Source organism: Tatumella sp. JGM118, from assembly GCF_018257515.1.
Lineage (GTDB): Bacteria > Pseudomonadota > Gammaproteobacteria > Enterobacterales > Enterobacteriaceae > Tatumella > Tatumella terrea.
Genome location: NZ_JAERJR010000001.1, coordinates 1 through 57671, shown reverse-complemented (window position 1 = coordinate 57671; position 57671 = coordinate 1). Strand labels below are relative to the sequence as shown.

General features: G+C 51.5%; 52 protein-coding genes, 4 tRNA genes and 2 pseudogenes (1 of these 58 running past the window's edge). 21 read left to right on the top strand and 37 right to left on the bottom strand.

All coding sequences use genetic code 11. The features are described from left to right. From JK223_RS00290 to JK223_RS00280, 3 genes are all read left to right on the top strand, one after another. A protein-coding gene (locus JK223_RS00290; protein WP_212712229.1) for a PTS sugar transporter subunit IIA crosses the window boundary here: on the top strand, positions 1-142 show its 3' end. 299 nt of this gene lie to the left of the window's left edge; the window shows 142 of its 441 coding nt (coding positions 300-441); its start codon lies beyond the left edge, outside the window; its stop codon occupies positions 140-142. Between the two features lie 71 nt (positions 143-213). Beyond that, positions 214-495: a PTS sugar transporter subunit IIB gene (locus tag JK223_RS00285; RefSeq protein ID WP_212712228.1), complete on the top strand. Its 282-nt coding sequence runs from the start codon at positions 214-216 to the stop codon at positions 493-495. A gap of 36 nt (positions 496-531) precedes the next feature. After that, positions 532-1881 carry a PTS ascorbate transporter subunit IIC gene (locus JK223_RS00280; protein ID WP_212712227.1) on the top strand — a complete coding sequence of 450 codons (1350 nt, stop codon included), beginning with the start codon at positions 532-534 and terminating at the stop codon, positions 1879-1881. A 27-nt stretch (positions 1882-1908) separates the two neighbouring features. Here JK223_RS00280 and JK223_RS00275 read toward each other — a convergent pair whose 3' ends face one another. After that, positions 1909-2736, bottom strand: coding sequence for an aldo/keto reductase (locus JK223_RS00275; protein WP_212712226.1), 828 nt, complete (start codon positions 2734-2736; stop codon positions 1909-1911). 147 nt (positions 2737-2883) lie between these two features. Between JK223_RS00275 and JK223_RS00270 the strand changes: the two genes are divergently transcribed. Further along, positions 2884-4029, top strand: a complete 1146-nt coding sequence (locus JK223_RS00270) for an iron-containing alcohol dehydrogenase (RefSeq protein WP_212712624.1) — start codon at positions 2884-2886, stop codon at positions 4027-4029. 11 nt (positions 4030-4040) lie between these two features. Here the strand turns inward: JK223_RS00270 and JK223_RS00265 are convergent, their stop codons facing one another. From JK223_RS00265 to JK223_RS00255, 3 genes are read right to left on the bottom strand one after another with little or no spacing between them, the layout of a single operon-like run. Then, on the bottom strand, positions 4041-5195 hold the full coding sequence (locus JK223_RS00265) for an ABC transporter permease (protein WP_212712225.1): 1155 nt from the start codon (positions 5193-5195) through the stop codon (positions 4041-4043). Continuing rightward, positions 5192-6343: an ABC transporter permease gene (locus JK223_RS00260; protein ID WP_212712224.1), complete on the bottom strand. Its 1152-nt coding sequence runs from the start codon at positions 6341-6343 to the stop codon at positions 5192-5194. Before JK223_RS00260 ends, JK223_RS00265 begins: the two co-directional genes overlap by 4 nt. After that, a complete protein-coding gene (locus JK223_RS00255; protein WP_212712223.1) occupies positions 6328-7296 on the bottom strand; it encodes an HlyD family secretion protein in 969 nt (322 codons plus the stop codon). The genes JK223_RS00260 and JK223_RS00255 overlap by 16 nt, the downstream gene beginning before the upstream one ends. 747 nt (positions 7297-8043) lie before the next feature. Between JK223_RS00255 and JK223_RS00250 the strand changes: the two genes are divergently transcribed. Next, positions 8044-8232, top strand: a complete 189-nt coding sequence (locus JK223_RS00250; protein ID WP_212712222.1) for a hypothetical protein — start codon at positions 8044-8046, stop codon at positions 8230-8232. 190 nt (positions 8233-8422) lie between these two features. Here JK223_RS00250 and JK223_RS00245 read toward each other — a convergent pair whose 3' ends face one another. Next, positions 8423-9130 (bottom strand): dienelactone hydrolase family protein, encoded by a 708-nt coding sequence (locus JK223_RS00245; protein ID WP_212712221.1) that lies wholly within the window; start codon positions 9128-9130, stop codon positions 8423-8425. Positions 9131-9166: 36 nt separating this feature from the next. After that, positions 9167-11248, bottom strand: coding sequence for an FUSC family protein (locus JK223_RS00240; protein WP_212712220.1), 2082 nt, complete (start codon positions 11246-11248; stop codon positions 9167-9169). Positions 11249-12190: 942 nt separating this feature from the next. Between JK223_RS00240 and JK223_RS00235 the strand changes: the two genes are divergently transcribed. Beyond that, entirely contained in the window at positions 12191-12526 is a 336-nt protein-coding gene (locus JK223_RS00235) for a multidrug efflux SMR transporter (RefSeq protein WP_212712219.1), read from the top strand. A gap of 224 nt (positions 12527-12750) precedes the next feature. Here JK223_RS00235 and JK223_RS00230 read toward each other — a convergent pair whose 3' ends face one another. The 13 genes from JK223_RS00230 to JK223_RS16825 form a co-directional block, all read right to left on the bottom strand. Then, positions 12751-13356, bottom strand: coding sequence for a hypothetical protein (locus JK223_RS00230; RefSeq protein WP_212712218.1), 606 nt, complete (start codon positions 13354-13356; stop codon positions 12751-12753). Between the two features lie 15 nt (positions 13357-13371). Further along, positions 13372-13890: a hypothetical protein gene (locus JK223_RS00225; RefSeq protein WP_212712217.1), complete on the bottom strand. Its 519-nt coding sequence runs from the start codon at positions 13888-13890 to the stop codon at positions 13372-13374. A gap of 80 nt (positions 13891-13970) precedes the next feature. Beyond that, on the bottom strand, positions 13971-15386 hold the full coding sequence (pilV, locus tag JK223_RS00220; protein ID WP_212712216.1) for a shufflon system plasmid conjugative transfer pilus tip adhesin PilV: 1416 nt from the start codon (positions 15384-15386) through the stop codon (positions 13971-13973). Positions 15387-15399: 13 nt separating this feature from the next. After that, positions 15400-16008, bottom strand: coding sequence for a prepilin peptidase (locus JK223_RS00215; RefSeq protein ID WP_212712215.1), 609 nt, complete (start codon positions 16006-16008; stop codon positions 15400-15402). Then, positions 16005-16475 carry a lytic transglycosylase domain-containing protein gene (locus tag JK223_RS00210; protein WP_212712214.1) on the bottom strand — a complete coding sequence of 157 codons (471 nt, stop codon included), beginning with the start codon at positions 16473-16475 and terminating at the stop codon, positions 16005-16007. Before JK223_RS00210 ends, JK223_RS00215 begins: the two co-directional genes overlap by 4 nt. Positions 16476-16479: 4 nt before the next feature. After that, complete coding sequence (locus tag JK223_RS00205) at positions 16480-17061, bottom strand: type 4 pilus major pilin (protein WP_212712213.1); 582 nt, start codon at positions 17059-17061, stop codon at positions 16480-16482. Between the two features lie 13 nt (positions 17062-17074). Further along, positions 17075-18157: a type II secretion system F family protein gene (locus JK223_RS00200; protein ID WP_212712212.1), complete on the bottom strand. Its 1083-nt coding sequence runs from the start codon at positions 18155-18157 to the stop codon at positions 17075-17077. Then, positions 18154-19647, bottom strand: a complete 1494-nt coding sequence (locus tag JK223_RS00195) for a GspE/PulE family protein (RefSeq protein WP_212712211.1) — start codon at positions 19645-19647, stop codon at positions 18154-18156. The genes JK223_RS00200 and JK223_RS00195 overlap by 4 nt, the downstream gene beginning before the upstream one ends. Beyond that, entirely contained in the window at positions 19640-20173 is a 534-nt protein-coding gene (gene pilP / locus JK223_RS00190) for a type IV pilus biogenesis protein PilP (protein WP_212712210.1), read from the bottom strand. The genes JK223_RS00195 and pilP overlap by 8 nt, the downstream gene beginning before the upstream one ends. Continuing rightward, positions 20160-21446 (bottom strand): type 4b pilus protein PilO2, encoded by a 1287-nt coding sequence (gene pilO2 / locus JK223_RS00185; RefSeq protein ID WP_212712209.1) that lies wholly within the window; start codon positions 21444-21446, stop codon positions 20160-20162. The genes pilP and pilO2 overlap by 14 nt, the downstream gene beginning before the upstream one ends. Further along, positions 21446-23068 (bottom strand): PilN family type IVB pilus formation outer membrane protein, encoded by a 1623-nt coding sequence (locus tag JK223_RS00180; RefSeq protein ID WP_212712208.1) that lies wholly within the window; start codon positions 23066-23068, stop codon positions 21446-21448. Before JK223_RS00180 ends, pilO2 begins: the two co-directional genes overlap by 1 nt. An 8-nt stretch (positions 23069-23076) precedes the next feature. Continuing rightward, positions 23077-23478, bottom strand: coding sequence for a type IV pilus biogenesis protein PilM (locus tag JK223_RS00175; protein WP_212712207.1), 402 nt, complete (start codon positions 23476-23478; stop codon positions 23077-23079). Positions 23479-23488: 10 nt separating this feature from the next. Then, entirely contained in the window at positions 23489-23872 is a 384-nt protein-coding gene (locus tag JK223_RS16825) for a toxin co-regulated pilus biosynthesis Q family protein (protein WP_212712206.1), read from the bottom strand. 756 nt (positions 23873-24628) lie between these two features. Here JK223_RS16825 and JK223_RS00165 point away from each other — a divergent pair. Together JK223_RS00165 and JK223_RS00160 are read left to right on the top strand one after the other, a co-directional pair. Then, complete coding sequence (locus JK223_RS00165) at positions 24629-25000, top strand: DUF4406 domain-containing protein (protein ID WP_212712205.1); 372 nt, start codon at positions 24629-24631, stop codon at positions 24998-25000. 129 nt (positions 25001-25129) lie between these two features. Then, positions 25130-26281 (top strand): IS30 family transposase, encoded by a 1152-nt coding sequence (locus JK223_RS00160; protein ID WP_212712204.1) that lies wholly within the window; start codon positions 25130-25132, stop codon positions 26279-26281. 9 nt (positions 26282-26290) lie between these two features. Here JK223_RS00160 and JK223_RS00155 read toward each other — a convergent pair. The 6 genes and pseudogenes from JK223_RS00155 to JK223_RS00130 all read right to left on the bottom strand — a co-directional run. Continuing rightward, positions 26291-26539, bottom strand: a pseudogene (locus tag JK223_RS00155) (transposase); the annotation flags it as partial. A 126-nt stretch (positions 26540-26665) separates the two neighbouring features. Beyond that, the gene (locus JK223_RS00150; RefSeq protein ID WP_212712203.1) at positions 26666-29773 is read right to left on the bottom strand and encodes a DEAD/DEAH box helicase; all 3108 of its coding nucleotides are present in this window, start codon (positions 29771-29773) and stop codon (positions 26666-26668) included. Next, complete coding sequence (locus tag JK223_RS00145) at positions 29770-31110, bottom strand: EH signature domain-containing protein (RefSeq protein ID WP_212712202.1); 1341 nt, start codon at positions 31108-31110, stop codon at positions 29770-29772. The genes JK223_RS00150 and JK223_RS00145 overlap by 4 nt, the downstream gene beginning before the upstream one ends. Next, a complete protein-coding gene (locus JK223_RS00140; protein WP_212712201.1) occupies positions 31107-31970 on the bottom strand; it encodes an OmpA family protein in 864 nt (287 codons plus the stop codon). The genes JK223_RS00145 and JK223_RS00140 overlap by 4 nt, the downstream gene beginning before the upstream one ends. Further along, the gene (locus tag JK223_RS00135; RefSeq protein WP_212712200.1) at positions 31970-34000 is read right to left on the bottom strand and encodes a hypothetical protein; all 2031 of its coding nucleotides are present in this window, start codon (positions 33998-34000) and stop codon (positions 31970-31972) included. Before JK223_RS00135 ends, JK223_RS00140 begins: the two co-directional genes overlap by 1 nt. Before the next feature lie 179 nt (positions 34001-34179). Continuing rightward, the gene (locus JK223_RS00130) at positions 34180-34320 is read right to left on the bottom strand and encodes a hypothetical protein (protein ID WP_212712199.1); all 141 of its coding nucleotides are present in this window, start codon (positions 34318-34320) and stop codon (positions 34180-34182) included. A gap of 237 nt (positions 34321-34557) precedes the next feature. Here JK223_RS00130 and JK223_RS00125 point away from each other — a divergent pair. After that, positions 34558-34797: pseudogene (locus JK223_RS00125) on the top strand (tyrosine-type recombinase/integrase); the annotation flags it as partial. Positions 34798-34926: 129 nt separating this feature from the next. On the opposite strand, the gene JK223_RS00120 reads toward JK223_RS00125, so the two are convergent. The 5 genes from JK223_RS00120 to uvrC form a co-directional block, all read right to left on the bottom strand. Further along, positions 34927-35013: transfer RNA gene (locus JK223_RS00120), tRNA-Leu, on the bottom strand. Positions 35014-35018: 5 nt separating this feature from the next. After that, positions 35019-35092, bottom strand: a tRNA-Cys gene (locus JK223_RS00115). 1694 nt (positions 35093-36786) lie between these two features. Further along, positions 36787-36862: transfer RNA gene (locus tag JK223_RS00110), tRNA-Gly, on the bottom strand. Between the two features lie 135 nt (positions 36863-36997). Next, a complete protein-coding gene (gene pgsA / locus JK223_RS00105) occupies positions 36998-37546 on the bottom strand; it encodes a CDP-diacylglycerol--glycerol-3-phosphate 3-phosphatidyltransferase (protein WP_212712198.1) in 549 nt (182 codons plus the stop codon). Between the two features lie 69 nt (positions 37547-37615). After that, entirely contained in the window at positions 37616-39448 is a 1833-nt protein-coding gene (gene uvrC, locus JK223_RS00100) for an excinuclease ABC subunit UvrC (protein WP_212712623.1), read from the bottom strand. 567 nt (positions 39449-40015) lie between these two features. Between uvrC and JK223_RS00095 the strand changes: the two genes are divergently transcribed. Both JK223_RS00095 and cycA read left to right on the top strand, forming a co-directional pair. Further along, positions 40016-40240 (top strand): DUF2594 family protein, encoded by a 225-nt coding sequence (locus JK223_RS00095; protein ID WP_212712197.1) that lies wholly within the window; start codon positions 40016-40018, stop codon positions 40238-40240. Between the two features lie 305 nt (positions 40241-40545). After that, positions 40546-41937 (top strand): D-serine/D-alanine/glycine transporter, encoded by a 1392-nt coding sequence (gene cycA, locus JK223_RS00090; protein ID WP_212712196.1) that lies wholly within the window; start codon positions 40546-40548, stop codon positions 41935-41937. A gap of 52 nt (positions 41938-41989) precedes the next feature. Here cycA and JK223_RS00085 read toward each other — a convergent pair whose 3' ends face one another. The 3 genes from JK223_RS00085 to JK223_RS00075 all read right to left on the bottom strand — a co-directional run bounded on the left by JK223_RS00085 (position 41990) and on the right by JK223_RS00075 (position 44938). Next, positions 41990-42898: a DMT family transporter gene (locus JK223_RS00085; protein WP_212712195.1), complete on the bottom strand. Its 909-nt coding sequence runs from the start codon at positions 42896-42898 to the stop codon at positions 41990-41992. A gap of 197 nt (positions 42899-43095) precedes the next feature. After that, on the bottom strand, positions 43096-44601 hold the full coding sequence (agp, locus tag JK223_RS00080; protein WP_212712194.1) for a bifunctional glucose-1-phosphatase/inositol phosphatase: 1506 nt from the start codon (positions 44599-44601) through the stop codon (positions 43096-43098). Between the two features lie 249 nt (positions 44602-44850). Continuing rightward, positions 44851-44938, bottom strand: a tRNA-Ser gene (locus JK223_RS00075). 227 nt (positions 44939-45165) lie between these two features. On the opposite strand from JK223_RS00075, the gene yccA reads away from it, so the two are divergent. Together yccA and JK223_RS00065 are read left to right on the top strand one after the other, a co-directional pair. Next, positions 45166-45822, top strand: coding sequence for an FtsH protease modulator YccA (gene yccA, locus JK223_RS00070; RefSeq protein ID WP_212712193.1), 657 nt, complete (start codon positions 45166-45168; stop codon positions 45820-45822). Between the two features lie 219 nt (positions 45823-46041). Further along, positions 46042-46368: a TusE/DsrC/DsvC family sulfur relay protein gene (locus JK223_RS00065; protein ID WP_212712192.1), complete on the top strand. Its 327-nt coding sequence runs from the start codon at positions 46042-46044 to the stop codon at positions 46366-46368. A 6-nt stretch (positions 46369-46374) separates the two neighbouring features. Here JK223_RS00065 and yccX read toward each other — a convergent pair whose 3' ends face one another. Then, the gene (gene yccX / locus JK223_RS00060) at positions 46375-46650 is read right to left on the bottom strand and encodes an acylphosphatase (protein WP_212712191.1); all 276 of its coding nucleotides are present in this window, start codon (positions 46648-46650) and stop codon (positions 46375-46377) included. Positions 46651-46736: 86 nt separating this feature from the next. On the opposite strand from yccX, the gene rlmI reads away from it, so the two are divergent. Next, positions 46737-47927: a 23S rRNA (cytosine(1962)-C(5))-methyltransferase RlmI gene (rlmI, locus tag JK223_RS00055; protein WP_212712190.1), complete on the top strand. Its 1191-nt coding sequence runs from the start codon at positions 46737-46739 to the stop codon at positions 47925-47927. A 62-nt stretch (positions 47928-47989) separates the two neighbouring features. Further along, positions 47990-48304: a heat shock protein HspQ gene (gene hspQ / locus JK223_RS00050; RefSeq protein WP_212712189.1), complete on the top strand. Its 315-nt coding sequence runs from the start codon at positions 47990-47992 to the stop codon at positions 48302-48304. Here the strand turns inward: hspQ and JK223_RS00045 are convergent. Then, positions 48298-48711, bottom strand: coding sequence for a CoA-binding protein (locus tag JK223_RS00045; RefSeq protein ID WP_249213391.1), 414 nt, complete (start codon positions 48709-48711; stop codon positions 48298-48300). The genes hspQ and JK223_RS00045 overlap by 7 nt on opposite strands. Positions 48712-48921: 210 nt before the next feature. On the opposite strand from JK223_RS00045, the gene JK223_RS00040 reads away from it, so the two are divergent. Next, positions 48922-49503 (top strand): DUF2057 family protein, encoded by a 582-nt coding sequence (locus JK223_RS00040; protein ID WP_212712187.1) that lies wholly within the window; start codon positions 48922-48924, stop codon positions 49501-49503. Between the two features lie 67 nt (positions 49504-49570). Beyond that, complete coding sequence (locus JK223_RS00035) at positions 49571-50050, top strand: methylglyoxal synthase (RefSeq protein ID WP_212712186.1); 480 nt, start codon at positions 49571-49573, stop codon at positions 50048-50050. 4 nt (positions 50051-50054) lie between these two features. Here the strand turns inward: JK223_RS00035 and helD are convergent, their stop codons facing one another. Continuing rightward, positions 50055-52109, bottom strand: a complete 2055-nt coding sequence (gene helD, locus JK223_RS00030; RefSeq protein ID WP_212712185.1) for a DNA helicase IV — start codon at positions 52107-52109, stop codon at positions 50055-50057. A gap of 123 nt (positions 52110-52232) precedes the next feature. Here helD and JK223_RS00025 point away from each other — a divergent pair, with 123 nt between their 5' ends. Next, entirely contained in the window at positions 52233-52676 is a 444-nt protein-coding gene (locus tag JK223_RS00025; RefSeq protein ID WP_212712184.1) for a YccF domain-containing protein, read from the top strand. 14 nt (positions 52677-52690) lie between these two features. Beyond that, positions 52691-54835, top strand: coding sequence for a YccS family putative transporter (gene yccS / locus JK223_RS00020; RefSeq protein WP_212712183.1), 2145 nt, complete (start codon positions 52691-52693; stop codon positions 54833-54835). Here yccS and JK223_RS00015 read toward each other — a convergent pair. Next, the gene (locus JK223_RS00015; RefSeq protein ID WP_212712182.1) at positions 54832-55470 is read right to left on the bottom strand and encodes a TfoX/Sxy family DNA transformation protein; all 639 of its coding nucleotides are present in this window, start codon (positions 55468-55470) and stop codon (positions 54832-54834) included. The genes yccS and JK223_RS00015 overlap by 4 nt on opposite strands. Positions 55471-55688: 218 nt before the next feature. Here JK223_RS00015 and sulA point away from each other — a divergent pair, with 218 nt between their 5' ends. Both sulA and ompA read left to right on the top strand, forming a co-directional pair. Next, a complete protein-coding gene (gene sulA / locus JK223_RS00010) occupies positions 55689-56180 on the top strand; it encodes an SOS-induced cell division inhibitor SulA (protein ID WP_212712181.1) in 492 nt (163 codons plus the stop codon). Between the two features lie 347 nt (positions 56181-56527). Beyond that, the gene (ompA, locus tag JK223_RS00005; protein ID WP_212712180.1) at positions 56528-57583 is read left to right on the top strand and encodes a porin OmpA; all 1056 of its coding nucleotides are present in this window, start codon (positions 56528-56530) and stop codon (positions 57581-57583) included. The last annotated feature ends 88 nt before the right edge of the window (positions 57584-57671 follow it).

Sequence of the window (57671 nt, the reverse complement as noted above, 5' to 3'; positions counted from 1 at the left end):
CTTCCTGCTGGCGGCCAAAGATGCCGACAGCCATATTTCCCTGATTTCCTCGCTGGCAGAACTGCTGGACGACGAGGACAATATTGCGCTACTGGCCAGTGGTGACCCGGCCGTTCTGCATTCATTAATCCGTCGTTATTAACCTGACCTTGCAATGGCGCTGCCGTTATCCGGCCCGAACAGGCGTCCGTCCACTGAACAGAGGGTATAAGAATGAAAATTTATGCAGTCTGTGGTCATGGCTTAGGCAGCAGTTTCATGCTGGAAAAAAACATCCGCACCGTCATGGAAAAACTGGGTAAAGCGGCGGAGGTCAGCCATACGGATTTAGCCTCGGTCAGTACTGACCTGGCGGATATCTTCGTGCTCGGTCAGGATCTCGCCCCGGGTATGCACGGCAAAGTGGATCCGCACAAAATCATCGTTCTGAAGAGTATTATCTCCAAAGCCGAACTTGAAGAAAAACTGGGGCAGTGGCTGACGGATCACGCCTGATCCCTGCAGACATCTTCTGTAATGACCTTCGGGAGTATGACTATGGCATCGGTGCTCGCTTTTTTCCTCGATATTCTTAAAGTCCCGGCCATTCTGGTGGGGCTGATTGCTTTTATCGGTTTATGTGCGCGGAAGAAAAGTCCCGACCTTATTATTCAGGGGACCATCAAAACGATCCTGGGCTTTCTGGTATTAAGCGGCGGTGCCATGCTGCTGGTATCAACCCTGGGGCCACTGGGAGAAATGTTTGAACACGCCTTCAATATGCAGGGGGTGATCCCTAATAATGAAGCCATTGTATCACTTTCTATGGCGCACTACGGGGAAAGTACCGCGTATATCATGGCGTTTGGCATGGTGGCTAATATTTTTCTGGCACGGTTCAGTCGTCTGAAATATATCTACCTCTCCGGGCATGTCTCTTTCTATATGGCCTGCATGTTGGCGGTGATCCTGAGTATTGCCGGGTTTAGCGGGGTCTCTCTGGTGATTTGCGGGTCGCTGGTGATGGGGATTTTTATGGTGACCTTCCCTGCGATGGCACAACCTGTGATGAGGAAAATTACCGGAGAGGATGAGGTCGCACTGGCCCATACCGGGACCATCGGTTATATCCTCGCGGCAGGGATAGGCCGGCTGGTCGGTAAAAATTCCCCGTCAACCGAAGATCTGACGCTGCCCAAAAATCTCGGCTTTTTGCGTGACAGTACCATTTCTATCTCACTGACCATGATGATCATCTATATTATCCTCTGCCTCTGTTCCGGGGGAGAGTATGTCCGTGAGAACATCAGCCAGGGGCAGAACATCATTATCTTCTCTGTCCTGATGGGGATCACCTTTGCCGCCGGGGTTTATATTATCCTGTCCGGGGTGCGTCTGATCCTGTCTGAAATCATTCCGGCCTTTCAGGGGTTTTCTGAAAAGCTGGTCCCGGATGCGCGGCCTGCCCTGGATTGCCCGATTGTCTATCCCTATGCCCCGAATGCCGTACTGATAGGCTTCGTCTCCAGTTTTGCCGGCGGACTGGCCGGACTGCTACTGCTGGGCCAGCTTAACTGGGTACTGATCTTACCGGGCGTGGTGCCACACTTCTTTACCGGTGCTACCGCCGGTGTCTTTGGCAATGCGACCGGTGGACGGCGCGGAGCCGTTGCCGGTGCCTTTGCCAACGGATTACTGATCACCTTCCTGCCCGCCATTCTGATCCCGCTTCTCGGTCAGGTAGGGCTGGAAAATACCACATTCTCCGATTCGGATTATGGCGTGGTCGGTATCGTGCTCGGTCAGGCCATTCGCTGGATTTCCCATGAGATGATCATCGCCGTGCTGGTCGCTATCTACGTGGTGATGATCGGGTATCACCAGTTAAATCGTCAACGATAGCCCGTCTGGCGGCCTTTTATCTGGCGGCTATTGCTGACGTGAAAGTGGCTGACGGATAACCGGTGGCGGAAACACGCCGTTAATCGCCGCGAGATCGGCCGCCGTCAGCCCCAGGGTTTTCGCCCTGGCGAGCCGCCCGGGGTGTACCGGACTGTCTGCTTCGATAATTGCGGTCATCCCGGGCTGCCGGAGGATCCAGGCCAGTGCGATCTCTGCCGGCTGACAGCGATGGTCACGGGCAATAATCTCCAGCACCGGCGCGCTAAGCAGCGGATCCCCTGCTCCCCCGAAAGGGGAATATGCCATCAAATGAATACCGGCCTGACGGCATTGGTCCAGTAAACGGTATTCAGGACCGCGCGCAGCACAGTGATACATCACCTTGTTGATACGGCAGTTTTCACCGCCCGGCAGCGCAAGCAGTTGTTTAATATCCCGGACATCAAAGTCCGCAACGTCCCAGCCCCCGATCAACCCTTCCTGGCGGAGTCTTTCGAGGCTGCGGACCGCGGATGCCAGCAGGCCGGGATAGCGGCGGTGCAGAATATAAAAATCAATATGATCCGTTTGTAGTCGCTTCAGAGAAGCCTGACAAAAACGCCGGGATAACCAGCGATTAGCTGCGCCTGACACCACTTCCGACACCAGACAGACCTCCTGCCGGCGCGTTGCCATCACTTTACCGGTCATCCGCTCCGCCCGGCCTTGACCGTACAAGGCAGAGGTATCAATGGTGGTGATCCCGCAATCTATCGCGCTATGCAGTGCCGCCATAGCCTGCTTTTCCGGGTAACGCCCGTCGCCTGCCGCTTTCGTGCCAGCGGCCAGCGCGGAAAAAGTCAGTGATTTCTTCATTCGACTCCGCATCCGTTATCACCCGGCCTGTGACCGGGATCGATTAAATAAAATATTCCGGTCTCAGCTGCGTCTTCCGTCAGGCTGACACTGGCAATTCCGTGAGTGCTGCACGACACTTCTGATTTAACCCGGGAGTCATCCGTGATGCGGCAAACCCATCTCTTCTGTAATCAGCATACAATTTTCGGGCCAGGTTGCCTCAGTCAGCTGAAAACGCTGTTATTGGCAGCGCCCCTGCCGACACTGGTTTTTATTAACCGGTCGTTTGCTGCCGGTGAATACTGGCCATTACTGCAGTCAGAAACCGGTGATCTGATTGCCGGGGTGATCACCGTCAGCCATGAAGCCTCCCCGCAGGAGCTTGATGAGTGGGTACAAAAATGGCGCAACCGAGCCAAAAGAGTGCTGGCGATTGGCGGGGGCAGTGTGCTGGATGCCGCGAAAGCGTTCAGTACTCTCTGCCGCCATCCTCTGCCGGCGATCCGTTATCTGGAAAAAGTGGGTGATACACCGTTAAGCGGAGAGCGTCTGCCACTGATTGCCGTCCCCACCACGGCAGGCACAGGCAGCGAAGTTACGATGAACGCGGTGGTGACCGATCAACACCACTATCGCGTAAAGGCCTCATTACGCCATCCGGCGCTGGTCCCGGATATTGCACTGCTGGACCCGCAATTGCTGAACAATACCCCTGCCACGATCCTGGCCAGCTGCGCGATCGATGCCTTCACCCATTTATTCGAAGCCTGGCTTTCCTCAGAAAGCAGCGTCTTTAGTCGCAGTTTTTCACTGCAGGGGATGCAACTCTTCGTGGCCGCCTGGCCCGCACTGACACAGCCGGATGAACAGGGAGAATGCGCCAGAGAAAAAATGATGATGGCTTCCTGGCTGGGGGGCCTCAGCCTCAGTATGGCAGGGCTTGGGGTGATCCATGGTCTGGCCGGTGAGACGGGCGCATTGATGCCCTGGCATCACGGAGAAGTGTGTGGCCGGTTATTACTGCCGTTTCTTGGTCTGTGTGAACAGATAAAAGACCCCCGTCAGCAGCGCCTGCTGGGCGAGTTGTGGCAGGGGCTTTTCCCTGACCGTCCGCCGGAGAATACGGCACGGCAACTGGCGGACTGGTTGCGGGAGATGGCCCCTTACGATCTGTGGCAGTCGCCGCCTGCCCTGCCGGTGGCTCAGTGCCGCGAGATCCTCAGCAAGGCGGGCAGCAAGAATTCCCTGATAAAATACAGCCCGCAACAGATGTTGTTTATGTTGTCGGAGAGCTGGCCGGTGGAAGGCTAGCCTCCGGCCCATTACCCGGCGTTATCCCCCGGTTTCAGGCGGAAAAAGCTGAGGAACGCCTGCCGACGCTGACGGTTCCGGAAGGTGTTAATCAGAAATTCCAGCAGATTAAATAACAGGCAAAGTAACAACAACACCACCACATCGGGCAGTGCATTTTTCCAGGAAAGCCCCATCTGGTTGACCCCTGCGATGGCTTTCACTGCCCAGGTTGAGGGGAGCAGATCAGAGAGTAATCTGACGCCCCAGGGCATCGCCTGGACAGGCCAGATGGTCCCTGAAATGTAAAAGACAGGCATGGTCATAAAGGATAAGGTCAGATAAACGATTTCCACACGCCGGATACATTCCGTCAGCAAATTTCCGAGACTGATCACCGCCAGCAGGAAAGGAAAAGTCAGCAACACTATTTCGGCCATGCTGGCCGTTTGCCGGTAACCCAATACCCATGGCCAGAGAACAAACAGGACTATCGACAGAAATAGCCAGATAGGCAGTAACGCGGAATATGCCCCCAGAATAACCGGCATCGACGGTTTACCGCTGGCACTGATGGTCAGATTAACCCGTACGCTGGCGATTAACAGGGAGTGTTGTAATAACATCACCAGCAACCCGGGAAAGATAATGGCCGCAAAGCTGATACCGGGGTTAAACAGTGGCTGTATTTCGGCTTTGATGGGCGTTAACAGCACACTGGCTTCCGGGGAGGTAAAACCGTGGCTCAGGAGAATTTCATTATTATAATGGGCGAGCATCTGCTGGTAAGCGGCGATCACATCCTGCTCTATCTGCCCGTTCGGCAAACGGTTGGTCGCATCCCCGAATACCGGGATAGACACGGATTCCCCGGCCAGCATTTTCTGTTCCAGATCGACCGGCATAATGATGATAGCAAATAACTTACGCCAGCCCAGGTCACGTCTGGCGGTTTGCAGATCCGCGTAATTGATCATCTCAATCTTGGAAGTGGCATCCAGATTACGGATCAGTAACCGGCTGGCGGTGCTATGATCCTGGTCCACCACCGCCACCGGCAGATTCCAGACGGTACGGTTCGCATACACCAGACTCATAACACACAATGAGATCAGCAAGATTCCCCACATCGGCCGTTGCAGCATGCCGGTCAGGACTTTGCGGAACGTCTGAAAAAATACGGTCATGTCATCGCCTCTTGTGCGCGAAGGCGGGCCGGTAATCGTTTCCGGACCAGCAAACCTACCACCAGCGGGTAAGCCAGTAATAAGGCACAGACACTGGCCACCGGTTGCGCCGGGACCTGACGCAGGAACAGATCGAACATGGCATACAAAGCATGGGTCAGCGGTTCCAGGTTAGAAATAATCTGAGCCGGTAAGGGCATGGATAATTCCGGCACCGCCAGCCCCGAAAATGTCATGGCAATACTCACCAGCAATGCCATCAGCGTATAGGCGGTAATGGCTGAGCGGGTGAAGGTGAACAGAAACACCGCAAGACTCTGCGCTGCCATAATGTAGAAAAAAGCGACACAGTACATATAGAACGCATTCCCCACCACCCTGGCATCTGAAGCCCAGACCAGTAAGGCAATCTGCGCCATCAGTACCGTGGTATAGATAAGCGTATAGGGAGCCATCTTTCCCAGTAACGAAAAGGTGAAAGAATTAGAGTAAACCAGCGGCTTACTGCGGGATAACACATAGATCATGCAGGCGACGACAAATAACTGCATCAGATGGATAGTGGCAGCGAACTGCTGATAATAAATATAGCTGCCACTGGCATTAAACAGGCTTTGGTAGGTTAACGATACCTGAGCCAGCGTCGGGACCTGCTTACCAATTTTAGCCGCCATAATATTGCGATACTGGCTGTTCAGGGTCGTCATCAGACCGGAGAAGTCCTGGGTGGAATACAGCCCTGAGGCATAAAACAGCGCGTTGTAATAAAAAACCACCTGTGGCTGGCGTCCGGCCAGGACATCGGCCTCGAAATCTGCCGGGATATAGACGATACCGTAATCTTGCGCGGTCCGTAATTTCTGTTCCGCCTGTTCAAGGCCGCCCGGCCACTCAGTGAGTGAGGCATGAGGACTGGCGTCCAGGTCGCGGATGATTTGCCGTGACAACTCACTGTGGTCATTATCCACCACCGCGACCGGTAAATTCAGCAGGGTTCCGGCCGAGAAGTTACTGCTCAGTAACCAGAACAGTAACAACGGGAAGATCCAGGTCAGCCAGTGGATCATTGGCCGTCTGAAGGCATTTCTCAGCTCGCGGTTAAATGCCTGGCGGAAACAACGACGTCCGTATTTTACTTCCATTGCCATAATGCACTCATTCCCTGTCGCAACCCATTCACAGGCTGTAAAGGCCGCAGGCGCACTTCAAATGTTTTTAAATCAAAATCGCCTGTCGCCCGCGTTGCACTTTTGGTCGAAAAGTCTCCCAGCGGCGCAATATAATGCACTTCAGCTTTTATTCTTGCGTTATTTAATGCCGGAACCCGCAGCTCAATGATGTCGCCTTTTCTGACATGCGCGAGAATATCCTCACGCAGATTAAACACAAAATAGGCATCCGGCAGACGCACCAGGGTCAGCAACGGACTGTAAGCCGTCAGCAGGTCACCGACCTCCGCCGGGATAGGGCCGACCTCACCATCCACCGGCGCTCTGACCACCAGGTCATCCGTCTGCGCTTTAATTTCCAGTAGTTGCTGTTCTGCCTCATCCAGCTGGGCGGCATAAATTTCCCGCTGCTGAACACGATCGCCATGCAATCCTTCATCCAGATTGGCCTGTGCACTTTGCATGGACTGCAACGCGGTATTGCGGGCATTACGCGCATCGTCCAGTGCCTGAGCAGAAATATAGCCTTTCGCGGCAATCTTCAATTGCCGGTTATATTCGTCACGGGCATTCTGGTAGTCCGATGTGGCTGACGCCAGCACGGCACGAAGATTACGGATACTTTCTTCACGGGTGCCGCTGAGAGAGAGATCCAGCTGGGCTTTTGCCTGATCGCGGGCCGCTTCGGCTGCTTTCAGCTGGGCGATAAGTTCGGGAGCTTCCAGTTTCATCAGTACTTCGCCGGCCCGGACATCATCGCCGCGCTGGGCTTCACGTTCAATAACGCGGCCCTTCGCTTTAGATGTCACAATCACTTCCGGCGCATCCACTTCGCCCTGTAATAACAGCCCCTGATTCTGGGCCCGAAAGAAAACGGCCAGCGAAACGACCGCAATCATCAGCAATACGGTCAGTATTATTTTTTTATTCATGCAAACTGCTCCAGTGCACAGTAAGAGTGTTCCATCATCGCTAACCACAATTTTGACATAAAAAAAGCATAGAGCATTGATTCAGGTTATGCCCGGACTCATACCCGCAATCTATCTGCCGGTAAGCTCTCTGCATTAATCAGGTTAACGCCATAGTTTAGCGAACGTCTCATCGGGCGCTGCCAATCATTGATTAGGGTTGCGTTAATAAACATCGTCCGCATCGCTGATGAGCTGATGCTGACAACACCACCGGCTTTCTGACTCCCTATTGTCCCGTGATGTGCCAGGGAAATACCGGTGAAACCATGGCCGCGTACTCTGCCCGTCCTGGCATCCCCGCGGCGACAGGGAATAGAGGCGCCCTCACCCGCCGCTGCCAGGAAAAGAACGAACCCTGCACCGGCCGGCAACCCCGGCCACCGCCGCCGCAGAAAGGCTGTGCCCGGAAATCCCCGTATACGCTCTCATCTGTGCCTGCGACTGTTCCTGCGCGGCCGGAGTTTTCAGGCCGAAGCTCCCTGCGCTGAATCGCCTGTCTTAGCAGGGTACGTGGCGGCCGGAAAGCCTCCCCCGAACAGGCGGGATACCGCCACTGGCCCGGGATGCGAAATAAAAAGTGACAATTCCATATCTCTGCGAACGAGATCACCTATCGAATTGATACAGATTTCCGGATTCACCCACGCAGGCGTAAAGCTTATTATTTGACCTGAATCTAATCTGCCTGCGGAGTTTAACCACACTATGTTTTCTTTGAATCGTTTTAACAGTAAAGAACTGGCACTGGCTTACGTTAACGGTCAGCAACAATCCCTGTCACCGGCGGAATTTCTTCAGGCCGTCACCCGGGCTGAAGCTGAATTCAGCCAGTTGCTTAATGCCAGCTGCCGCCCTGCCGGTATTACCCGCCCGGCGTACTCCTTCGAGGGCTAAGTGTGCGCGCCGGAGACTGCCCCCCTCAGATTTTGCCGGCAGTACAAATGACCCGAGGCCATACTGCGGAACCGTCTTTGCCCCGGCAGAGATGTCCCGCAGGGCTACCGTAACCGGCCCTCGTCACCGCGAATACCGGGTCTCCTGCCGGTCGCTGCACGGCTTTCCCCCTCTTCACGTCCTGCTCTTCTTACTGAAACTCCTGTGTGAAAAGCCATTGCCTGAAGTCCTTAATTTCATCCAGGCTCATGGTATGCCCCATACCCGGATACGTTTTAAAGGTAATGTCCGGCGTTATACCGCTCAGCTGACTCACCGCCTGTCTGGCCTGTCGCAACGGGATCCTTTGATCCGATTCCCCGTGGCCGATAAAAAAATGTAACTGACCGGCCTGCTGGCGCGGAATATTGCTTAACGAAAAATTCGCCGGCAAATGTCCGCTGAAAACCGCCACGCCGTGGAATAACTGCGGATACATCAGTGCGACCTTATAGGTCATCACCGCTCCCTGGCTGAATCCCCCCAGATAGGTATGGCTGGCGGAGACGTGATATTGCTGTTGTAAGGTCTTCACCGTCGAAACCACCGCATCACTGCTGCTTTGCTGATCGGCGGCAACCTGCATCTGTTTGTCTGAATTGCGATACCACTGATAACTGTCTCCGGCGACAGGGAGCGGTGCCCGCAGTGAAACCACAATCATGTTACCCGGCACAATCACCGGGAAGTCGTTGAAATCCTGTTCATTCGCGCCATAACCATGCATCATCAGCAGCATCGATTGCGGTTTATCCTGCCGGACAGCCGGCATAAATAAATAGGTCAGTTCACTTGCCCGGACCGCAGGGTGTATCAGGAAGATACAAAATACGCCGATCACTGCCAGTACTTTTCTCACTCTTATTCCTCTTATGCTGCTTTTTCCGGTAAAAATTTAACGGTCATCCCCCGGAAACCAGGATTTTCCTGCCCCGGTATTCCAGCGGATCCGTGGAAACAGGGATAACCGGATGTTGAACAAAAAATACAAGGGCATAAATAACTGCGGATTATTTTTCGCCATCGGCTCCATGACGGATAACAACGTTTCCAGTTCATGCAGCAGCCTGCTGCCGGGTTGTTCATGAATATTTTTTAATCGTCTCTTCAGGTATAAGCTGATCTCATAAAGCAACGCGTCTGTCTCAAGTCCGTTTAAACGGAGGACTTCCGGATCACGGGCATAGAAGTCAAAGACATTTGCTCCCAGCCATACTTCAGTGATCAGGTTATTTTCAACGGTCAGCGTGTTTCCCGGGTCGGCTTTATTCCTCGGCAGGATAACGTTGATTCTGTCCAGCATTCGCTGAACGAACTGCTGGCGCTGCAATAATGACGCTTTATGCAGACGGATATCATTGAGAAGCTGTAACAATTCTTTAATTCCCGCCCGCAGGGCTCTTTTCGCGGTCCATGAAGGACGTTTATTGCGGATCATCAGTGTCACCACCAGCGAAATGACAATCCCGACAAAGGTGGAAATCGCGGCGTTGACGGTCGCAAATGGATTGGGGGCAAAATCATGGGTCAGGCCGATATAGGCGGGGAGCTGTGTGGCGATAATCAGCCCGATAAAGTTGGTGGCCGGGTTGGCAATAATCAGCCCCATCAGAAACAGTGCCGGTAACAGACAAATGATCATCGCTTCAAAGGTGATTGCGCCTGGCAGGATCACCATGGAATAAAAAATGCTGATGGCGATAGCAATGGCGATACCTTTCAGAAACACCCGCATTCCGCCGATCGGGCTGTCGTGGGTTGCAAAGAACGAACAGGTTACGGCGGCGATCATTGCCGCATTGTAGCCACTTTTCCAGCCCGAGCCGATCCAGAACAGGCAGGCAATAAAGGTCGCGGCAAAGGCCGTAAAGGCAGACAACGAGATCATGCCGTGGTCGAAATAACGTTGCCGGTGCCCTGCAGGAGAAGATTTACCGCGTCTGCGAAGCCGCGAGATCCTGACTTCTACCCCATGGTACGCACTCAGAATACGCACAAAGTTCTGTAACCGACGGGTCAGCCCCAGAAACAATAAACACTCTTCGGTGCCCCGGCTACCGGAATGAAAATTTTCTGTGATCTTCTGCTGTGTCTCTTCCAGTAACGCATTAATTGAAACCACATCCTCCGTGCTGGCCGGTTGTTCCAGCCAGTCAAGAAACCGGCCCATGCAATGCGTCATCAGTTCAGGCAGCCGGATATTTTCTGCAGACAGCAGACTCAGACGTTTTTCTATCGCCGTCAGGGTCGGTACAAGATAAGAGAGGTGCTGATACTGCGCCGACACCAGACGTACCAGCCGCTTCACCTGATCGGGTTCGTAGGCACAGTGAGTCATCAGCACTTCCACACTCACGGGGTAATTCGCCATCTGGACCAGGATCTGTTCCCGTTCGGGCATTTCTGCCGATCGGGCTTGCTGGCTGAGCAATGAGGCACAGACTTTTTTTGCCTGCTGATACCAGTTATCGACACTGTTCTGTAGCAGCGATTTCATACTCACCGGAAAAATCAGCACATGCACCAGACTACTGCAGAGGATGCCCAGTGCCACCTCTTCAATACGGGAGATCACGGTATAGGTAATGGCTGACGGTGTCGTCACGTCCGGGAACCCCATAATCGCCGCACTGTATCCGGCCAGCATAAAAATATAACTTTTCGGTGTCCGATCATGTAAGGACAGATAAAGACATAGCGCAACCCAGGCGGAGACCGTAAAACTGAACAAAACCGGTGTCATCACCGTAGCCGGATAAATGACGAAAATAAAAATTCCGCCCAGTACGGTGCCCAGCAGCCTGAAAAATGATTTTGATACCGTGGAGGCGGAGTAAATCTGTGACACGACATACACCGTGGTGAGTGACCAGGTCGGTTTTTCCAGATTAAGTTCTAATGCCAGATAAAATGCCAGGAATGCCGCCAGCGCCGTTTTCAACGAAAAGACAATCGCACTTTTTGTTAAATAATTCATAGGTTACAGTCAGTTATAAGACTTTTGCTGATACTGATGGCGAGTATAGTACACCCGGTGATCTGCTCACTACTAAAATTGTAACAGGCCCGGACGCCCCCGGCTCAGGGGTCACTGGCAGAATGAACAGGAAGGATCGTTAAGCTCACAGAGTCCGGAGAGCGGGCTGAGTGGGTAAGCTGAACTCCCTGACCGTTTCCCTTAACACTGCCCCCCGGGTTTATCGCCCGGCAGTCGGGGGAAAAGGCCGGAGGTGATACCGCAGACCCGGCAGGTTGAACGGTCTTCCGGGGGGTCCGCAGGCTTTGCCCATCAGACCCGGGGGTGACAAAGGCTGAAAACAGACCGGCCGTATCCCACTGTATTCCTGCCTGTCATCCGTACCGCCCGAAGAATCTCACTGTTTATCGTGTACATTTTTCCCGGTGACGCCCTTTACGGGTGCTGTCCTTGCCCTGCTCAGCCCGAACTACCGCAGCAGGTTTCTGTATTTATCGGGCATGGCTTATTTAATCCGGCTCTTAGGGTGGCCGTGGTCACCGGGCAGATAAATGTTTCTGTGCAGGAAATTCTGCCTTCGATCCTGCGGTTATTCAGCAACGATGGAGTGACGGGAATACGTCATTCATATTTTTATGCCCGAAGCACTGACAGGAGGCAGGGGCCGGGTTCTTATTACGGCCAGACCCGCGCTTAAGATCCTGTGAACTCCCGGGCTTACTCAAACGAGGTGACGGGCCATAAGTGCGCCGGATGCGCCTCATGCCGGGCAATCTGTAATTTTCAGCCCGAAAAAGGTACAATTTGCCGGACTTATCGACAGACCCTTGCAGATTAAACAACGTATTATCGATCTGCCCCCGGTTATTGCGTCACTCCGGGGCACCTCCTCTACTACAGCCCGTACGGCTGACCCCGGACCTGCATTTTAAGGACGACATTATGTTAAAAACATGGCTGATTCTTTTTGTCTCTATCGTCGCCGAAACATTTGCGACTTCTATGATCAAATCCTCAGAAGGCTTTACCCGTCTGCTCCCCTCTCTGGCGGTGATTGCCGGTTATATCATCTCTTTTGCGGGGCTATCTCAGGTTGTCCGGGTCATGAATATCGGGGTGGCGTATGCTATCTGGGCCGGGGTCGGTATCTGCCTGGTCTCACTGATTTCCTGGGTGTTTTTCCGGCAGACGCTGGACCTGGCAGCGATTATCGGCATCCTGCTGATAGTGATGGGGGTAGTGGTTATCCAGCTATTTTCCAAATCCGTCACCCATTGACCGGGCGTCAGTGACGGGCCCCTTTGCGGCGGGGAAATAATGGCCGAAGCATTCGGACTTCGGTCATACCGCCGTTTTCTTTGCTCCTCCGGGAAGTCAGTCTTACCGGTGACATTGAAGATATTCTCTGGCCGGGTCAGCTGACCGTGCGACGATGACGTGATGCGATAACCCGAAAGTAAAAAACCACCCCGACAGGGGGTGGTTAATTTCAGCGATGCCGATTATTTATGGACGTAATAGCTCGCATAACGTGATTGCTCGATATTAGCCGTCCAGCGTCCTGCCACCACACTGTCATTCCAGCTATACCAGTTAGGTGCCGGCGTTGAGGCAATACCAACAGAGCAACTGGTGCCCGCATTATGCACGTAGCCTCCGCGATAACTGCCCTGAGTCCAGCGACGGACAACCACCTGAATAGGTTGCGCGTAATAACCAGGCTCAACACTGATATTCCAGTTATAGTTGGTGCTGAAACTCTGCTGATGACTATAGTTAGCGCTCACCGAGACCAGACTCAACGCTCCCCCGATCACCGGAATTTTATTCAGGTTCAGGCCGACTGTGCCGCCCCACTGATAGCCGGTGGTTTTTGTTTGCCCCCAGATATACGTACAGCTGGTCACCCCGCCGGACCCTTGCGGACACAGGTAGATAGGCCCACGCCAGATCCAGTCTTCCCACGTGGTACGTGACTGAGTCTGAGCAAACGCAGCCGATTTGCCGGTTAAAATAACATCTTCGGTATGGCCCACCAGACAGGTGCTCGCAAAACCGTTCGACAGCGGAATCAGTGCCGCTAATAACGTCAGTGAAATCTTTTTCATTGTCTGTCCCCTGAATTATTGGAAAATCTGATCCGGCGTATTGTCTGAATTCACAGTGGATGAGGTTTTTTCATCCGAGAATAACTCTGTGGAATATTGCCCGGAGCTCAGATCTACCGGGGTCATCAGATAGCCATCACCTTCAGGTGCCGTTTTAAACATCACCGCATCAGACTGAACCGAAGAGCCCAGCACCGCTCCTGCCAGGGCTGCCGCTTTTTTACCGCCGGCACTGCCATCAAAAATGACTTCTTTTCCCTGAGTTAATGCCTGAGTCACGGTCGTTTTTAAAGACGCGTCAGCACTGAGTGAATCACCTAATAATAAAATATCGTAGTCACTGGCACTGCCGGCGGTATATTTCGTTTTGAAATAATTCAAAACACCGCCATCACTATCGCCTAATGCATAATAGGTCGGTGTAGTGACTGTGGTTACCGGTTCCTGATCGGCCGGAGTATCTGCTGCCATAACATTGGCCGCAAAGAATCCTGCCAGCGGGAAAGCCAGAATGCTTTTCATCATTTTATTCATTACAGACTCCATAGTTATAATTTAATTAAGGAATACACACGTTTTTTATGATTAATCTACCTCCTGAGTGTTGTGAGTGATTACTGATAAGCAGAAACAGAAAACTGTCCATATCCGCAGCCATATATCTGCCCCGGCCGGGAAACCACGGAATAATTAGCTCCCGGCGGAATAGCAAATAAAACAGACGTTGAGGGCGTAATATTTTTACCCTGACTACTATTATGCGCGACCATAATTCCGTTAACGGTGGCGCTTAAATCTGCAAAATTATAACAATAGCCGTCCCCCGCACTCCGGCTCAGTGAAGAATTGCCGCCGGTCACTGACATCCACACCAGTTCTCCGGTGCCGTTGAGCCCCTGATAACTTCCGGTTTTGCCGCCGAGACTGGAAAGCTGAACCGACTTTTTCATATATCCGGTCCACTGGCCGTTGTAGCAAAATAATATGCCCGAATTCCCGCCACCGGCTATCAGGCCGTCTTCACTACAGGCGGAGTTCAGTGAGGCGGTGCCCTGAACATCCAGATATTCACGGGTGGTCATACGGCCATCGGAAGATATCTTCCCGCCTTTGATCTCCCCGCCGGTTTCAATCCCTTTGTCCTTCCAGACTTTTACCCACTGGTCATCATCCATATAAAAGCCGCCATTATGGGTACTGTTAATCCATCCCTTATCACCGCGGGTCACCAGTGATCCGGTGACAGTACGGATATCGGTTTCACCGGTGATCGTGCCATCACTCCACAGCCCGGCTTTGGCTGATACGCTATCTGCGGCCAGACCACCGCTGAGCGACACATTTTTCCCTGTGATCTCGCCCGCATTACGAATGCTGTGCTGAGTCAGATCCATATCGGCATGCATCTGATTCAGTTCCGGATGGCCCGGCACCGTATAGCGATAAAGGCGGTCACTTTCACTGAACACACTCTGCAGAGTGTCGGCAGAAAACAGTGTGACCAGGTGCCCGCGGGCCGCCGGGATCCCTGACTCCGTGGTATTCAGTTTCCAGCTACCATCCACCCCGCTCGCCTCATTATCTTCACTGATATACCCTGACTCCCCATGCATCAGTCGGGCGATATAACGCATGCCTTTTTCACTGAGCACCGTGCCCTGCCGGGAAAGTAATAACCCTGTTATGTTTTTATCGGTCAGATTATCGAGCGTAAAATAAGCGGTATACGTCTGTCCCTCGTTATTAGTCAGTGAGATATTTTTATCCAGATAACCCTTTTCCCGGAGTTGTTCTGCATCGATAGCAATAAATTTTTCTGCCAGCAAATGCTTCTGTATTTCACCATAATTATCTTTCAGATAACGCTCAGCGGCACCGGAAATGACATTGGTTTCTCTGGCAGTGACGGTCCAGTCCTGAAGTTGTAAATAGTCGCTGTATCTTTGATACCCGATCGGTGCAGCAATTAATATTAACGCCAGTACCAGGCTCAGAGAAAATAACGTATCTCCGCGATGTATATTTCCCATAGGCACACTATTATTAAATTAACACGGCAACACCCGTGACCTGACAGAGTAAAAACGCCACATAAAAATAAGGCGCATACGGTAACACTTTTTTATTTATCATCAGCGCATGGCAAAACAGTAATAAAAACCCCATCCCCGACACCAGACAAATTGCCTGCCAATGCATCCAGAAACTTAATGCACTGATAAAATAAACATCTCCTTTACCGACAGAGGTTCCGCAGATTTTCACCGAAATAATTTCTGCCACCCGGAACAATAAAAAGATGACGCACCAGGTGATTATTCCGTTAATAACCACCGTATTATCCCTGCTCAGGAGGAGTATCAGCGCCCCCGATACGGTAAAACTGAGGGTGAACCGCCAGGGCAGCCAGAAATTGCTGATATCGGTCAGAGTGAATAAAATTCCCCAGCACAGAAAAACTGCCAGCACGCCAGGCCGCCCGGTGATGCCCGGCACAACCAGTGCCAGAGTAAAGGCAGCCGTGGCCAGCAGAATAATCGCCACAGACAGTGACTTTCCCGCCCTGTTCCCCTGATGATCACCGATAAACTGGCTGGCCTGCCGGGCCATCAGGACTCCGGCGACCATAAACAGGGCTATACTGCCTGTCATCCTCCGGCCCCTTGCTGCGAATACGCCCTGTAAGCCAGGTAGACCTTATGGATATAACGACGACGCGCCTGATCCCGGCCCTGCAGAAAACCCGTGTTATAGGTGGCCAGGCAGGCCCAGTTATTTCCGCAATAGCTCAGATGCCGCGCCAGGATCTCTGCGCCTGTCCCGATATTCAGACACGGGTCCCGCAATAAATCCGTGGCCTGTTGTATACGGTGCTCACGGATCAATGCCGCGATATGGGTCGAATTAATCTGCATCAGTCCGTAGTCCCTGCTGGTGACCCGCCCCTGAGCGTCACGGTTCAGGCCGATTGTCCCCGCCTTTCCCTGACTTTCCACCTGACTGATGGCCCGGAGCAGGTCTGCATTCAGATGGTAATGACGGGCTGCCTGCTCAAAACAGTCTGCCGCCCGGCCCTGCCACGCGATCAGCAGCAGCAAACAAAGAAATCCGCGGTTCATCGTGTCAGTCCGCACTGAAAAATTCGAGCCGGTTGTTATCCTTACCGTCCCCGGCGGACTGACAATCAGCGGCTGCCTCACCCGCCCCCTGACTGCTGCTATAGCGATGGCCGTTGATACTGATGTGATCAATCAGGCTGGTGCTGGCCAGTTTGGTGGCAAGCGTGGTACAGGCCTCCGACGGGACCCCCTCATAACGCAGTATGAATCCGCTGTTGCTGCCTTCTCCCTCAACGTTATCCGGGACCAGGGTGACATTTTTACCCCAGACATTACTGAGGATGGCCTGTCCGGAGTTTTTATCTCCGCGGATGCTCATATTCCCCGGCGCGCCGCCGAAGCGGATCAGCGCCCCGGTCATTTCACGGTCGGAAGCAAACTGGTAGCTCCCTCCGACTTTCAGCATATTACGGGTATTGGTGATCAGTTCACTGATATTGCCCATTTCTGTGCTGGTATCATTACGGCTGAATAAACCTCCCCCGACACTGATCCCAATCACCAGCACGATGAGCGAAATGGTGATCCAGATACCGGCTTCAAACAGGGAGATAGCTCCGCGGTGTATGGGTGTTGCTGTCGTCATGAGTTTCCTCGGGTCATTGATGAACAGAAATCAGGTTATTCAGATCCTGCGTGGAGAGCAGGATCAGTACCATGTAGCCGGCATTCAGGCTCAGGCAGACATAGCCGGCCATCGTCGCGGTTTGCTTAATCCGTTGTACGGTTTTTTGCAGCCAGTCATTCGCGAAATTCTCAATAATATTTTCTGCATTGTCCGCCGCGGTCAGTACCCGCAGCTTTTTTACGGTTTCCGCCGAAGGAAAGGCATATCCGGTAGCAAACAGAGCCGCCCCCAGATGCTTCCCCTGCCAGACATGCTGCAGCGTGGCCTCCAGCCGTTCATACAGCCAGGGCGAGGCGCGTTGCATTAACTGGTTGATGCTCTGTTCCGTTTTCACCTGAGCACGGAGCAGTGCCGAGATATTCAGCAGGAAACTCACCCCCTGGATGTCGCGGTAAAGCTTCCACGGCAGCAGGTGATCCAGCAGGTGGCAGCGCACACGCCCGGTCAGATTAGGCAGTGACCAGAGTGTCCAGCCCGTCAGCACGAGGGCACCGACAGAGATCAGGATCAGGTGTCCACTGAGTCCGCGGGAAATCACGGCCAGCGCCTGCAGCGAGCCCTGCCACTGGTCTTCACTGACCAGAACCGCCAGTCTCGGAAGAAAGCGATGACTGACCAGCTGTACCATAAACAGACAAGAAACCAGTAACAGACAAGGATATGCCAGTGCGGCACTGCAGGCTGAACGCATCTCTTTTGTGGCCCGGGCAATGGTCATGGCGCGCCGGATAGCGGCAGCAAGATCCCCGTCACTGACCCCTGCACTGAGCAGTAAGAGCTCCTGTTCCGGCACCCAGCCACATAGCCCTTTATCCAGTGACATCCCGCAGGTCAGGGCCGCAGCAATATCCTGCAGACAATAGACCCGCGGACTGTTGGCCGAACGATCGCTGATGATCAGCGTGCTGATGGCATCGGCCAGTTTGAACTGGTTTTCCAGCAGGAAGGCCAGGTCATCATACAAACTGATCCGGTCATTCCCTGAGAAGGTCCTCAATGCCAGCTGGCGGCTGAGAGATTCACTGTATTCACGCCAGGTCCGTTTTTCTGTCATGCCTGCCCCCTTACCGGCGGCTGCATCAGGTCATCTTCATCCAGCGGACTGATCAAATCGGCCTCCAGCGGGTCGGCCACCCCCTGATGAAGGTAATCTTTCAGGTGAGCCGTCCGGGTAATGCCGTTCAGGGTCTCCAGCCAGTATCTGCGGGCAGCGATTTTCCCCTCATGCCGGTACAGCTCCATAAACCGGGCGTCAGGGCGGATCACTTCGGCAATCATCTTCCGGCCTACCGTGCCATGGAAACATTCTGAACATCCGGACGGATGCCGGAAGCAGAGTTTTTCCGCCTCACAGTGCCGCGTCAGAAAGTCCCGCTGTTCCGCTGACATGGAAGGTAACTTTTGCTGCCAGCTCAGCTTGCAGGAGGGGCACAGTACAGGGACCAGTCGCTGGGCAATCAGGCCAATCACTAACTGCGCGTCGGCAATTTCCGGCAACGGGATTTGCAGGGTATCGGTCAGACGATCCAGAATACCGATGGCATCGTTTGCATGCAGTGTGGTCTGCACCAGATGCCCGGACTTCGCCGCACTGAGTGCGGCACGGACCGAGTTAGTGTCGCGGATCTCACCGATGATCATGGCATCCGGATCCAGACGCAGCGCCGATGAAATGCCCCTCGACCAGGCCTGGCTCAGCGCTTCAGGGTCGGTACGGTCAGCGATCACCGGCGTCTGAACCGCTCCCGGGATCATCCCTTCCGGAGGATCTTCTATCGTGAACAGCCGTTTACTGTGTAACGTCTGTTCAAGGTAACAGCGGCTGAAACAGCGCAGAGAGGTGCTCTTTCCTGAGCCTGTCGGGCCGGAAATAATGATGATCCCCTCAGGGCGGGTCAGCATACGGTTGATCTGCTGCTGCTGTACCGGCAGAAAACCCAGCTGGTCCGGGGTGGGGAGTGATCCGCTGTCATCCGGCAATACGCGCATAACCACATATAGCCCGAATTCTGCGGGGGTATGTGCGTAGCGTGCACCGAAAATCCCCAGTTGCCGGACAAATTCACTGCGCAGCCTGCCATCCTGTGCACGATTCGCATTAAAGCTTTTTTCCGTCACATCACACATAGATAAGACGATGGTCGCCGCCAGTTGCATACCCTCTTCGCGCTCCAGTTGCGCGATGGTGCGCAGCTGGCCGTGGATACGTAACTGCACCAGAGTGACTTCCTGATAGCCGATCAGCAGATGGATATCGGAAGCTCCGAGCGTCACCGCCTGCCGGAAATAACGGATCACTCTGGACTGTTGCTCAGAGCGGCTGATATCCGTAGTGACCTGATCACTCTGTCGCTCATTCTGTAACTGACGTAACTCATCGAGCTGGACAGGCGCAAACCTGGCCCGGGGGCTTTGCCGAAGTATGCCGGCCAGCACCGAGGCCGTCAGCGGGTCATGCCGGTGAGCTTCTGAGAAGTAAACCGTGAGCTCCTCCGCAGAACGGTCAATATGGATATACGCCGAACTGTCCTGACGATTAATCATCACTGCCCCCGATAAAGGCGAGGTTCTTCGGCGAGCCATAGCCGTTACTGACCCTGACCTCGCGGGGCGTGATCGCGATAATGCGATACCGGTTGCCGGGCAGGACCGTGTTTTCAGCCACTGTCACTCTTTTTCCGTCCGGCATCTGCAACTGTGCATTGAGATGCCGGCGATTACCCCAGATCTGGATGACCGCTGGCAGAGTGGCCTCTCCCGGGTCAGTAATTTCTGCCGGCGTACTGACGGGGGCCGGAGCATCGGCCGCCTCACCGGACATCCCCGTTAATGGATGACCTGCAGGGACGGCTGGATCTGCTGCCGGCTGAGGCTCGGCGGTTTGCCGGTATTTATCCAGCTCATTCCGCGCGCGGACACTTTCCAGCCGGGCCTGGTCGAACAGGGTTTCTTCCTGGATCTTTTCCAGTGAGCCGAGGGTAAATCCATCCTCCTGACTTCCGGCCACGGCCCTCAGGCTGCAGATCAACAAAAGCAACAGGTGACTTTTCCTGAAATTACTGCTTTTCATATAAGCGTCCCTCCAGCGTAAAAAGTAATCGGCCCGCGGTTCTGCTGATGTCAAGGCGGATAAAGCCAAGGTTTTGCGCCTGCATAACCGGTCCGGTGAGTAATAAACGCGGACTCAGTGGGGTTACCAGAGTAAATGTCCGGACAGTAAATCGACCCGATTCGATGCCTGCGGCTTCCGAAAGTTGTAATTCACTGTGCGTCTGTTGTGCCAGACTCACCAGAGAGGTTAAGGGCACAGACGCTGAGGTCTTACGGTCAGTGCCCTGGCGCAGGGTAAAGGGTAAAAATATCTCTGCTTCATCACCTGCCCCGGGCAGATTGAACCGGTAAGGCAGCCCGGACAGACCATGCTCCTGCAACTGACGGGAGAAATCATCGACCGTTCCGGCACCCTGCAGGCTATATTTCGCCGTTATTCCGGCGGGATCCGCCGTACAGCTCACATGGCTTAATCCCCAGCCGGCAATCACCATCGGTAAACCACCGGTACGCTGCTGGCAGACAGACAGCACGTCACTGAGTGCAGGATGACGGGACCAGGGTGGAGCCGTCTCTGCCGCCGACCCTTGCTGCTGTTTTAGTAACAGATAGCGCTGGGCGGCTTCGATGCGTTGTTGCTGCTGATAGTTATTCCACCACATCACGGCTGAGAGGATCGCCGCTCCGATCACCACCAGCGCCCCGGCCAGTCTGAGCCGGGAACGGTTATCCGTTGCCTTCAGCCGGTATTTCCGGGCCAGCGGGGGGGAATGTTGTAATAACTCATCCAGCGTCAGACCGGCGAAAGACTGTTTTTTTTCTACCGCACCGTTTACTGACGGGCTGTCACTGCGAAATTCCTTCCACTGGGTCTCTGAACGGTTCAGTAATAAAAACTGCCGCACATAATGCCGGGTTTCCTCACGGGTACCGGGAAAGTCGCTGAACGGCGATAACCCGTGACCTTCTTTGGCGACAAACCAGTAAAGTCCCTCCTCCAGCCGGCAGATGGCATAGCTGTCCGGTGGCATTTTCTGCAGCGCCATCAGGGCCAGCGGATAACGTTTTACCCGTCCCTGCTCTGCCGGCGGCAGTCCGACGCACCCCAGCAGGCATCCGGGATCACTCCGGCGTTCATTGGTCAGGACAACATGGAAAGTCTGCTGACCCGACGGTAAGCGCTGGCGGATCTTCCTGCGGCCTCTGACCGGCAGATAGCGCCATTCCAGTCCGGCCACCAGCTGGCGACCGCCTTGCCGGATGCAGTAAGGGGGATTCTGTTGCATTGCCATTATCCCATCAGCACCGGAGTGATCAGGATCACCAGTGCAGACTTGCCCCGGCTGCCGCCATCCCCCCCGCCGAACAGGAAGAAATGAGAATGATCCACGCCCTGATGATCATCACTGTTACTCACCGACTGATAACCACTTAACACCAGCGTCTGTCCGGATTTCATCAATACCCGCTGAGTGAAAATTTTCATCCGGGTTTTCATCAGTTCAATCGACGCATTCTGACTGGTAAATGTTCTGAAGGTCGGGTCATCGGACATATTGATGGCAAACTGCAACTGCATACGGGTTGAGTCAGGCATCAGATACGGCAGGATCGTCATATTCAGACCGGTGGTAATGGTGGACTTACTGATACTGCTGGAGGAGCCGACATTGGCGGTATTTTCGGTGCTGGTATCAGAGGCATAGTCCTGCTGCAACGCCACCTGTACAGGAACCGCAGAAAGGTTGGTCGTCATGCTGGAAAGCTGAGTCACCACCGTCAGATGCGTTTGTTCTGCCAGCGCTTTGACTAGTGCCGTGCTGCCCTGCCCTTTTCCGTCCAGAATTGAGATGCCGCTACTCATCATTTCACTGGCGGCATCCGCATAAGGTGAGGTCAGCGATAACCCCAGATTGGTGTTGTTAAACACCGCTTTCCAGTCGATACCCAGCTGGTCGTTATCTTTGTTATCTATGCTGTAGACCTGCACATTCAGAACGACCTGGCGGTTCAGTTGGGTATTCCGATCATCGATATATCGCGCCACTTCACTCAGCACACGCGGAGTATCCCGGACCGTCAGTTCTCCGTTCGTCAGGTCCATCCTGCCTTTACCCGGTGTCAGCATCATAGAGATGGTGCTGGAAATATCATGATAAAGTCCGGACTTTATTTCCATAGTGGTCGCCTGAGAGGTGGTTCCTGAATTTTTATCACCATTGTCAGACGCGTTTTGCCCGCCGGCGACCCCGTTGGTATTCTGGTTTTGTGATGAGGTCGTGCCGCTGACCGTGCGGGAATAAAAACTGGCATTATTATCCATAAATAACACCGGGAAGGTTTTGGTGGTCATATAGGAAATAATTACCCTGTGGTCCTGGTATTCCCAGCTCAGTCCCTGACGTGCAGTAATATCATCCAGCAAACCGGAAACCGGCCCCTGCCAGAAAAGATGATTCAGTGATGCCCCGGAGGAAACGCTATTCACCGGCGCGCCGTTTCCCGGTAAAGGATCATTCATTGAGGGATCCTGATCGCTGAATCCTGAACTATTTTCCTGCTGGCTGAGTGCATCCTGAGTCACATTTACAGGAATTTGACACTGAGAGGTAATCAGTGACGCGATGGCTTGCAGGCTGATATTTCCCGGATGGTTGAGTGTCATATTACAGAATGGCAGTTCACCATGGCCGTCCTGAGAAGAATGGCTGACAGGCTCCGGATTAATCCATTGGGAATTTTCATTAACGACATAGGGATGTGCTTTATTAAATGGCATCATGGCATCCGCCTGTGATGTCAGTTGATTATTTTCTTTTTCTATCTCATTAATTCTCTGCCAGCTACTGCACCCTGATAGCTGAATAAATAACAACGATAACAGGCTCAGCGTAGTCTTTTTATTGAATTTCATAAACCATCTTATTCCTGGTAATAATAGAGAATACTGCCGTCAGTGATGTCATCTGGTATTTCTATATTTTCGGCAGTACCGTCCATGTCATACAGGCGGTGATCCCGTAAAATATAAAATAACCGGCTATGTTCGCTAACCTTCATCAGACACCCCGCCAGTCCCGGCTTTTCAGTCGTCCAGAGATAATGCTGTTTCTCCCGTCGTTCAAAATGTAACGGGATTTCAGCCGGTCCGGTGCTGACAGGCTGAGTGTGGTCAGAGTGCTGCCACTCTGCGGCTTTGTTCAGAAAAAACATCGCCTCGCGCTGGCAGTTTTCATCGTTAATTTGCTGTTGTGTCTGTGCCTCAGGGAACAGGCCCGCAAACAATAATCCCCCGATAAAAAATGACAGTAACCAGTAATACATAAGACAGCCCTCAACGGGTATCGATGACCACCAGACATTGGTTTCTATAAATATGTGCGTACAGCGGAATACGGGCCACTGAATATAAATCAATTATTTTTGTGATGGCTGTCAGATAATCACCATGGAAAATAAGGGGCGCATCCACCTGATAATTGACTTGAGTTTCCCAGATCATTTGCCAGTGATAAATTCCGGTAACATCGCATCCGGTAGTGGCTGACCATTGCTGCAAGCCCTGCTTTAGCGTTGTGCCTGCAGATATTTCATAAACCTGCGGTGCACGGTTTGCCGGTGAATGTTCAGTCGGGGGTGACAGAAAACCTTCTGCTGCCAACCCTTGCCTGGAAAATATAAATAACACCACCAGCCAAAATAAACTTTTCCTGGTCACCTATTATTTTCTCTTACCGGTAGATTTATTAAATAGCACTAATTGCTAACGAATAAGATTAATCATAAAGAGATGAATTTACTTAAGCAAACAGAAATTTACGCAATCTTTACTACAAGCATAAATTAAGTGATTTATACTAATATGCTGTAGATTATCACACCAACTCAGAGGTAAGGATCGAAAAAGGATCCTCATGTAAAATTTAATACTTTGTTAGCCCTCTAACGGTTCCTTCCGGGATAAATTGCAATCAAAGTATATTTACGCTCTGTTAAATCATCTTTATGACATTTGCATGACAATCCCTGGAATAATACACCCCCCACCATTTAAAATAATGATCGATGTGATTAACAATTATCATCAAAAAAATAGCGATAAATCCGCTAAAAGCAGGATCATATTCCATGGGATATCTTAATTTTGATGATTGATTATTCCTTGTTGTTATCAGGGATATCATGTAATTCCGGTAAGCACCGGATAGCGATTATTTATTCAGAGAAGGGTTTTCTTTAAGGAATAGATATTTTTTCAGTGAGTCGGGGTAAATAGAGATTTATATTTCTGACCTGATGTAGCAGGGAAATAACAGCCGATAATATCCCTGAACCGTTATTCAGCCGGATTAAGATCTGTCAGTGACGCAGCTAAACTCTGGTTCAATGCGATGCGGTGTCCCTGCAATGCCAAAAACAGGAGGCGGGCCGAAATCCGTAACGAGTTCTGTGCCGCAGTGGCCAAAAGGCTGCAATGGAGGACAATGGCGATGAGTTCCATTGCACAGCGAAGCAACTGGACGATCCGAATTTTATTGTCCTTAATGCTGCTGTCTTCCCGGATGAGCTGCAGCACGGCCAGTCTATAAAAATGACGCAGGCTATGCCGGAACAGGCCGATGCCATCTATCTGCTGAATACAAGTAAAGGAACACGAGCTGAGGCTGATATTTTACGGCCAGTCGCTGGATGCCGTCAAAGGCATCATTACCCTGCAGCAGTGACAGCGGCCGGATGGTTTACCGTAAACCGGGAGTCAGCCCGGTTTGTTCATCCTTTTTTCCAGGCAGCGCACAACCCACTTATAGCCCGCTACCGCCAGTACCAGATTCGCCAGAAATGTTGACAGTAGAATAAACCCTTCCGGATCATCATCCCCGAACAGCGTTGCGGCCTTACGCCATATCGATAACTGTAGATTCAATTGGTCAACGCAACAGTCATGTGAAAACATGGGGTTGCGGAGGATTTTTGAATGAAACGAACATTTACAGCAAAGGAAAAAGCATCTGTTTTTGAAATGTGGAAGAACGGAACAGGCTTCAGTGAAATAGCTAATATCCTGGGTTCAAAACCAGGAACAATCTTCACTATGTTAAGAGATACTGGCGGCATAAAACCCAATGAGCGCAAGCGAGCTGTAGCTCACCTGACGCTGTCTGAACGCGAAGAAATACGAGCCGGTTTGTCAGCTAAAATGAGCATTCGTGCGATAGCTACGGCGCTAAATCGTAGTCCTTCGACGATCTCACGTGAAGTTCAGCGTAATCGAGGCAGGCGCTATTACAAAGCTGTTGATGCTAATAACCGGGCCAACAGGATGGCGAAAAGACCAAAACCGTGCTTACTGGATCAGAATTTACCGTTGCGAGAGCTTGTTCTGGAAAAACTCGAGATGAAGTGGTCTCCTGAGCAAATATCAGGATGGTTAAGGCGAACGAAGGGGCGTCAAAAAACACTGCGAATATCACCTGAGACAATTTATAAAACGCTGTACTTTCGTAGCCGTGAAGCGCTACACCACCTGAATGTACAGCATCTGCGCCGGTCGCATAGCCTTCGTCATGGCAAACGCCATACCCGCAAAGGTGAAAGAGGTACGATCAACATAGTAAACGGAACGCCAATTCACGAACGCTCCCGGCATATCGATAACAGACGTTCTCTGGGGCACTGGGAAGGCGATTTAGTATCAGGCACAAAAAACTCGCATATAGCCACACTTGTAGACCGAAAATCACGTTATACGATCATCCTTAGGCTCAGGGGAAAAGATTCTTTCTCAGTGAATCAGGCTCTTACCGACAAATTCCTGAGCTTGCCGCCTGAACTCCGGCAATCACTGACATGGGACAGAGGGATGGAGCTGGCCAGGCATCTAGAATTTACTGTCAGCACTGGGGTTAAAGTTTACTTCTGCGATCCTCAGAGTCCCTGGCAGCGGGGAACAAACGAGAATACTAATGGGCTAATTAGACAGTACTTTCCCAAAAAGACATGCCTTGCCCAATATACTCAACATGAGCTGGATCAGGTTGCAGCTCAGCTAAACAACAGACCAAGAAAGACACTGAAGTTCAAAACACCGAAAGAGATAATTGAAAGAGGTGTTGCGTTGAAAGATTGAATCTACAGCGGCTTTTTTTAATATGTCCCGTTTGTCAGTAACCCGCTTCAACTCCTTCTGGAGTCGGCGGATCTCGGCCTGAGCATCTGACTGTTCTTTATTAGTGGATGAGTCCGGACCGTACTTCTTTATCCAGGCGTAAAGGCTGTGGGTGGTGATATCGAGACGTGTTGCAACGCTGGAAACAGAATGACCGCGATCAATAACCTGTTTGACTGCTGCAATTTTAAACTCTTCGGGATAACGTTTACCGCTCATAGGCACCTCTCTTTAAGTCATCTTAAATGACTCCGGGGTGTCTGTTAAACCCGTGGCGATTCAGTCGTCTCCCGAACACACCTATATACACTAAATCAGCAGGTTGATAGCAATACGGCTATCCCCTCATTTTATCTTCCAACAACTGCCTGATAGCCGCTCCACCCCTTTTTGTTGATCTCGTGAAAACATTTTTTGCATTGTTACTTCAACAATATTGCTATCGGAGTGGTTTTCAGCGGTTTGTAACCCTGCCTGTAACGAGGAGAGGTCAGCCATCGTTTCCCCCATCGGCCAGAGTGCAGACTGCGCAAGATGACGCTTGCGCGCCATCAGACTTTGTAACAGACAGTCAAAAGAGTTTTCCTGATAGCCACTGTGTATGGCTATCGGAATATGCACTGTCACAGGTTTAGTCTGACCAATACGGTGGACTCGATCATTACACTGCTCTTCGACAGCCGGGTTCCACCAGCGGGAAAGATGAATAACATGCGTGGCGGCGGTCAGCGTCAATCCGGTGCCGGCCGCTTTTGGACCTAATACCAGTAAATCAAATCCGAAATCCTGTTGCAGATGTCTCTGGAAGCGATTGACGATTTGCTGGCGTTTTTTTATGGGTGTGTCGCCGTTGATAAGATCGACGTCTTCCATACCAAACAGTTGCTTCACCAATTCAATAAAACGGTATTGCATCTTGCGATGTTCAATAAAGACTAAAACCCGTTCCTGTTTATTTTGTATCTCCCGCAGAATATCAAAACACGCACTTAAACGTGCAGAGGCACTGATAAAGGCTTCATCTTCTGCATCCATGTCCAGGGCGGGATGCACTGAAACACCGCGAATATGTTGCAACATTTTCAGTGCTGCGCCAGGAGCCCCTGATTTAAGTTTCACACGGGCATTATCATAGGCAACCATTTGCCCTTCAGGCATCAGATGAGGATGCAGATAGCGTGTTTTGACCGGAAGATCTTTGGCTACCTGATCTTTTAAACGCCGGAAAGCCAGTGCCGGCTGGCTGCCACTGGCCATAAAAACCCGTTGATATAATTCCTGCATAGTTTCAGTCGTTGGCTCCTGATATTGAGCCGTATATTTTAAACGACTCCCCAGATAGCCAGGAGTAATTTGGTCCATCACAGCCCATAAATCTCCGGTGCTGTTTTCTATCGGTGTCCCTGTCAAACCAATCCGATACTCCGCATTGATAGCACGTGCCGCCATCGCTCTAAGGGACACCGGATTCTTCAGTGCCTGGATTTCATCAAAGACCACAGCAGCGAACTGGATACGGGCAAAGGAGTGTTGATAATTAGTTAAAGTCGTGTAGGTGGTCAGTAACCAGAAACGATGACCCTTAGCTTCCCTGATAGCTGTCTGAAGACGATTGAGGTCCAAACGCTGCTCCCCGGAAAGGGTCTCGACACCCTGACCATCGTGATATTTGTACCGCGACAACGCACTGCCATATAACGGCAATAATGTGCCCAGGCCATCAATGTCACAATGATCGGTCACCTCTTTGTTCCAGTTTTCCAATAAGGAAGTTGGTGCCACAATCAACACCGGACCTGATATCCCACCATGCTGCCGGGCGTTATCCTGTAACCAACGTAAAAAGGTGATTGTTTGTAGAGTCTTGCCCAGCCCCTGTTCATCAGCATTCAGGATACCTGGCATTCCTGATTGCCAGGAGTTGAGCTGATGATGAAAACTTTCCAGCTGGTGTGAACGTAACGCCGTCCTGATACCCGAAGGGATTGTGCCCTGAATATGGGGGATCCGGGGGGCCTGCTCCGGACACCAGTTGACCTCTTCAAAGTTATCGCGAGTATCAAGGATAATCGTTGCCTGATTTAGGGGATGAAGGGTGAGCGGGTCATTACCGCCGGCGGCAGTGTCGCCCAACAACGTAATCCGCTTAGCGATGGCATCACAGAGCGCCGGAGTCACAGGTAACGTCATATCACCCAACGGAACTTCTGGCTCTCCAGACTTCAGGGCACTTACAATGCTGGCTTGTATCTCCTTCAGGCTGTCGGTGTCTAAAGGTTCAATCATTGCGGCGATCCCTTGCGGGATCTCTTCCGGTAACCAGCGGCTACTGTCGAATGTCTCAGGGTAATCACTGGGTTTACTATATTGTTTAAGACCGATCACCCGGGCCGAGTATTCATCGGTTTCAACTATCACGGGATCAGCCATAGCTTCAATCAATGCGTCCCTGGATATGTCGTCAAGTCCCGCCAGTCGGCCCTGGCTATCAAGATATTTTTCTATGGCAGCATTGATTTCCGGACGGGGATTTTCGATAAAAGCCTTTCTCTCGGCGGCAGGTGCCCGCTGTTTTTCTGTCATAACCTGCAGGACGGGAACAGCACCAGGATCCACCACCAGGAAGTGACCTTCACCCACCCGATAGGCTGGCAGCGCCCCCTGCATACGGCAGCGTTTCTGAAAACGTTCTAGTGCCTGTCCACCTAGCTCTGCATCATTTTCCTGAATGTCTCCGCCCTGAGTCAGTTTTTCCCGCAAATTCTTTTGTGCAAAGGGGACAACCTCGAAATCGCTACTATCGCCATGATGAGTAGCGGCTAAAGAGAAACTATCGGCAAGATTAATTTGTAGCCCTTGCAGAAAATCACTCATCGAAAGCCGGGCTGAATGAGTATCCTGACTCATTTCAACCCCGGGATCGAGAGCCTGCCGGAAATGCGCCATCGCAGCCCAATCCCCGGCGTCGCCGCCTCCTGTTTTGAAGTTTTCAACTACGTTCAATGCCTCAACCATCCATACCGGTAATCGACGCAAGCCCTGAGACGTAGAAAGGATCGCGCCGGTACGCTGTGTTATCTGCCGCTGTCCATTTTTCAACCATTCATACCGTAATTTGAACGTAGGATGTCCCAGCGCTCCTTCGATGTCAGTTTTAAGGGTTAAATCAACTAACGGAGGCAAGCCAAGCACCTGAGCAGAATGACTGTCCAGCCGTGACACCAGTTCATGGGGGATCACAATTTGATTTTCAGTGACAGATACCGGCTGTTGGTGTTCTTCAGACAGTGCTTTCAGGTCAGCAATGGCAAACGCCAGGTATCGATCCTTTTGGCGGATATCGCCCAGAGAAGCGGGGAGCTGTTTTCTTAACACCCGCTGTACAAAGGATCGCTTTTCAGGATTAAGGGTGAGAATAACGGTCTGTGGGGTAACTTCAGGATGTAAACTCATGCGATGTAATCCAGTATTTCAAGGACTTTTCCTTGCCAGCTATTAGGGGTATGAGTAATGGCATCATAAATATCCGCGGAACATCGGATATCTTCACAGTCATACTGACTGAGAAAAAGTTGCGGGCCATTTTTAGCCGTTTCTTTGAAGAAGTGGACTTTATAGTTGTGAGAGCCCTCAACCACCGTACAGTGACCAATCTGCATTATGAGCAGAGAAGTATTTTTACGGGATGAATGGGTAGCTGATTGCTCTCCAAAATTGAGCTCACTAATGGCTCCCCCCGCAGACTTAATCTCCTTAGCCCGGGAATAAGCCTCACTGCTGAAAGCAACCCATGCCGCATTGATTTTCCCTTGTTTATAGAGATCCATCCAGAATTTACGGCGCGGCGCCCACATATGACTACTCTCAACCGATGAGACTACATCCATAAAGAACGACATATCCTCACGCGTTAGCCAGCGAATAATAACCTGACGGGTTTTGTCATCCACTCGCCCCCAGACGCCCCCGGTTCGGGTGCGAGGATCACCGTACAAGGCAGTCAGCTTTTCTGTGAGCTGAGTCGCAAAGTGCTCATCAGGTTGCTGATAATACCAATGGCTGAGTAGCGCATTAAGGGCATATTCGGCCCCGGTTTCGAGACGCTCCTTACCTTCAGGCTTCAGCCACTCGAAAAGCGCCTCTATCCATTGTGGCTCAGTCAGTTTATCTGCAATCTTATCGATGTAAGCTCTAAAGACTAAGCTCATCAATCCCGTACCACTGCGCGAACTCAGTCCCTGGCTGCTTAGTTCCTGATATGGACGCAACATAGGCACCATTCTGTCAGCAATCAAACGGTGAGCATGATTAGCTTCCAGAATCTCAGGGATATTACCTATTAACATCTGCCAGCGACCGGGTAGATAGCTCTGCTGCTGCTGTAATCCCCTCAGTAATGCCAAGGTATGTTCGCTTCCCGGCTGGTAACTTTCCAGATAGGCTTTAAACATAGTCGACAAAAAAATCGTCGACCTGTTGCTCTCGAGCTCTTTTAAATAAAATTGCCTTAAAGGTTCGAATAGTGGCAAACGGACAAATCTGTCAGAAAAAAGATAGCGTGCTCCTTCACAGACCAGCGACATACTGACGTTACGCCATTCCCAGTGAACAACATAGCCGAGAATTTCCTGTAAAACAGACTGCTGGTCTTTATCATTGCTGCTGATGTCGATATCTGGCCAGCGAAGATGTACCTGCCGGATACTCTGTTTTAATGCAGAGGATTCGACAACTGCCTTTGCGGATATTTTTTTTGGGTGGAGTAATAATTCACTTAACGCCAGGCTCATGGTTTGGCTTCCTGCATAACCCCGCTCAACTGCTGACGAATTGTATTGATTTCTTCTTCATTAGCTGGTGTATGCATTACTATACGTAAATCTATACGACGGTTAGTGGCTCTGTTTTGTGCGGTGTCATTAGGGGCTACCGGGCGCATATCTCCATATCCTGCGACAGAAAGTACCGGCTGATGATTAAGATTTTGTCGGGTCAGTAAATCCGGTGCAGTGGTATTCATGGTCGTAAAAGTATTTATCGCACGATTTGTTGACAGTGTCAGGTTATACAAAGCGTCTCCTTGAGAGTCAGTGTGGCCCTCAATCTGTACTGATTCAATCACCGCATAGGAAGGGTTACATTGCCTGCTCCATCCTGAATGCTGATGTGAAAAGGTATAGCATGGCAACACACTGTCTAAATTCTTCGCCAGCGCTTCGACGATTTGCCGTTTTTTATCTGTGAAGGTGGCACTGTTACTCGCAAATAAACCATCACCCTGAAAACGTAATATACCTTCCTGCGGTATCACATTTACCGGCAAATCCGGATAACTGCCTTTAAGACGGTCGCGCAACTCATAAAGTAACGCTAATCGCGCCGCATCAGCTTCTGATAAATATTTTTCCAGCGGATTTGGCTGCTTAAGACGCTTAATCTCCGCCTCCAGACTTTTAATTTTACTATCGCGGGTATTCACCGCAGTCTCATACGTTTGCTTTGGTACAGTATTTTTATCGTTATAACGGCTGGCAAAAAATGCCAGTAATACCATGACGATAAAAAGAAAACTCACCGTCATATCTGTCATAGAGACAAATACAGATTCCTGTTCTTCGTGCTCTCTTTTACGCGGGCCATGATTACGCATTAGTTACGTCTCTGTTTCGGCATAAACTCTTCGGCCTGCTCAACCACCTCACGCATAGTGTCAAGGGCGGGAGTCAGACCGTCCTGCATATTTTTGACATGAGCAGAAAGAGTATCTACGGAGAGCTGTACTTGTTGCTGATAACTTTCAAAGGCCTTACCTAAAGTAATATCGATATCCTCCAGCCGCTGGCCCTGCCCTTTTAAGGAATTGATCACCGACTGCAGACTCAACAATGTCGATTCGATGGCTTTATGCTGCCCTCCCAGGGTTTCCTGTGCGGACTTGAGTGCCACGGCAGAACTTTCCGCATTGGCTTTTGCAGAATAAGCGATAGTACTGAGTTGATTTTCAGTACTGTCACGGAGTTGGCGGGTCATATTCTCAATACGCTCTACCATGGCTCGCACCGGATCTGCCGCAGTAACCAGGCTCTGACTACTTTCTTGGAAGGCTCTGGAGGCCTGTTCCGTTGCCTGCGCCCCCTCTTTAATGCCTTCGGATGAACGACGTAACTGGGTTCCGCTTTCACTGACCAACTTTACTACATCCTTCAGTTTATGGGCGATTTCATCCAGGGGGATCAGCAACTGTTCACTCGCTTTCTGTGATACCTGGTGGGTAGTTTGATGGATAGAATTAGCGGCTTGATCAATCGACTGAATAATGTCGCGGGTAGATAGCGAAATTGCCTGTTGGCTTTCCGTTGTGGTCGTTTTGAATTGTAACCGGGCGGCTTCGGAACCTTGTCGGGCTGCAGTTTCTAACTCTTCACGAATTCCCACGGCTGCCATTTTCATCCCTTCAGCAGCTTCCCGCATAGCGTTTGCTCCATCACTGGTATTATCTTTGATACCCTGTAAAGTAATATTCATGGTGCTGAGAAGACTTTCTGTCCCCTGCGTCAGCAATTCCCTGGCCTGACCGGCAGAAGAGGCCATACCTTCAGTTAAAGATTCTACGGCCTGCCCTAACCGGGAGATAACTTGCTCCATCTCATCGCCCATCCGACCTGAACTTTGATCCATCCGCTCAGCCAGCATACGGATCTGATCACCGGCTAAAGAGATACGATCGCTGGCCTGTGTTAAAGCCTGCCCCACATCATTTGAGAAGCGAGTTGATAGGCTTTCTACCATTTCGCCTACCCCATCATTCCCCAGGCGACTGACTTGTTCTATAACCGGCGTAATAGCCTGACTGATCGATTCTGAGATGACTTTCGGAAGATCTTCACGTAACGGACGACCTAACTCTGCGACCATCTCCATACCCAGTAAACGAAAATGTTCACGGCTTTCAATGGTGGCTTCAAGTTGCTGTTGCGCAATATATTCCAGAGAAATATAGGAGAGACGTTTTTCAAGTAAAGAATTCAGCCGGAAGACTCTAACGTCTACGGCGCTCAGGTCACGACGCTGCACGATAGTAAAAATAATAGAACAGAAAAGCCCCATCAGCGACATAATAAATTTCGCTGAGGCAATAGTAAGTAATCCTTCTAACGCTGCACTACCGCCGTTTCCGAGAGAAGTGCTCATGGAATTCAAGGCAGAAATCAATCCGAGAAAAGTAAGAAATAATCCAACACTGACAAACATGCCTGGCACAACTTTCCAACCACCAGCACCAAAGTGAAGATCTTCCAGGTTAAAAAACTGCTGAGGTCTGACAGTATTATGGATCTGTAGATTTTCTCCGTTACCTACTGACAGCATGGTTTCACGATATTCAAACCAAGCCTGTCTGATACTTGTCTGTTGTGCACTGCTGCTTTCCTGATTGAACTGGTTATCCAGTGCCAGAAGCTGGTCGGAAATATTGTCAGTTCTGCTATCAATGGCCGTGATAACCGCATCCAGGGCTTTTTTTCTCTTATTCATTATATTACGCCAGCGAATAAGACATATAACCAGTGTTACCACCAGTGTTATGGTAACCCAACCCGGTGCCGCGGGATTTATCAGTAGCGAGGCTAACCACAGAATAGCATTACGAACAACAACGCCGGGATAAAGTAAGAAGTCCATTTAATACCTGATAGATTACGTTGATAGGAATAATCTTAATGGTATCGGTTTTTTTCAGATTTATGAACATTAAAGGTGCACAAATCCCCCCATATGAAGGCGACAGGGTTTAATTGCATACCTAATTGCCGAAGTAAAAAACGCATCAGTTTTAAGGACCCCCGAAGCGGGTCCGATTTTCAGTCAGTTTGCCCTTTTCCCTGTATCCCGGCCTTCGCCATTTTATTCAGTGCGGGTATCATGGCCAGAGCCTCTGCAACCGGGCTGGAGTACTCACGCAGTATAAGCGAATCAACGAACAACTGTTTTACCCTGGCCATGACCGCACCGATTGTAATCTGTTGTCCGTTACCACGGGATATGCTCCCGCTCAGTCGCTGCTTTGCAACAACACGTTGAGGTCTACGTAATGAACAGGGAAGTAACCTGTCCTCCATGGAGGGATAAAGGCACTGATTTTCTTAAGACGTAATTCATCGTGACATCACCGTAAGGTCTAAACGCTACCCTCAGCGACTGACCTGATTTTTCCTAGCTCTCCGGCTTAAGAAAGTTTGAAATCTGTGTTAAAAAAAGCCGGTATCGGGTTACCAAAAGGACAGAGAACGCATGTCTTGCAGCATACCTTTGCCAGCCATTTTATGATGCGAGGGGGAAATATTCTGGTGCTGCAACAGATATCAGGACACAGCACGATAATGATGACGATGCGTTATGCACACTTTGCACCAAATCACCTGGATGCTGCTACTATTTTGAACCCATTTGACAGTCTTTCAAAGAAGGAGAGTAGATAGCCTTTTTATTGTTATATCGCCATTATATCGCCATTTCATCGCCACTGCGGATCGCAGAAAACAAAAAACCGCCTGACGGCGGTTAAACGACATTGCACATAAGTGCTTATTTTTGTTCATTATAATCGGTGGTGCCCGGGGCGGGACTTGAACCCGCACAGCCTTACAGCCGAGGGATTTTAAATCCCTTGTGTCTACCGATTTCACCACCCGGGCAAATCTGGAGGCGCGTCCCGGAGTCGAACCGAGGTAGGCGGATTTGCAATCCGCTGCATGGCCACTCTGCCAACGCGCCTTTAATTCTTTGAATTACAACATCTTAAAATATGTTGTTCTTCTTATTCTTTGTTAATTCCGGTGGAAAACACCTGCTTAACTTATTGATTCCGAAAGACTTAATATCTCTTTCGTCTCCGGAATGGCGGCTATTATGGACTGGTTCCCCGCCCTTGGCAAGAGCTATCCCCTATTTTTTCCAATAAAACCGACCGAATGACTGAAAATTCAGCAAACTGTTCAGTCAGCGAACACAATCACGCTAAGATGTTTAAATTATCATCACTAACAGACTGATTTAAATGAATAAAAATTCAAATATTCCGTCTGCATTGCCCTGATGCACTCTGATTTCGGACGGTAAATCTGCTTCCCGGTCTGGCTTTACTTCCCTGCTCTGCGGAGGATAACCAGTGCACCGGACAAAGAAGCCTGTCTGTGAAAATCTGCCGCGTATATTTAGTGCGTTACGGAGATCTGTTCCGTCAGTCTGCAAGATATAACTTTTCATCCCACTGAGCCAATGAAAGCACCTTAACCCGTGCCGCCTTAATACGGAACAAAACGCCATTGCCGGACCCGGCAGTGCTGCACTTAAGCCCTTCGGACCGCGTATACGGGCAGCAGTCAGATAGTCAGATAGTCAGATAGTCAGATAGTCAGATAAGAGCATAACGAGGTTCCGTCGACAGTCCTCTTCAAATAGCGCCGACCGTAAACGAGTAGTGAAGCGCTGCTGCCAGGGCGACCGATGAATCTATGTGAGCTGACCCGGCAAAGATAATACATGGACGTGCTCCCACAGATAGCGCTTCATACAGTAAAAATTCTGCGGTGAAGCGCTGCTGCCCGGGCCACCGATGGGTCTATGTGAGCTGAGCCGTCAAAGATAATATATGTATGTACTCCCACAGATAGCGCTTCATACAGTAAAAATTCAGCGCTGAAGTGCTGCTGCCGGGAGGACAGATGGAAAAGTGTTCCGGTCCGGAAATGATTACAGGCCGGCAAGCAGATATGTCGCTGCATATTTCCCTTTCCGGATGCCTTAAGCTGAAAAGTTAATCTCTACCCTCTTCATTCAAATCATAAGAAGAATGCCGGTACGTACGTTTGATGGGTTATTCGGTGACCAGCCGGCGTTACTGAGATGAGCGACCACCCACGGCTTCTGAAATATTCCGCCATGACCGGAGACCCTACCAGCGTCATTCAGGATGGACTAAACGCGGAACACTCCGTGAATGAGGTTGTATATATACCGGTGCCACTCTCCGCAGGTCTTCCGGGGGACTGACTGGCAGTTGAGCCGCTGTGAGGTGTGCTTAGGATGGTACGGGCGGTTAAGTCGCCACCAGAAGTTCGCGGCTTAACCGCTGACTAAGGTGACCAGTGGGCCGGGGTCATGTGGTCATGTGGTCATGTGGTCATGTGGCCATGTGGCCATGTGGCCATGTGGCCATGTGGTCATGTGGCCATGTGGCCATGTGGTCATGTGGCCATGTGGCCATGTGGTCATGTGGCCATGTGGCCATGTGGCCATGTGGCCATGTGGTCATGTGGTCATGCGGTCATGCGGTCATGCGGCCATGCGGTCATGCGGCCATGCGGCCATGCGGTCATGTGGTCATGCGGTGACAGAGTACAAAAACAAAAAAAGGACCCGAAGGTCCTTTTCTGAGGGCAGATAACCTGACGTTACCGGCCGGAATCTGGAGCGGGAAACGAGACTCGAACTCGCGACCCCGACCTTGGCAAGGTCGTGCTCTACCAACTGAGCTATTCCCGCAATGCATTTCCTGTTATCCGTAATGACTGAAACACAGGTAATGTCTTGATGTGCAGCATTTTACTGCCCCGGACGTATCCGTCAACCTGTTTATACCGCCCCACGGTGTGATTGCTGCTATTTACGCCGCTTTGCTTACTGATCGAGCAGATCTTTACGCGCAGCGCTCAGATACTGGAACATCGACCAAAAGGTCAGGACCGCTGCAATATACAATGCCAGGAATCCAGCCACTTCCACCAGATGATTAGGTCGCCATAACAATGCGACCAGCGCCATCATCTGTGCCGTTGTTTTCACTTTGCCTATCCAGGACACCGCAACACTGCTGCGTTTACCAATTTCAGCCATCCATTCACGCAATGCAGAAATAATAATTTCACGGGCAATCATGGTCGCGGCCGGCAGCGTGATCCACCAGGAATGAAAATGTTCCGCCACCAGCACCAATGCAATAGCCACCATCACTTTATCGGCCACGGGGTCAAGGAACGCACCGAACGCCGTCGTTTGTTGCCAGCGACGCGCCAGAAAGCCATCAAACCAGTCGGTAATGGCCGCAATCACAAAAAGTAATGCGCAACACGCCGGAGCCCACTGAAAAGGCAGATAAAATGCCAGCACGAAAAAAGGGATCAGCACAACCCTGAATAACGTGAGGTATATCGGTATATTAAATTGCATAGGGCATTAACAGCCTGGAAAGGGTGATGTTTGCCACTATGTTCCTACATTGCCCCCCCCGTTTCAATGCTACTGTTTGAGAGAATGGAATATTTTTTCTGCCAGCGCACGCGATATGCCCGGGACTTTGGCTATTTCATCGGCGGTGGCATTTTTCAGTGGCTGTAATCCCCCCATATATTTCAGTAACTGCTGACGTCGTTTCGGGCCAACCCCTTCAATTCCTTCCAGACTGCTCGCCGATTTCACCTTCGCCCTTTTCTGCCGGTGGCCGGTTATCGCATGATTATGAGATTCATCACGGATATGCTGAATAACATGGAGTGCCGGTGAGTCAGGGGGTAACGACATCCCTTCCCCCTCTGGCTCCAGAAACAGTGTTTCCAGCCCGGCTTTGCGATCACTTCCCTTGGCAATCCCCAGTAATAAAGGATGTGCTTTATTCCAGTCGACCTGCAACGAGGCAAACACCTCTTTGGCCTGCCCCAGCTGCCCCTTACCGCCATCGATAATAATGACATCCGGGATATTCTTTTCTTCCAGAGCTTTTCCGTAGCGCCGTTCGAGAACCTGATGCATCGCTGCATAGTCATCGCCGGGGGTAATGCCATTGATATTGTAACGACGATACTCCGCCCTCACTGGGCCATTGGCATCAAACACAACGCAGGAAGCCACCGTTTGTTCACCCATCGTATGGCTGATATCAAAGCATTCCATACGCCGGATATTTGGCAGATGCAGAAAATTCGCCAGTGCTGCCATACGCTGATGCACGGTGGATTGCTGCGCCAGCCGGGAGGTCAGAGCCGTCGCCGCATTGGTTCGGGCGAGTTTCAGGTAACGCGCCCTGTCCCCGCGGGGCTTACTTTGCAGGGTGATCTTCCGTCCTGCCAGTCCGGACAAAGATTCACTCAGCAGGCCGGTTTCAGGCAGTTCAAAATCCAGCAGGATATCGCCTGGTAAGGTGCGTAACTCACTGCCCTGCAGATAAAACTGTCCCACAAAGGTCTGGATAACTTCGGCCAGTTCGGTATTTGCCGGCACTTTAGGAAAATAACTACGGCTTCCCAGCACTTTCCCCTGGCGGATAAATAACACATGCACACAGGCCATTCCCGAATCGTAAGCGATACTGATAGCATCGAGGTCATCTCCCTGATTGGAAACAAACTGTTTTTCGGTGATCCGTCTGACTGCCTGAATTTGATCCCTGAGTAGTGCCGCCCCTTCAAAGTCCAGATCGGCGCTCGCCTGCTCCATACGGGCGACCAGCTGACGCAGGACCTGGTCATCCTTCCCGGAAAGAAACAGCCGTACATAGTCCGTCTGTTGCCGGTAATCCTCTTCGGAAACCAGTCCGCTGACACAGGGTCCGAGGCAGCGTCCTATCTGATATTGCAGACAGGGACGGGATCGATTCCGGTAGACATTGTTTTCACATTGCCGGATAGGAAACACTTTCTGTAATAACGCCAGGGTCTCCCGTACGGCCCCTCCGTTAGGAAAAGGCCCGAAATACTCCCCTTTCGCGTGTTTAGCTCCACGATGGTATGCCAGCCGCGGATGCTTATCGCCGCTGAGAAAAATAAACGGATAGGACTTATCATCACGCAATAACACGTTATAGCGCGGCTGATAGAGTTTGATGTAGTTGTGTTCAAGCAGCAGTGCTTCTGTCTCACTGTGGGTCACGGTGACATCGATATGCACAATGTTCGCCACCAACGCTTCGGTTTTACGGCTGCTGACCTGTTTGCGGAAATAGCTGGTCAGACGTTTTTTCAGATCTTTCGCTTTACCGACATAGATCACCTCATCGCCAGTGCCATACATTCTGTAAACACCGGGCTGATGGGTCACTGTGCGGAGAAACTCCGCAGGGTCGAACGTATTATTCACTTCATTCACTACGCGTTACCGGGTTTGAGTGGACAGAAAAAGAGCCTTGCGGGAGGATACTCTCCCGACAGGTAGCGGACTGCAAATACCCCGGGAAGTCTGTGTGCTTCCACGACATCTCAGGTACTGAATTGTGATTCACGGTCGTCATTTCAAGTATCCTGGCAGGGTATAACGAAAAAAAGCAGCTTATGAGCGCAGCTGTACTCTGATATCCCCTTCCGGCCGCGGATATCGCCGCGCGCCTAAGGATCTCTTCTTTCAGAGCCTACAGTCATGCCGCCTGCCCCGGTAAACCGGACAGCATAAGCAGCCATCCCTGCCGTTCTCAGGACAGTACTTATCTAAGTATAAGCGATTCTGTGCAGATGACCGGTCAGCCGGTGGAATACAGCACAGAGCGCCATGATCTCAGATTTCGGCCATTTCGCCGCGCATTCCATAGCTGACGGCTATTCTGTCACTTTTGATCGGCGGACAGGGCTGAAAATAATGAACCCTGTATTATGATTCTGATATAATCCACGCATTATGGCGATAAAATGCCGTTTAACGGAGTCGGAAACAATGAACTACGCAGAATTTTCTACTGAAAAAAGCCCTGAAGCGCTATCCCGTGAAGTCACTTGTCTGAAAATGATGGTAACTATGATCCTGCAATCTATGAGCCAGGTAGATTCAGGCAAAGCTATCTTAAAAATGGAACGTTATCTGGCGACGGCCGGTGATAACGAAGATACCGCATTACTGGCTGAAACGCTGCGCCAGATTAAAGCGGGCTATCTGCAATAACGCTGAGTCGTCCTGCCTCAGCCTGAGGCAGGATAATACGCTCCCCGAAGCTCCCCGGCCTTACCCCCTCTTTGCTTTTTTCCACAGTGATATTGCCCGTTACTGCAGGTTTTGCCGGTAATTCCGTTGAAAAAAAGTGCGGTTGGACGGCATTCCCGACAAGCGGTTTTTCCGGCAACGCAGAGTATGATAAAAGATGCCTGAACTATTAAGAGATTATGACACAGGTGGCCTGCTCATCAGGCTCTCCGGGAATAACTCTAAGATAACAACAAGAAAGCTATTGCAATCACAGGAACAGATGCATGACACAACATTCTGACAACGATGTGACCGGTGAAGGTTCACACAAGCTGCGGCGAAATCTTCACAACCGTCATATACAGTTAATTGCCATCGGCGGTGCTATCGGTACCGGCTTATTTATGGGATCAGGAAAGACAATCAGTCTGGCCGGCCCGTCCATCATCTTTGTCTATATGCTGATAGGCTTTATGCTGTTTTTCGTCATGCGGGCAATGGGTGAAATATTACTTTCTAATCTGAATTATAAATCGTTCAGTGACTTTGCGGCCGAATTACTGGGGCCCTGGGCCGGGTATTTTACCGGCTGGACCTACTGGTTTTGCTGGGTAGTCACCGGCATTGCAGATATTGTCGCCATCACTTCCTATCTTCAGTTCTGGTTACCGGATTTTTCTGTCTGGATGAGCGCATTGCTGTGCATAGCCACCTTCCTGATCCTGAACATCGCAACCGTGAAGCTGTTCGGCGAAATGGAGTTCTGGTTTGCTATCATCAAGATAGTCGCCATTATTGCCTTGATTATTATCGGGATCGTGCTGGTTGCCGTGCACTACCATGCCCCGGGACGACCTGAAGCCGCTCTCAGCAATATCTGGACCCACGGGGGACTGTTCCCGAAAGGTCTGAGTGGCTTCTTTGCCGGCTTCCAGATTGCCGTCTTTGCCTTTGTCGGCATCGAACTGGTCGGGACAACAGCCGCAGAAACACGCAACCCACAGAAAGTCTTACCCAGAGCGATCAACGCGATCCCGCTGCGTATCATCATGTTTTATGTCTGTTCATTACTGGTGATCATGGCTGTCACCCCCTGGAACGAGGTTGTCCCGTCGCGCAGTCCGTTCGTGGAGATGTTCGTACTGATTGGTTTACCTGCTGCTGCGGGTATTATTAATTTTGTGGTGCTCACCTCGGCGGCGTCATCAGCCAATAGTGGCATCTTTTCAACCAGCCGTATGCTGTTTGGTCTGGCCGGACAAGGGGTCGCCCATCAGCGATTTGCGCATCTGTCCAAACGAGCGGTGCCGGTCAACGGCTTGCTGTTTTCCTGCTTATGTTTGCTGGCAGGGATCGCGCTGATTTACCTGATCCCGAATGTGATGACCGTTTTCACGCTGGTCACCACCGTCTCCGCGATACTGTTTATGTTCGTCTGGTCGATTATTCTGTGCAGTTACCTGGTCTACCGTAAAAAACATCCGGAATTGCATGCCGCGTCGGTCTTCAGGATGCCGGCCGGGAAACTGATGAGCTGGGTGGGACTGCTGTTTTTCGCCTTTGTACTGGTTCTGCTGAGCCTGCAACCCGATACGCGTCAGGCACTGATGGTAACCCCGATCTGGTTTATCCTGCTGGCTATCGGCTGGAAAATGCAGCAGCGTAAATTATCTTAGTGCTATAACTCCGGGTACGGCATCTTCGCTTTCCGGTGCCGTCCCGGGGTTATCACACATCAGCTGCCGGTAATTTTTTCTTTTTCCAGCGCAGTTCACTGATCACAACCGCACAAACAATCAGGCAGCCCCCGGCCAGTGCCGGTAAAGGGAGCCTTTCTCCGGCAATTCTGCCGACAATGCCAGCCCATACCGGTTCTCCCGCATAAATAATCGTCGCTTTTGTCGGCGAAACACTTCGCTGTGCCCAGTTCATCGTCAGCTGGATCACCGCGCTGGCAAGCCCCAGACCACAGGCACTGCCCAGCACCGTCATAGTCATGTCAGGAACCGCTTCCCCGGCGGGCAGCATAAACAGAAACGAAAACAATGAGGCCATCAGAAGCTGGATCAGTGTCAGCCGCCGGGTTTCAGTAGTCCCCGCAAAATAGCCTATCAGTAAAATCTCTGCCGCAATCGCCAGCGTACTGGCCAGAGTGACCATTTCCCCGGCCGAAAAGCCTGATGCCGACCGGACAGAGACGCCGGACAGCAGCAACAATCCGGCAAAAGCCAGAACAATCCCGCACCAGGACATAATACCGGGCGGACGGCGGAAGAATAACCACTGCAGTAATGGTACCAGAGGCACATACATGGCAGTGATAAAGGCGGACTGGCTGCTGCTAATCGTTTTCATCCCCAGCGTCTGTAAACCATAGCCGATAGCTATCGCCAGCCCGATACTGCCTCCGGCAATCCAGTCCCGGGGGCTGGCCCCCCGCAGGGTTTTCAGGGAAAACAGCGAGAGGATCAGGGCTGCCGTACCAAAGCGCAGACCGACGAAAAAGAACGCACCGGATACCTGTACCGCATGGTGCACAATAAGAAAGGTTCCCCCCCATAGCATGGTGATAAAAATTAATATCAGCACAGGTCGGGAGAACAACGGGTCAGAGGTATTGTTAGCAACAGAAGACATCTTTGAATAACCAGTCGCGGGAAAAGGAGTGATACCGGGTGCGGTATCGCCGGGCGAATAACCTCTGCCATCGCCGGGAAAGCGCATTGCAGAAACGTCCGGGGTCTCAGAAAAAAAACAGCTCTGCATCACTGCAAAGCTGTTCACTCATTTATGGGTGCTCCCGCCTGGCAGGATAACACGACGCTGACAGCGGATTACCGGCTGGCCGAATGACCAGCCCCTGCTCCGCCACCGTTTTTATCGGCTGACGGGGAATGGCCGTTCTCTGCCGCAGATTTGTCCGCAGAGCGTGCCCCGGCGGCGGCATCAGGGGCTGCCGGCGAGGAGGCTTTCGGTGCCGGCGAGGCTGAGTTCCCGTCGGTGGCAGATCCTGACGTCGCCGGCGTAGCGGCAGCGGTACTGCTGTTGACCGCGGCCACAGGTTCGGTCGGTGCCATATGCGGCTGCATCACGGTCCCCTGCAATGCATCATTCAGCACATTGGTAAAGTCACTCCAGGAACAGTACCCGTTGCTGTCGGTCGGACAGCCGGTTAACTGCAGGGTGACTCGCTCAGGCGGATGAGCAAGGCTCAGAATATCCGCATTGCGAAGCTGCTCTGTGCTCTGATAGACATATTCTATCTTCAGCAGATCTTTATTATTTTGTTTGTCATGCCAGCGTTCAAACATCAGCTGGCCCCCTATCGGCGTCTGTTCATACTGTCCGGGTAACTGATAGGGCTTCACCTTCAGCGCCGCCAGCAGTGAGGCGATATTCGAATCGTGGCCGACCATAAAGGTAAAGGCCGGGGCGGCAGATTTATCCTGATCGATTAACTGACTGCGAATGTAGTCGACCAGTGGGGCTGCCACGTCGTGGGCCACTGCAGGCGTAGTGAATAACACGTCCTGGTAAGCATTTTTGATGGCTGATAAGGCTTTCCATTGCTCAGGCGTGGTGATTTTCCCCCACGCCACCTGGTCTGCAGGGAAGCCCTGGTAATATTGCAGGGTAAAGGCATCCACCAGCGCATTGCCGGTCTTCAGCGGCCCTTCCACCGACGGTTCTTTGCCTTTGACCAGGCTGAATTTATTATCCGCCCCGGTAAGGCTGCATTTATCTTTGCCTTTACACTGAGGCGAGTTGGCATAGCCGACCACGTCTGCCAGTTGTTTGTAAGCGGCCTGCAGTGACTGCTGTTTTTCTTCCTGCGCCATTTGTTCGGCGGCCGTCTTCTTAAACTCTGCACTGTCACTGTTGATGATCGGATTAAAGACCGGATCCATGGTGCCCATATCATCCTGATGTGTTACCGCAATATCACACCCCGGGAATGCACCGGTGACAAAGTACTGCGCGGTAGCGACGGTACGTTGCAGACTGTTGGCGTAAACAAAGACAGAATTCGGATCAGGACATTGGTTTTTACTGATAACACCCTGTTGCTGAAGCCAGTCATGGGTATATTTCCCCATGTAAATTTCCAGCACACCACCGCGGGTGGTTAGCTCTCCCCCCGGCACCTGCCACTGGGGCCACTTTTTATCAGAAGATTGTTCAAGGATACTGCCGCCATTGGCCAGCGGTGCCCGGAGGTTATGACGGCTGAGGATTAAAACCTGCTCCAGTTGCATACCACCGTCTGCGGCAAGCGCATTCAGACTCACAGGCAGTGCTGCCAGTACAGCAAGTGTACACAAGCTCAATTTCTTAATCATTGTACCTATTCCATGAATTCTGAGGGTGTGGAAAAAATTTTCTGACTTCGTCCGGTCATCAATAGCACCTGGCCAGTAACACTGCCGGGGAAGAGCGCCGGATCAAAGACTTTCTGCCACTATATCAAACTTCCCGGACTACGTAAGGGGGAATCGGCTGAATGCCTGTCTGACAGAGATGCGTTGTGACCGGGAGAGTTTACTACAGATAAAAAAAAACCAGCCATCAGGCTGGTCTTTTTCAGAATTTGGCGGAGGAGGAGAGATTCGAACTCTCGGATGGTTTCCCATCGGCGGTTTTCAAGACCGCTGCCTTCAGCCGCTCGGCCACCCCTCCGCAATGAGGCGCACTATAAACATCCCCTTCTGTGTTGTAAAGCCCCCTTTGTATCATTTGCCTGAAAAACAGCCGATTAGGCTCTGAGTGCTGCCTAAATCAACAAATTGCGCATCTGTTCAGCAATAAGGCGGGTAAAGATGGGTAAAACAACTTCATACGACAGCCAGCGAACAGTATCCTCCGTCTATTAATAAAATGACCCATCACTATGTTAAGGAGTCTGTATGGACAGAATTCTTGCCCCCGGACAACACAGCCGTTTACTCAGTACCCATAAAGTCCTGCGCAATACCTATTTCCTGCTGGGGCTGACGCTGGCGTTCTCCGCCATCACGGCCACCGCCAGTACCCTGCTCGCATTGCCCGCACCAGGGATGATCCTGATGCTGGCCGGCTTCTACGGGCTGATGTTTTTAACCTATCGTCTGTCGGACCGGCCTGCGGGGATCCTGGCGGCCTTCGCTTTTACCGGATTTCTGGGGTATTGCCTGGGCCCGGTGCTCAACAGTTTTCTTTCCGCCGGTATGGGTGAGGTGATTGCTCTCGCGCTGGGCGGCACGGCACTGGTGTTCTTTTGTTGTTCGGCCTTCGTGCTGACCACCCGTAAAGATATGTCCTTCCTGAGTGGCATGATGATGGCCGGGTTTGTCGTGCTGCTGGTCGGGATGATCGCCAACATTTTCCTGCATCTGCCGGCTTTGCAGATGGCTCTGAGTGCACTGTTTATCCTGTTCTCTGCGGGTGCCATCCTGTGGGAGACCAGTAATATTATCCAGGGCGGCGAAACCAACTATATCCGTGCCACCGTCAGCCTGTATGTGTCCCTGTACAATATCTTTGTCAGCCTGTTGAGCTTACTGGGGTTCTCCCGCAGTAACTGATGTTTCCACACCTGATACCCTGCCTGCGGGCAGGTATCTTTTTATTCCTGACGGCTCACTGCGCAGTCTTCATTATCCGGCATTGATTTCCCGCGTTGATTACACGGAATTTATTGCCGGGATTCACTCCCCTGGCCTTCATTACACTGCATTCATAGCTTAGCTTTTGTTACACTGCCGTTTTTTAGGCTGCGCGCTACATCACGGAGAGCAGGAAAAGTGAATTTTGCAGGAAAAACCCTTGAGACGGATAGCGAAGGCTATCTGAAACATCCGGCAGACTGGTCTGCAGAACTGGCCACACACATCGCCGGTCTGGAAGACATCACGCTGACAGACGCTCACTGGGAAGTCGTTAACTTTGTGCGTGAATTTTATCTGGAATTTAATACCTCTCCGGCTATCCGCATGCTGGTAAAGGCGATGGCCAGAAAGTACGGGGAGGAAAAAGGGAACAGCCGTTACCTGTTCAGACTGTTCCCGGAAGGGCCGGCAAAACAGGCCACAAAAATTGCCGGCCTCCCCAAGCCCGCAAAATGCCTGTAGGCCCGTTTAACGCACCGTAAAGCCCCCGGTCTCCTGGAAAATACAGGAGACATCGGTGACACTCTCTACCCTGGCCGCCGGCGGTCCCCCCGCCTTAATCCACTGCAAGACTTTTTCAACGGCCTCCGGTGATCCCTGGAGCAAAATTTCGACAGAACCATCATCGAGATTAGCCGCATAGCCGGTAAGACGCCCGGCTTCAGCCTGCCGTCGCGTGCTGTCCCGAAAAAAGACACCCTGCACCCGTCCCGTGACTCTGATTTTCTGCGCTATTCTCGCCATAAATTTCCCCTTTATTACTCTGCGGTTTGCTTTTTTCCGATGCCGGACCGACAATGTCCCCCTTTATTTTCTGGTACCCGATAATTATGACTGCCCGTTTGATTCTTTCCAGAGGACGTGAAAAATCCCTGTTACGCCGCCACCCCTGGGTCTTTTCCGGGGCTATCAGCCGCATCGAAGGCAATGCCATCTCCGGTGAAACCGTGGATGTCTGTGACCATAAAGGTCAGTGGCTGGCCCGTGCGGCTTACTCTCCGCAGTCCCAAATCAGGGCACGTGTCTGGACCTGGCAGGCGGATGAGAATATCGATATCGAATTCTTTGTCAGGCGTATCAGACAAGCCGGTCAGTGGCGTGAGTGGCTGGCCCGTGCCGATGACCTGGACAGCTATCGCCTGATTGCCGGCGAGTCAGACGGGCTACCTGGCATTACTATCGATAAATTTGCCGGCTACCTGGTGGTACAATTGTTATCCGCCGGGGCCGAATATCAGCGCCCTGCTCTGATCACTGCCTTACAGCAGTGCTACCCGGAATGTTCGGTCTATGACAGGTCAGACGTTTCAGTGCGCAAAAAAGAGGGGCTGCCTCTGGCCCAGGGGTTTATTTCCGGCCAGCAACCCCCGGAACTGCTGCCGATCACCGAACATGGTATGAAGCTGCTGGTTAATATTAAAGAAGGCCATAAAACCGGTTATTACCTGGATCAACGTGACAGCCGCTTTGCCCTGCGTCGTTATTCAAAAGAGGCCCGGGTCTTAAACTGTTTCTCCTATACCGGAGGCTTTGCGGTTTCTGCGCTGCTCGGCGGCTGTAAAGAGGTGATCAGTGTCGATACCTCTGACGCTGCGCTGGATGTCGCCCGACAGAACGTTGAACTGAACCAGCTTCCCCTGGATAAAGCGCAGTTTATTCGTGACGATGTATTTAAATTACTGCGGACATACCGGGAAACCGGCGAGAAATTTGACGTGATCGTGATGGACCCGCCAAAATTTGTCGAAAATAAAAATCAGCTGGCGGGTGCCTGCCGCGGATATAAAGACATTAATATGCTGGCGATGCAGCTGCTTAATCCGGGCGGGATACTGCTGACATTTTCCTGCTCCGGGCTGATGACGGTGGAACTTTTCCAGAAGATTATCGCCGATGCCGCTCTGGATGCAGGTAAAACCGTTCAGTTAGTCGATCAGTTGCGCCAGGCGGCCGACCATCCGGTCATCTCCACCTATCCGGAAGGTTTATATCTGAAAGGTTTTGTTTGCTACGTCGAATAACTTGAAAAAATGCCTCCCGCCCCCACATCTGTGAGGATGAAAAAATCAGCGGGAGGTGTTTTATGATCAGTAGTAAATTTGGCATCGGGCAGCAGGTCCGTCACAGATTATCCGGCACTCTGGGTGTCGTGGTGGACGTTGACGCTGAATTTTCACTCAGTCAGCCGGAAGCCGAAGCCCCCGGCGATGATATCCCCGGAGAAACGCCCTGGTATCATGTCGTGATGGAAGATGAATCCGGCGAAACCGTCCACACTTATATTGCCGAGCTTCATCTGACCGGCGAGACCTATGACGAGCATCCTGATCAACCGGTGCTGGATGAGCTGGCGGCAAATGTCCGGCAGCAGTTACGTGTTCCTCACCGGTATCATTGATGGCTTCCGCGGCCTTTTAATTCTGCAGAAAGCCCGGAACGATAAATTTCAATTTTCGGGCACAACTCCGTTATCACCTGCAGCCCCGCATCCCGGGCCTCTTTCACGGCCTGCAGATTGACAGTCCCGGGTTGTAACCATAATGTCTTTGCCCCGATAGCGATTGCCTGCCGTGCAATTTCCGGGACCACTTGCGGATTTCTGAACACATCCACCATATCGACTTTCCCCGGAATTTCTGCCAGGGACGCATAACCCGGCATACCGTCAATCACCTTCCCGGCCACTTTAGGCCCGACCGGGATCACATCATAACCGTGTTCCGCCAGCACCATCATGACCTGCCAGACCGGACGCTGCGGATTAACACTCGCCCCCACCACAGCAATACGACGCGTCTCTCTCAAAATCGCCCGGATCCGGGCATCCTGTCGATCCAATGTTTTTCTCCGATAGCCGGGACTGCCGATCTGCAGAATAGTAGATCTGCTGGCAGAAGAAATGTACCTATTGTGCCTCTCTGCGGCACAATAAATATGACAAAATGTAAATATTAATGCCATAATGAAACTCAGCTTTTTTTTTCCGTCACCTTACTTAGCCGACCCGGAGCCAAAATGAAGTGTGTAGCTGCAGTTTTCTGCCTGCTGCTTGGTCTGTATACCTCTGCCGCAATGGCTGTCAGCTTCAGGATAAATCCGGAGATCAACTTACTGGTGCTCGACGGCAATAAACTGCCGGGTAGCCTGCTGAAAGGGGCGGAAAGCATTGAGCTTGAACAGGGCCAGCATCAGATACTTTTTACGCTGGTCTCCGCCCCGCACTCCCCGATATTTATTCTGACCTTCACGGCAGAAAGTCATATTGTCAGTATGGTATTGCCCTCTGCCTCTGCGTTAGCTGAACGCAGTGCGTCAAAAAATCTGCAATTACGGTTAGTGGATGAAAACGGCCTGGATATCACAGCCATTCAGGATCATTTGTCCGAAATACAGGATGAAGATTATGTGCGCGCGGTTATCCGTTATAACCGGCAAAACAGAAAAGCCTCGGTGGCAAAGTTCAGTCTTCCGCCCCGGGAAGCCGGTACAGAGGCAGAAAAAGTATCTGCCGGTTCAGTCCCCGCAGCAGCTGCACCGTCTGCCCGCGGTTCCATGCAGGCTATCCTGCTCTGGTTACGTGAATTCCGAACCAGTTGAAGCCCGGTCAGCCACCGCGCTACACTGCCTGACACTGAATATATGTTTTGAATAATGAGGGTCGGGGATGGAACAGACGGTCAGGACATTAGCGCAGAAAAAACATATCGCCCTGGTGGCTCATGATAACTGCAAATTATCGTTGCTGGAGTGGGTAAAAGCGAACCAGCAGTCACTTGCCCTGCACAGCCTGTATGCTACAGGGACCACCGGCAACCTGATTAATGCCCACTGCGGCCTGCAGGTAAATCCGCTGTTAAGCGGTCCGTTAGGCGGCGATCAGCAGGTCGGAGCAATGATCGCAGAAGGAAAAGTGGATATGCTGATTTTCTTCTGGGATCCGCTGAACGCAGTTCCCCATGATCCGGATGTCAAAGCACTGTTACGGCTGGCGACCGTCTGGAATATCCCGGTCGCGACTAACCGTTCTACCGCCGATTTTATTATTCACTCGCCGCTTTATACTCAGAATGTGGAGATTGCGATCCCTGATTACCCGCGTTATATGGCCGAGCGGCTTCAGGAACCGCTGTTGAAAGATCAGTAATCGCTCAGGGTTTCCTCACCCGCGGAACCCCGAGTTTTGCCAGTTCTTCCACGAAATCTGAAGGCGCCGCTTTGTCATACAATAACCAGAGCTGCTTTCTCGCCCGGGTCATTGCGACATAGGCGAGCCTTCGTTCCTCCGCATCCGGAAAGCTTTCCGTTTCCGGTAACAGCCCCTGCTCTATCACCGATTCCGGGGTACGGGCCGGAAAGCCGTCACTGCCGTCGCTGAGTCCGGTGACTATCACATAGTCGGCTTCCTTACCCTTGCTGGCATGGAATGTCATAAATGATAAGTTCAGCCGGGGCCACCGGGTTGAGGCAATATCCAGCAGCGCCGGACGGAGATAGTGATAACGGCCGAGGATCAGGATGCTTTCATCCTGTTCCGCATAGCCGCTCATTTTATTCACCAGCGCTTCCAGTTGTTCTTCCGGCAGCAATGCAATCGACTTTTTGTTGCCCTTATCCTGACTATTCAGTGTCTTTTTCAGCTGTGAAGGATTCTGCTGTACAAAACGATTCGCCACATCCCCGATGCGCTGACTGAAACGATAGGTCTGATCCAGCACACAGACATCCCCGTCACCAAAGATGTCATGAAAACGGGTTGTCAGGTCGATCTCCGCCCCGGCAAAGCGATAAATAGCCTGCCAGTCATCCCCGACCACAAACAATCCGGTATGCTTATTTTGTTTTCTGAGTGCATGAAGCAGGCCGGCGCGCTGGACCGAGATATCCTGAAACTCGTCCACCAGGATATATTTCCACGGGCTGATAAATCGGCCTTTTTCCAGCAAGGCGATGGCCTGGCGGATCAGTCCGGAAAAATCGACCGCATCTTCCTCTTTAAGATGTTGTTTCCATGCTTTCAGCAAGGGGGCCAGCAGCCTGAGCCGTTTACCGAACAGCGTGCGGATAGCCTCCGGGGCTTCCTCCGTCATTACGGACTGGGAACCCCCGTGGGTTCTTATCAGCGACACCCAGTGTTCCAGACGCCCCGCCAGACGGTTAACTAATCGTTTATCGTTCCAGAACTCTGTGTCAGCACATTCCCAGCCCAGTTCGTCTTCAATCCACTGTCGCCAGCCATTCGCAAACGATTTTTTCTGTGCGCATTGCTGCTGCCAGGTGTCTGTCAGTAACTGACGACGTAATGCGGCGTCACTCTCCAGCGCACTGATTTTTGGCGGCTTATTACTGCTCTGTTGAATAATATGCAGGGCCAGTGCGTGGAACGTCCTGGCCGTCATCCCGGTTTCACCGGTACATTTCTGTACACGCTGATCCATCTCCTTTGCGGCCTCCCGCCCAAAGGAGAGCAGCAATACCTGTTCGGCGGTGGCGTATTTACGGCGTAATAACCAGGCGGCGCGGGCGGCGAGCACCGATGTTTTACCGCTCCCTGCCCCGGCCAGGACCAGTAACTGATCTTCACCATTGATGACGGCACGGCATTGGGACGGATTCAGCGGACTGGATTCCACGGTCGCAAAAAAATCCTGATAACGTTCGAGTATCTGCTCCGTCCATTGCCGGTTACGCACGGTACGCTGCTGCTCTGCAGAAGTCAGCCAGCTCTGACAAAAGGACCAGTGCGGACGACAGGATTCAAATTCCGCAATCCGTTGGGCCGGCAGAGGTAAGGCCGCGAACCGGCCTTCTATTTTTTCACGTACGCCGGAGATATCCGCACGGGTCAGCCAGCTATCCCGTTGCAGCAAGCTGAGTAATTCCTGGTGCAGTGTACTCAATACCTGGCAGCAGACCCTGGCCATCTCTTCGCTCCATTGCTGCCAGGCATTGGCAAGATGCTGGTAAAACTGCTGGGTTTCCTGCCATTCAGTCCCGTGCAGTCGTACCACCTGGTCATCCGGAAGCTGAAATTCGAGTTCTCCCCATACCATCCCTCGTTTACACTGAATACCCAGTAACTGGTTAAAAGGGATGATATATTCATGACGATCGCCGCTGACTTCCACTCCTGCCGGTAGCAGACGCACCCGATTGTAAGGATGCTGAGCCAGCCGTTTACCCATTGAGGTTGCTTTAAGTTCCATGCATCACGCCATTATCTGAGTTATTGCTTTTAAGCAGTTTAACTGCGAGACCTTTAGTGCTCCAGACAAAAAACAGGTTACAATTCTGTAACTGTGCCATGAAGACTCACGGAGATATATTTAATGAGAGCCGTACTGAATATCCTGAATTTCGTTCTGGGGGGATTTGCGACCACCCTGGCCTGGTTATTTGCCACTCTGGTTACCATCGTCTTAATTTTTACGCTGCCCCTGACCCGCTCCTGCTGGGAAATCACCCGCTTATCCCTGCTACCTTTCGGTAATGAAGCCGTTCATGTGGATACACTCCGCCCGGAGAACAGAAATCACCTGCGTAATACTGGCGGTACGTTACTGAACGTTTTCTGGTTTATCTTTTTCGGCTGGTGGCTTTGCCTGGCCCATATTTCTGCCGGTATCCTCCAGTGTGTGACCATTATCGGGATCCCTGTCGGCATTGCGAATTTTAAAATTGCAGCCATTGCTTTATGGCCTGTTGGTCGCAGAGTCGTTTCTGTCGAGGAAGCGAAATTTGCGCGTGAAAACGCGGTCCGTGCCGGTCGCTGAGGATAACGGTAATAATGAATTTCGGATCTGACCTGCTGAACAGCTGGCACACATTCTTAATGAATAAATTATGGCGGGATCCGGCGAGGATATTCCTTGCGATGACCGGCTGCGTGATCCTTTCCTGGTCATTACAAAATATCACCTGGACCATTCCGTTAATTCTGGGGGTCGTCGCCGCTGCACTGGCAGACATTGATGACCGGCTGACCGGCCGTCTGCGTAATATGCTGATCACGCTGGTCTGCTTTTGTATCGCGACGGTCTCGGTCGAAATTCTGTTCCCTTATCCGCCACTGTTTATGATTGGCCTTGCACTCTCCAGCTGGGTATTCACCCTGCTGGGTGCCCTGGGGCAACGCTATGCCACCATCTCCTTCGGCGCGCTGTTGATTGCTATCTATACCATGCTGGGGATCCATCTGTTCTCCGACTGGTATATTCAGCCGGTATTATTGCTGGCAGGTGCGCTCTGGTACAATGTTCTGACGCTGATCATGCACCTGCTGTTTCCGGTACAACCTGTGCAGCAGCAACTCGCAGCCACTTACACTCAGCTGGCCGGCTATCTTGATACCAAGGCTAATCTGTTCGACCCCGATACCGGCGACAGTGACGAACCGTCGCTGATCGATGCCGCACTGGCGAACAGCCAGCTGGTATCACAGTTTAATATCACCAAAACCGCCATACAAAGCCGTCTGAATGGCGAACGCGCGGCACGTAATAGCCGCCGTTCTCTGCTCTATTATTTTGCTGCCCAGGAAATTCATGAACGTGCAAATTCATCCCACGTTCAGTATCACCAGCTGCGTAATGAATGGCGGTACAGCGAAATCTTATTTCGCTTCCAGCGACTATTGCATATGCAGGCTAACGCTTGCCGGCAGATTGCACATTCAGTGACCCTGAAAAAACCGTACCAGCATGAACACCGCTTCGAACGGACTTTTTTCCATCTGGAACAGGCACTGAACCGTCTTAAGGCCCAGTATCCGCAGGACCCCAATACCCGTGCTCTGCAATGGTTACTCCGTAATCTTAAAGCGATAGATGATCAGTTGCTTTCCATCGCGTCGGAACAGGTCCTGAATAACCAGTGGCTGAATAGCGACACCCACCTGTCTCAGGAAGGGCTGACCGGCTGGCAGGATATCCGTGTCAGGTTCAGCCGTCATTTAAGCCCGAAATCGTCGCTGTTCCGGCATGCGGTCAGAGTATCAGTGGTTCTCTGCGTGGGCTATGCCCTTATTCAGCTGGCCGGACTGGAACGGGGGTACTGGATATTACTGACCAGCCTGTTTGTTTGTCAGCCGAACTATAATGCCACCAAAAAACGTCTTGCCCTGCGTATCATGGGAACACTGGCCGGGATCATCATCGGTCTGCCGGTCCTCTGGCTGGTCCCTTCGATTCCCGGGGTACTGATCCTGATCGTGGTATCCGGGGTGCTGTTTTTTGTTTTCCGTCAGGTACAATATGCACAGGCTACCCTGTTTATCACCTTGCTGGCGTTACTGAGCTTTAACCTGCTGGGCGAAGGGTTTGATGTTGCCCTGCCGAGGATCGTTGATACTTTGCTCGGCTGCGCACTGGCCTGGATGGCCGTGGCCTGGATATTTCCGGACTGGCGCTATCGTCAATTACCGGCAGTGGCAGATAAAGCGATGGCGGCCAATGCCCGCTATCTGTCAGCAATTGCCGACCAGTACCATCAGGGTAAGGACAACAGTATGTCATACCGGATAGCGCGCCGGGAGGCACACAACGCCGATGCGGAGTTAGCTCTGGTGATTTCCGGCATGAATGACCCGACGGTCAGCCCTGACCCGGGGAAAGACCCTGGCTTTCGCATCTCTTGTCTCAATCACAGCCTGCTAAGCTACCTGTCTGCATTAGGTGCACACAGGGAGAAAACAGAACAAAGTGATTTTTTACACCTGATGGATGATGCTGTCAGACTGACCCGGGATACTTTGCAGAGTGATTCTGCAAACATGCAGAATACGCTGGACACACTGCATGCACTCATTGCAGAAATTAAGAGTATTGAAGCCAGTTCTGACAGCAGAGAACCCGTCATTCTTCAGCAGATGGGCCTGGTACTGACACTCCTTCCGGAGCTGGTCTCTGTCAGAGAAGAGATAAGCCGCCTTTAGAGGTCATTATTGCGCTTACAGGCTGAACGGGCGGTAGTCTGCTCAAACTGCAGATACCAGTGCTTCAGCTCTTCTTTTACCCCGGCGGACAGCACCTCCTGGTGCTGTCCGAAGATAGCCCCCTGCAGCGCATACAGTGTTTTTAATCCCAGATGTTTATTCTTTTTTCTGAGCAACGTCCAGCTCTGTCTGGCCCCTGTCGCACGCAGGTGACTGACCGAAGTAATCCCCGCCTCCTTCAACAGGATTTCCAGCCGAACACTCAGGTTAGGCAGATCTTTCAACCGCTGCCGGCTAAGCTGTGACTCTCTGAGAGCTCTGGCTTCCTTCAGAGAGCTGTGTGATAACTCCAGTAAAGCCTCTGACTGCTGCCATAGCAGGGGATCAACCTTATAGTAATTCAGGCTGACACATTGCCCCCGCTTGTGAAAGATAAAGGGCTGCAGTCGTCTGTGCTGCAGATAACTTTGCATTTTTTCACTGGCACGGAGATAAAGATCCCCTTCACTGACCAGAGCAAAAACCACCTTCTCCACCGATAACGAGTATCCACCGAACTGTGTACGGGACTCGATTTTACCGAGCGCTGACAGCTGTTTCTTTGATTCTTCAATGCATTGGCCTGATGTTTTCATCGTGAACCTCCCTTGTTCCGGCAATAGCATAGCTGTTAATAAAATAATATTTATCAACATGTTAGAAGTTAAACAAAACCGATTACCAGTTCAATGAATAAATGCCGCTCTGACGGGTCAGTTTTAGTTTCTGCGATCTGTTTTCAGAAAAATGGTTGATCTTTATGCATGGTCGTAATACTGTATATCCATACAGTTAATTGCGGATGGTTAAAATTATGCATACTCAGCGACTGACAGCGAAAACCTTTAAGGTGCATCATCACCCGGCACAGACTTCGTATACCCGCGGTTGTATCAGTGAATTAAGTTATCAGGGACAAAACCCTGCCCTGCTGAATATGCTGCTGTTTCCGTTACTCAAACAACTGGGTGAGCAGTCACGCTGGCAGTTATGGTTAACCCCCGCACATAAACTGAGCCGTCACTGGCTTCAGCAGGCCGGGTTACCGCTGGAAAAAAGTATGCAGGTCGCTTCGACTGAACGTATCAGCAGCGTCAACGCCATGATTAAAGCGCTACGTTCGGGGAATTTCAGTGTGGTAATCGCCTGGCTTCCGGAAGGTTTAAGCGACGCTGAACGACAGGAACTCGAGCAGGCGGCAATAGAGGGTCATACTCTGGGATTGATCATGCGTGAAGAAAATACCTTTGATTCTCCCGGCAGACAGGAAAATCGATTGAAAATTCATTCGCCCTTACTACATTAATCTTATTTAAGATTATTCTCATAAAAAATAAGCGGCAGATTATTACATAAGCCAGATGACTCACCATTCCAGAGCCAGCAATGGGTTACCTTAGATTTCAGTTGTCATCCGGACCGGGAGTTCAGTTTCAATTGTAAGTAAATGTGTTCAAATTACTGTTTTTTTACTGTACAACATCATATCTTACTTGTAACTTTCTAATCTCGTTGTAGACTTTACGTCGCCAGGGTGCTCAATAATCTCCTTTTTTGGCAGAGTACAAATCGAGCGAAATAACCCGGCGAAGGATTACAACCAAGAGCAACATTTTTGCTCATTGCCTATTTTGGATGATAACGAGGCGCAAAATGAAAAAGACAGCTATCGCAATTGCAGTGGCACTGGCAGGTTTCGCTACCGTAGCGCAGGCCGCACCAAAAGATAACACCTGGTACACTGGTGCTAAACTGGGTTGGTCCCAGTACCACGACACCGGTTTCTACGGTAACAACTACCACGTCTCTAACGACCCGCATGAAAACCAGCTGGGCGCAGGCGCCTATGCAGGTTACCAGGTTAACCAATACCTGGGCTTCGAGGGTGGTTATGACTGGTTAGGTCGTATGCCTTACAATGGTTCTAACCACGGTGCTTTCAAAGCGCAGGGCGTACAGCTGGCTGCTAAACTGAGCTACCCACTGACCGACGATCTGGACGTGTACACCCGTCTGGGCGGCATGGTATGGCGTGCAGATAGCAAAGATTTCGTCAACGGTAACTCCGACCACGATACCGGTGTTTCTCCACTGGCAGCCGTTGGTGTTGAATATGCTCTGACCAAAAACTGGGCAACCCGTCTGGACTACCAGTGGGTTAACAACATCGGTGACGCATCAACCGTTGGTGCGCGTCCTGATAACGCCACTCTGAGCGTAGGTGTTGCTTACCGTTTCGGTCAGGATGATGTTGCTGCTCCGGCACCAGCTCCGGCACCAGCTCCGGCTCCGGTTGTTGAAACCAAGCACTTCACTCTGAAATCAGACGTGCTGTTCAACTTCAACAAATCCACTCTGAAAGCAAGCGGCCAGCAAGCGCTGGATCAGCTGTACACTCAGCTGAGCTCACTGGATCCTAAAGACGGCTCTGTCGTTGTTCTGGGCTTCACTGACCGTATCGGTTCTGCTAAATACAACCTGAAACTGTCTCAGCAACGTGCACAGTCTGTTGTGAACTACCTGGTGTCTAAAGGTATTCCTTCAAACAAAATCTCTGCACAGGGCATGGGTAAAGCTGATCCTGTTACCGGCAACACCTGTGACAACGTGAAAGGCCGCGCAGCACTGATCCAGTGTCTGGGGCCGGATCGTCGCGTAGAGATCGAAGTTAAAGGTATCAAAGACGTTGTTACTCAGCCTCAGGGCTAAGTTAACCACGTAGTAAAAGACCACCTTCTTAGAAGGTGGCTTTTGAGAATGCCCCCTGTAAGGGGGGCTACTTTCACCTTCCGCTTAC

Bases quoted from the DNA above. Each gene is read 5' to 3' on its own strand.
- JK223_RS00205 (WP_212712213.1), bottom strand. From the start codon at position 17,061: ATGACGACAGCAACACCCATACACCGCGGAGCTATCTCCCTGTTTGAA.
- pilO2 (WP_212712209.1), bottom strand. From the start codon at position 21,446: ATGGCAATGCAACAGAATCCCCCTTACTGCATCCGGCAAGGCGGTCGC.
- yccA (WP_212712193.1), top strand. From the start codon at position 45,166: ATGGACAGAATTCTTGCCCCCGGACAACACAGCCGTTTACTCAGTACC.
- JK223_RS00260 (WP_212712224.1), bottom strand. From the start codon at position 6,343: ATGGCAATGGAAGTAAAATACGGACGTCGTTGTTTCCGCCAGGCATTT.
- JK223_RS00210 (WP_212712214.1), bottom strand. From the start codon at position 16,475: ATGAACCGCGGATTTCTTTGTTTGCTGCTGCTGATCGCGTGGCAGGGC.
- JK223_RS00200 (WP_212712212.1), bottom strand. From the start codon at position 18,157: ATGACAGAAAAACGGACCTGGCGTGAATACAGTGAATCTCTCAGCCGC.
- JK223_RS00150 (WP_212712203.1), bottom strand. From the start codon at position 29,773: ATGAGTTTACATCCTGAAGTTACCCCACAGACCGTTATTCTCACCCTT.
- JK223_RS00085 (WP_212712195.1), bottom strand. From the start codon at position 42,898: ATGTCTTCTGTTGCTAACAATACCTCTGACCCGTTGTTCTCCCGACCT.
- JK223_RS00285 (WP_212712228.1), top strand. From the start codon at position 214: ATGAAAATTTATGCAGTCTGTGGTCATGGCTTAGGCAGCAGTTTCATG.
- yccS (WP_212712183.1), top strand. From the start codon at position 52,691: ATGAATTTCGGATCTGACCTGCTGAACAGCTGGCACACATTCTTAATG.
- sulA (WP_212712181.1), top strand. From the start codon at position 55,689: ATGCATACTCAGCGACTGACAGCGAAAACCTTTAAGGTGCATCATCAC.
- JK223_RS00275 (WP_212712226.1), bottom strand. From the start codon at position 2,736: ATGAAGAAATCACTGACTTTTTCCGCGCTGGCCGCTGGCACGAAAGCG.
- pgsA (WP_212712198.1), bottom strand. From the start codon at position 37,546: ATGCAATTTAATATACCGATATACCTCACGTTATTCAGGGTTGTGCTG.
- ompA (WP_212712180.1), top strand. From the start codon at position 56,528: ATGAAAAAGACAGCTATCGCAATTGCAGTGGCACTGGCAGGTTTCGCT.
- cycA (WP_212712196.1), top strand. From the start codon at position 40,546: ATGACACAACATTCTGACAACGATGTGACCGGTGAAGGTTCACACAAG.
- hspQ (WP_212712189.1), top strand. From the start codon at position 47,990: ATGATCAGTAGTAAATTTGGCATCGGGCAGCAGGTCCGTCACAGATTA.
- JK223_RS00255 (WP_212712223.1), bottom strand. From the start codon at position 7,296: ATGAATAAAAAAATAATACTGACCGTATTGCTGATGATTGCGGTCGTT.
- JK223_RS00195 (WP_212712211.1), bottom strand. From the start codon at position 19,647: ATGATTAATCGTCAGGACAGTTCGGCGTATATCCATATTGACCGTTCT.
- JK223_RS00025 (WP_212712184.1), top strand. From the start codon at position 52,233: ATGAGAGCCGTACTGAATATCCTGAATTTCGTTCTGGGGGGATTTGCG.
- JK223_RS00135 (WP_212712200.1), bottom strand. From the start codon at position 34,000: ATGGACTTCTTACTTTATCCCGGCGTTGTTGTTCGTAATGCTATTCTG.
- JK223_RS00225 (WP_212712217.1), bottom strand. From the start codon at position 13,890: ATGAATAAAATGATGAAAAGCATTCTGGCTTTCCCGCTGGCAGGATTC.
- JK223_RS00270 (WP_212712624.1), top strand. From the start codon at position 2,884: ATGCGGCAAACCCATCTCTTCTGTAATCAGCATACAATTTTCGGGCCA.
- pilV (WP_212712216.1), bottom strand. From the start codon at position 15,386: ATGGGAAATATACATCGCGGAGATACGTTATTTTCTCTGAGCCTGGTA.
- JK223_RS00040 (WP_212712187.1), top strand. From the start codon at position 48,922: ATGAAGTGTGTAGCTGCAGTTTTCTGCCTGCTGCTTGGTCTGTATACC.
- JK223_RS00140 (WP_212712201.1), bottom strand. From the start codon at position 31,970: ATGCGTAATCATGGCCCGCGTAAAAGAGAGCACGAAGAACAGGAATCT.
- JK223_RS00280 (WP_212712227.1), top strand. From the start codon at position 532: ATGACTATGGCATCGGTGCTCGCTTTTTTCCTCGATATTCTTAAAGTC.
- yccX (WP_212712191.1), bottom strand. From the start codon at position 46,650: ATGGCGAGAATAGCGCAGAAAATCAGAGTCACGGGACGGGTGCAGGGT.
- JK223_RS00265 (WP_212712225.1), bottom strand. From the start codon at position 5,195: ATGACCGTATTTTTTCAGACGTTCCGCAAAGTCCTGACCGGCATGCTG.
- JK223_RS00215 (WP_212712215.1), bottom strand. From the start codon at position 16,008: ATGACAGGCAGTATAGCCCTGTTTATGGTCGCCGGAGTCCTGATGGCC.
- JK223_RS00240 (WP_212712220.1), bottom strand. From the start codon at position 11,248: ATGAATTATTTAACAAAAAGTGCGATTGTCTTTTCGTTGAAAACGGCG.
- JK223_RS00145 (WP_212712202.1), bottom strand. From the start codon at position 31,110: ATGAGCCTGGCGTTAAGTGAATTATTACTCCACCCAAAAAAAATATCC.
- JK223_RS00130 (WP_212712199.1), bottom strand. From the start codon at position 34,320: ATGGCCAGGGTAAAACAGTTGTTCGTTGATTCGCTTATACTGCGTGAG.
- JK223_RS00250 (WP_212712222.1), top strand. From the start codon at position 8,044: ATGTTTTCTTTGAATCGTTTTAACAGTAAAGAACTGGCACTGGCTTAC.
- pilP (WP_212712210.1), bottom strand. From the start codon at position 20,173: ATGAAAAGCAGTAATTTCAGGAAAAGTCACCTGTTGCTTTTGTTGATC.
- JK223_RS00230 (WP_212712218.1), bottom strand. From the start codon at position 13,356: ATGAAAAAGATTTCACTGACGTTATTAGCGGCACTGATTCCGCTGTCG.
- JK223_RS00160 (WP_212712204.1), top strand. From the start codon at position 25,130: ATGAAACGAACATTTACAGCAAAGGAAAAAGCATCTGTTTTTGAAATG.
- JK223_RS00235 (WP_212712219.1), top strand. From the start codon at position 12,191: ATGTTAAAAACATGGCTGATTCTTTTTGTCTCTATCGTCGCCGAAACA.
- helD (WP_212712185.1), bottom strand. From the start codon at position 52,109: ATGGAACTTAAAGCAACCTCAATGGGTAAACGGCTGGCTCAGCATCCT.
- JK223_RS00175 (WP_212712207.1), bottom strand. From the start codon at position 23,478: ATGTATTACTGGTTACTGTCATTTTTTATCGGGGGATTATTGTTTGCG.
- rlmI (WP_212712190.1), top strand. From the start codon at position 46,737: ATGACTGCCCGTTTGATTCTTTCCAGAGGACGTGAAAAATCCCTGTTA.
- JK223_RS00095 (WP_212712197.1), top strand. From the start codon at position 40,016: ATGAACTACGCAGAATTTTCTACTGAAAAAAGCCCTGAAGCGCTATCC.
- JK223_RS00180 (WP_212712208.1), bottom strand. From the start codon at position 23,068: ATGAAATTCAATAAAAAGACTACGCTGAGCCTGTTATCGTTGTTATTT.
- JK223_RS00165 (WP_212712205.1), top strand. From the start codon at position 24,629: ATGGAGGACAATGGCGATGAGTTCCATTGCACAGCGAAGCAACTGGAC.
- JK223_RS00035 (WP_212712186.1), top strand. From the start codon at position 49,571: ATGGAACAGACGGTCAGGACATTAGCGCAGAAAAAACATATCGCCCTG.
- JK223_RS00015 (WP_212712182.1), bottom strand. From the start codon at position 55,470: ATGAAAACATCAGGCCAATGCATTGAAGAATCAAAGAAACAGCTGTCA.
- agp (WP_212712194.1), bottom strand. From the start codon at position 44,601: ATGATTAAGAAATTGAGCTTGTGTACACTTGCTGTACTGGCAGCACTG.